This is a genomic window from Hyphomonas sp. (assembly GCF_046313735.1).
Lineage (GTDB): Bacteria > Pseudomonadota > Alphaproteobacteria > Caulobacterales > Hyphomonadaceae > Hyphomonas.
Window position 1 is genome coordinate 1 of the sequence record NZ_JBKBXW010000027.1, and the last position, 53,727, is coordinate 53,727.

The 53,727-nt window shown below is 65.9% G+C and carries 58 protein-coding genes (1 of these 58 only partly in view); 25 read left to right on the top strand and 33 right to left on the bottom strand.

All coding sequences use genetic code 11. The features are described from left to right. Positions 1-218 precede the first annotated feature (218 nt). The 15 genes from ACK4SV_RS13175 to ACK4SV_RS13245 all read right to left on the bottom strand — a co-directional run bounded on the left by ACK4SV_RS13175 (position 219) and on the right by ACK4SV_RS13245 (position 15,731). Positions 219-689 (bottom strand): hypothetical protein, encoded by a 471-nt coding sequence (locus tag ACK4SV_RS13175; protein ID WP_409918299.1) that lies wholly within the window; start codon positions 687-689, stop codon positions 219-221. Positions 690-704: 15 nt separating this feature from the next. Beyond that, positions 705-1,667: a biotin synthase BioB gene (gene bioB / locus ACK4SV_RS13180; RefSeq protein WP_409918300.1), complete on the bottom strand. Its 963-nt coding sequence runs from the start codon at positions 1,665-1,667 to the stop codon at positions 705-707. Between the two features lie 35 nt (positions 1,668-1,702). Next, positions 1,703-3,100: a 3-isopropylmalate dehydratase large subunit gene (gene leuC / locus ACK4SV_RS13185; protein ID WP_409918301.1), complete on the bottom strand. Its 1,398-nt coding sequence runs from the start codon at positions 3,098-3,100 to the stop codon at positions 1,703-1,705. A gap of 122 nt (positions 3,101-3,222) precedes the next feature. Continuing rightward, positions 3,223-3,780, bottom strand: a complete 558-nt coding sequence (gene rplS / locus ACK4SV_RS13190) for a 50S ribosomal protein L19 (RefSeq protein WP_409918302.1) — start codon at positions 3,778-3,780, stop codon at positions 3,223-3,225. After that, a complete protein-coding gene (gene trmD / locus ACK4SV_RS13195; protein WP_409918303.1) occupies positions 3,767-4,492 on the bottom strand; it encodes a tRNA (guanosine(37)-N1)-methyltransferase TrmD in 726 nt (241 codons plus the stop codon). Before trmD ends, rplS begins: the two co-directional genes overlap by 14 nt. 42 nt (positions 4,493-4,534) lie before the next feature. Next, positions 4,535-5,182: an SLATT domain-containing protein gene (locus tag ACK4SV_RS13200; protein WP_409918304.1), complete on the bottom strand. Its 648-nt coding sequence runs from the start codon at positions 5,180-5,182 to the stop codon at positions 4,535-4,537. 106 nt (positions 5,183-5,288) lie between these two features. Next, entirely contained in the window at positions 5,289-7,085 is a 1,797-nt protein-coding gene (locus ACK4SV_RS13205; RefSeq protein ID WP_409918305.1) for a monovalent cation:proton antiporter-2 (CPA2) family protein, read from the bottom strand. Between the two features lie 86 nt (positions 7,086-7,171). Next, positions 7,172-8,881 carry a beta/gamma crystallin-related protein gene (locus ACK4SV_RS13210; protein ID WP_409918306.1) on the bottom strand — a complete coding sequence of 570 codons (1,710 nt, stop codon included), beginning with the start codon at positions 8,879-8,881 and terminating at the stop codon, positions 7,172-7,174. A 94-nt stretch (positions 8,882-8,975) separates the two neighbouring features. Next, entirely contained in the window at positions 8,976-9,476 is a 501-nt protein-coding gene (gene rimM, locus ACK4SV_RS13215) for a ribosome maturation factor RimM (RefSeq protein ID WP_409918307.1), read from the bottom strand. A gap of 46 nt (positions 9,477-9,522) precedes the next feature. Continuing rightward, on the bottom strand, positions 9,523-10,383 hold the full coding sequence (locus ACK4SV_RS13220; RefSeq protein ID WP_409918308.1) for a beta/gamma crystallin-related protein: 861 nt from the start codon (positions 10,381-10,383) through the stop codon (positions 9,523-9,525). A 185-nt stretch (positions 10,384-10,568) separates the two neighbouring features. Then, a complete protein-coding gene (rpsP, locus tag ACK4SV_RS13225) occupies positions 10,569-10,964 on the bottom strand; it encodes a 30S ribosomal protein S16 (RefSeq protein ID WP_409918309.1) in 396 nt (131 codons plus the stop codon). A 38-nt stretch (positions 10,965-11,002) separates the two neighbouring features. Further along, positions 11,003-11,314: a chorismate mutase gene (locus tag ACK4SV_RS13230; RefSeq protein ID WP_409918310.1), complete on the bottom strand. Its 312-nt coding sequence runs from the start codon at positions 11,312-11,314 to the stop codon at positions 11,003-11,005. Then, entirely contained in the window at positions 11,311-12,813 is a 1,503-nt protein-coding gene (gene ffh / locus ACK4SV_RS13235) for a signal recognition particle protein (protein ID WP_409918311.1), read from the bottom strand. Before ffh ends, ACK4SV_RS13230 begins: the two co-directional genes overlap by 4 nt. 173 nt (positions 12,814-12,986) lie before the next feature. Then, positions 12,987-13,601 (bottom strand): GNAT family N-acetyltransferase, encoded by a 615-nt coding sequence (locus ACK4SV_RS13240; RefSeq protein ID WP_409918312.1) that lies wholly within the window; start codon positions 13,599-13,601, stop codon positions 12,987-12,989. Between the two features lie 36 nt (positions 13,602-13,637). Next, the gene (locus tag ACK4SV_RS13245; protein ID WP_409918313.1) at positions 13,638-15,731 is read right to left on the bottom strand and encodes a prolyl oligopeptidase family serine peptidase; all 2,094 of its coding nucleotides are present in this window, start codon (positions 15,729-15,731) and stop codon (positions 13,638-13,640) included. 186 nt (positions 15,732-15,917) lie between these two features. Between ACK4SV_RS13245 and ACK4SV_RS13250 the strand changes: the two genes are divergently transcribed. After that, on the top strand, positions 15,918-17,654 hold the full coding sequence (locus ACK4SV_RS13250; RefSeq protein WP_409918314.1) for an amidase: 1,737 nt from the start codon (positions 15,918-15,920) through the stop codon (positions 17,652-17,654). Here the strand turns inward: ACK4SV_RS13250 and ACK4SV_RS13255 are convergent. Beyond that, entirely contained in the window at positions 17,651-18,229 is a 579-nt protein-coding gene (locus ACK4SV_RS13255; protein ID WP_409918315.1) for a hypothetical protein, read from the bottom strand. The two genes, ACK4SV_RS13250 and ACK4SV_RS13255, sit on opposite strands and share 4 nt — an antisense overlap. Positions 18,230-18,354: 125 nt before the next feature. Here ACK4SV_RS13255 and ACK4SV_RS13260 point away from each other — a divergent pair, with 125 nt between their 5' ends. Genes ACK4SV_RS13260 through ACK4SV_RS13270 form a run of 3 tightly spaced genes read left to right on the top strand, consistent with a single transcriptional unit; the run spans position 18,355 to position 20,721 of the window. Then, positions 18,355-19,497 carry an AGE family epimerase/isomerase gene (locus ACK4SV_RS13260; RefSeq protein WP_409918316.1) on the top strand — a complete coding sequence of 381 codons (1,143 nt, stop codon included), beginning with the start codon at positions 18,355-18,357 and terminating at the stop codon, positions 19,495-19,497. 52 nt (positions 19,498-19,549) lie between these two features. Continuing rightward, the gene (gene gpmA / locus ACK4SV_RS13265; RefSeq protein WP_409918317.1) at positions 19,550-20,263 is read left to right on the top strand and encodes a 2,3-diphosphoglycerate-dependent phosphoglycerate mutase; all 714 of its coding nucleotides are present in this window, start codon (positions 19,550-19,552) and stop codon (positions 20,261-20,263) included. Beyond that, positions 20,260-20,721 carry a bifunctional diaminohydroxyphosphoribosylaminopyrimidine deaminase/5-amino-6-(5-phosphoribosylamino)uracil reductase RibD gene (locus ACK4SV_RS13270; RefSeq protein WP_409918318.1) on the top strand — a complete coding sequence of 154 codons (462 nt, stop codon included), beginning with the start codon at positions 20,260-20,262 and terminating at the stop codon, positions 20,719-20,721. The genes gpmA and ACK4SV_RS13270 overlap by 4 nt, the downstream gene beginning before the upstream one ends. Here the strand turns inward: ACK4SV_RS13270 and ACK4SV_RS13275 are convergent, their stop codons facing one another. Next, positions 20,722-21,762, bottom strand: a complete 1,041-nt coding sequence (locus ACK4SV_RS13275; protein ID WP_409918358.1) for a glycosyltransferase — start codon at positions 21,760-21,762, stop codon at positions 20,722-20,724. 141 nt (positions 21,763-21,903) lie between these two features. On the opposite strand from ACK4SV_RS13275, the gene ACK4SV_RS13280 reads away from it, so the two are divergent. Further along, the gene (locus ACK4SV_RS13280; protein WP_409918319.1) at positions 21,904-22,899 is read left to right on the top strand and encodes a glutathione S-transferase family protein; all 996 of its coding nucleotides are present in this window, start codon (positions 21,904-21,906) and stop codon (positions 22,897-22,899) included. Between the two features lie 73 nt (positions 22,900-22,972). Here the strand turns inward: ACK4SV_RS13280 and ACK4SV_RS13285 are convergent, their stop codons facing one another. Then, a complete protein-coding gene (locus tag ACK4SV_RS13285; RefSeq protein ID WP_409918320.1) occupies positions 22,973-23,455 on the bottom strand; it encodes an Hsp20 family protein in 483 nt (160 codons plus the stop codon). Between the two features lie 168 nt (positions 23,456-23,623). On the opposite strand from ACK4SV_RS13285, the gene ACK4SV_RS13290 reads away from it, so the two are divergent. The 7 genes from ACK4SV_RS13290 to ppa all read left to right on the top strand — a co-directional run bounded on the left by ACK4SV_RS13290 (position 23,624) and on the right by ppa (position 28,355). Continuing rightward, complete coding sequence (locus ACK4SV_RS13290) at positions 23,624-24,523, top strand: class I SAM-dependent methyltransferase (RefSeq protein ID WP_409918321.1); 900 nt, start codon at positions 23,624-23,626, stop codon at positions 24,521-24,523. A 148-nt stretch (positions 24,524-24,671) separates the two neighbouring features. Then, on the top strand, positions 24,672-25,280 hold the full coding sequence (locus tag ACK4SV_RS13295) for a TIGR02466 family protein (RefSeq protein ID WP_409918322.1): 609 nt from the start codon (positions 24,672-24,674) through the stop codon (positions 25,278-25,280). A gap of 48 nt (positions 25,281-25,328) precedes the next feature. Further along, the gene (locus tag ACK4SV_RS13300) at positions 25,329-25,667 is read left to right on the top strand and encodes an ArsR/SmtB family transcription factor (RefSeq protein WP_409918323.1); all 339 of its coding nucleotides are present in this window, start codon (positions 25,329-25,331) and stop codon (positions 25,665-25,667) included. A 24-nt stretch (positions 25,668-25,691) separates the two neighbouring features. After that, complete coding sequence (locus tag ACK4SV_RS13305) at positions 25,692-26,195, top strand: ArsI/CadI family heavy metal resistance metalloenzyme (RefSeq protein WP_409918324.1); 504 nt, start codon at positions 25,692-25,694, stop codon at positions 26,193-26,195. A gap of 7 nt (positions 26,196-26,202) precedes the next feature. Beyond that, a complete protein-coding gene (gene arsB, locus ACK4SV_RS13310) occupies positions 26,203-27,246 on the top strand; it encodes an ACR3 family arsenite efflux transporter (RefSeq protein ID WP_409918325.1) in 1,044 nt (347 codons plus the stop codon). After that, positions 27,243-27,662: an arsenate reductase (glutaredoxin) gene (arsC, locus tag ACK4SV_RS13315; protein ID WP_409918326.1), complete on the top strand. Its 420-nt coding sequence runs from the start codon at positions 27,243-27,245 to the stop codon at positions 27,660-27,662. The genes arsB and arsC overlap by 4 nt, the downstream gene beginning before the upstream one ends. Before the next feature lie 156 nt (positions 27,663-27,818). Then, entirely contained in the window at positions 27,819-28,355 is a 537-nt protein-coding gene (ppa, locus tag ACK4SV_RS13320; RefSeq protein WP_409918327.1) for an inorganic diphosphatase, read from the top strand. Between the two features lie 61 nt (positions 28,356-28,416). Here ppa and ACK4SV_RS13325 read toward each other — a convergent pair whose 3' ends face one another. Beyond that, a complete protein-coding gene (locus ACK4SV_RS13325; RefSeq protein ID WP_409918328.1) occupies positions 28,417-29,040 on the bottom strand; it encodes a carbonic anhydrase in 624 nt (207 codons plus the stop codon). Positions 29,041-29,191: 151 nt separating this feature from the next. Between ACK4SV_RS13325 and ACK4SV_RS13330 the strand changes: the two genes are divergently transcribed. Continuing rightward, a complete protein-coding gene (locus ACK4SV_RS13330; protein ID WP_409918329.1) occupies positions 29,192-29,797 on the top strand; it encodes a TetR/AcrR family transcriptional regulator in 606 nt (201 codons plus the stop codon). 3 nt (positions 29,798-29,800) lie between these two features. Here the strand turns inward: ACK4SV_RS13330 and ACK4SV_RS13335 are convergent, their stop codons facing one another. Further along, on the bottom strand, positions 29,801-30,343 hold the full coding sequence (locus ACK4SV_RS13335; RefSeq protein ID WP_409918330.1) for a DUF1465 family protein: 543 nt from the start codon (positions 30,341-30,343) through the stop codon (positions 29,801-29,803). 65 nt (positions 30,344-30,408) lie between these two features. Next, positions 30,409-30,594: a DUF1192 family protein gene (locus ACK4SV_RS13340; RefSeq protein ID WP_409918331.1), complete on the bottom strand. Its 186-nt coding sequence runs from the start codon at positions 30,592-30,594 to the stop codon at positions 30,409-30,411. Positions 30,595-30,683: 89 nt separating this feature from the next. Between ACK4SV_RS13340 and ACK4SV_RS13345 the strand changes: the two genes are divergently transcribed. Both ACK4SV_RS13345 and ACK4SV_RS13350 read left to right on the top strand, forming a co-directional pair. Continuing rightward, positions 30,684-31,658, top strand: coding sequence for an NAD(P)H-quinone oxidoreductase (locus ACK4SV_RS13345; RefSeq protein WP_409918332.1), 975 nt, complete (start codon positions 30,684-30,686; stop codon positions 31,656-31,658). 137 nt (positions 31,659-31,795) lie between these two features. Beyond that, positions 31,796-32,467, top strand: coding sequence for a DUF1013 domain-containing protein (locus ACK4SV_RS13350; RefSeq protein WP_409918333.1), 672 nt, complete (start codon positions 31,796-31,798; stop codon positions 32,465-32,467). A gap of 16 nt (positions 32,468-32,483) precedes the next feature. On the opposite strand, the gene ACK4SV_RS13355 is transcribed toward ACK4SV_RS13350, so the two are convergent. The 3 genes from ACK4SV_RS13355 to ACK4SV_RS13365 are packed head-to-tail and all read right to left on the bottom strand — an operon-like array spanning position 32,484 to position 34,918. Beyond that, entirely contained in the window at positions 32,484-33,011 is a 528-nt protein-coding gene (locus tag ACK4SV_RS13355) for a Smr/MutS family protein (RefSeq protein WP_409918334.1), read from the bottom strand. An 8-nt stretch (positions 33,012-33,019) separates the two neighbouring features. Beyond that, entirely contained in the window at positions 33,020-34,243 is a 1,224-nt protein-coding gene (locus ACK4SV_RS13360; RefSeq protein WP_409918335.1) for a murein transglycosylase A, read from the bottom strand. A 60-nt stretch (positions 34,244-34,303) separates the two neighbouring features. After that, positions 34,304-34,918 carry a Tim44/TimA family putative adaptor protein gene (locus ACK4SV_RS13365; protein WP_409918336.1) on the bottom strand — a complete coding sequence of 205 codons (615 nt, stop codon included), beginning with the start codon at positions 34,916-34,918 and terminating at the stop codon, positions 34,304-34,306. A gap of 131 nt (positions 34,919-35,049) precedes the next feature. On the opposite strand from ACK4SV_RS13365, the gene secB reads away from it, so the two are divergent. After that, positions 35,050-35,556: a protein-export chaperone SecB gene (secB, locus tag ACK4SV_RS13370; protein ID WP_409918337.1), complete on the top strand. Its 507-nt coding sequence runs from the start codon at positions 35,050-35,052 to the stop codon at positions 35,554-35,556. 98 nt (positions 35,557-35,654) lie between these two features. Here secB and dnaQ read toward each other — a convergent pair whose 3' ends face one another. The 5 genes from dnaQ to ACK4SV_RS13395 are packed head-to-tail and all read right to left on the bottom strand — an operon-like array spanning position 35,655 to position 39,214. Further along, positions 35,655-36,359: a DNA polymerase III subunit epsilon gene (gene dnaQ, locus ACK4SV_RS13375; RefSeq protein ID WP_409918338.1), complete on the bottom strand. Its 705-nt coding sequence runs from the start codon at positions 36,357-36,359 to the stop codon at positions 35,655-35,657. Next, positions 36,356-36,964 (bottom strand): dephospho-CoA kinase, encoded by a 609-nt coding sequence (coaE, locus tag ACK4SV_RS13380; RefSeq protein ID WP_409918339.1) that lies wholly within the window; start codon positions 36,962-36,964, stop codon positions 36,356-36,358. The genes dnaQ and coaE overlap by 4 nt, the downstream gene beginning before the upstream one ends. Then, positions 36,961-37,776 carry a shikimate dehydrogenase gene (aroE, locus tag ACK4SV_RS13385; RefSeq protein ID WP_409918340.1) on the bottom strand — a complete coding sequence of 272 codons (816 nt, stop codon included), beginning with the start codon at positions 37,774-37,776 and terminating at the stop codon, positions 36,961-36,963. Before aroE ends, coaE begins: the two co-directional genes overlap by 4 nt. Continuing rightward, entirely contained in the window at positions 37,773-38,369 is a 597-nt protein-coding gene (locus ACK4SV_RS13390) for a Maf family protein (RefSeq protein WP_409918341.1), read from the bottom strand. The genes aroE and ACK4SV_RS13390 overlap by 4 nt, the downstream gene beginning before the upstream one ends. Continuing rightward, entirely contained in the window at positions 38,366-39,214 is an 849-nt protein-coding gene (locus ACK4SV_RS13395; protein WP_409918342.1) for a pyruvate, water dikinase regulatory protein, read from the bottom strand. Before ACK4SV_RS13395 ends, ACK4SV_RS13390 begins: the two co-directional genes overlap by 4 nt. A 341-nt stretch (positions 39,215-39,555) precedes the next feature. Here ACK4SV_RS13395 and hemE point away from each other — a divergent pair, with 341 nt between their 5' ends. From hemE to ACK4SV_RS13440, 9 genes are all read left to right on the top strand, one after another. Next, positions 39,556-40,590 (top strand): uroporphyrinogen decarboxylase, encoded by a 1,035-nt coding sequence (hemE, locus tag ACK4SV_RS13400; RefSeq protein WP_409918343.1) that lies wholly within the window; start codon positions 39,556-39,558, stop codon positions 40,588-40,590. Between the two features lie 9 nt (positions 40,591-40,599). Further along, positions 40,600-41,673 (top strand): ferrochelatase, encoded by a 1,074-nt coding sequence (gene hemH / locus ACK4SV_RS13405; protein WP_409918344.1) that lies wholly within the window; start codon positions 40,600-40,602, stop codon positions 41,671-41,673. A gap of 40 nt (positions 41,674-41,713) precedes the next feature. After that, entirely contained in the window at positions 41,714-42,142 is a 429-nt protein-coding gene (locus ACK4SV_RS13410) for a CopD family protein (protein ID WP_409918345.1), read from the top strand. Between the two features lie 139 nt (positions 42,143-42,281). Further along, positions 42,282-43,571, top strand: coding sequence for a transcription termination factor Rho (gene rho, locus ACK4SV_RS13415; protein WP_409918346.1), 1,290 nt, complete (start codon positions 42,282-42,284; stop codon positions 43,569-43,571). 10 nt (positions 43,572-43,581) lie between these two features. Continuing rightward, positions 43,582-44,910 (top strand): tRNA uridine-5-carboxymethylaminomethyl(34) synthesis GTPase MnmE, encoded by a 1,329-nt coding sequence (gene mnmE, locus ACK4SV_RS13420; protein ID WP_409918347.1) that lies wholly within the window; start codon positions 43,582-43,584, stop codon positions 44,908-44,910. A 64-nt stretch (positions 44,911-44,974) separates the two neighbouring features. Further along, the gene (gene mnmG / locus ACK4SV_RS13425; protein WP_409918348.1) at positions 44,975-46,840 is read left to right on the top strand and encodes a tRNA uridine-5-carboxymethylaminomethyl(34) synthesis enzyme MnmG; all 1,866 of its coding nucleotides are present in this window, start codon (positions 44,975-44,977) and stop codon (positions 46,838-46,840) included. Positions 46,841-46,843: 3 nt separating this feature from the next. Then, positions 46,844-47,467, top strand: coding sequence for a 16S rRNA (guanine(527)-N(7))-methyltransferase RsmG (rsmG, locus tag ACK4SV_RS13430; RefSeq protein ID WP_409918349.1), 624 nt, complete (start codon positions 46,844-46,846; stop codon positions 47,465-47,467). Beyond that, positions 47,460-48,266 carry a ParA family protein gene (locus tag ACK4SV_RS13435; protein ID WP_409918350.1) on the top strand — a complete coding sequence of 269 codons (807 nt, stop codon included), beginning with the start codon at positions 47,460-47,462 and terminating at the stop codon, positions 48,264-48,266. The genes rsmG and ACK4SV_RS13435 overlap by 8 nt, the downstream gene beginning before the upstream one ends. Then, positions 48,263-49,234: a ParB/RepB/Spo0J family partition protein gene (locus ACK4SV_RS13440; protein WP_409918351.1), complete on the top strand. Its 972-nt coding sequence runs from the start codon at positions 48,263-48,265 to the stop codon at positions 49,232-49,234. The genes ACK4SV_RS13435 and ACK4SV_RS13440 overlap by 4 nt, the downstream gene beginning before the upstream one ends. 69 nt (positions 49,235-49,303) lie before the next feature. Here the strand turns inward: ACK4SV_RS13440 and holA are convergent, their stop codons facing one another. The 4 genes in view from holA to ACK4SV_RS13460 are tightly spaced (at most 50 nt apart) and all read right to left on the bottom strand, a layout consistent with a single transcriptional unit that may run on beyond the window. After that, a complete protein-coding gene (gene holA / locus ACK4SV_RS13445; RefSeq protein ID WP_409918352.1) occupies positions 49,304-50,335 on the bottom strand; it encodes a DNA polymerase III subunit delta in 1,032 nt (343 codons plus the stop codon). Then, on the bottom strand, positions 50,335-50,808 hold the full coding sequence (gene lptE / locus ACK4SV_RS13450) for an LPS assembly lipoprotein LptE (protein ID WP_409918353.1): 474 nt from the start codon (positions 50,806-50,808) through the stop codon (positions 50,335-50,337). The genes holA and lptE overlap by 1 nt, the downstream gene beginning before the upstream one ends. Further along, entirely contained in the window at positions 50,805-53,369 is a 2,565-nt protein-coding gene (gene leuS, locus ACK4SV_RS13455) for a leucine--tRNA ligase (RefSeq protein ID WP_409918354.1), read from the bottom strand. The genes lptE and leuS overlap by 4 nt, the downstream gene beginning before the upstream one ends. 50 nt (positions 53,370-53,419) lie before the next feature. Beyond that, positions 53,420-53,727, bottom strand: partial view of a DUF3576 domain-containing protein gene (locus tag ACK4SV_RS13460; protein ID WP_409918355.1) — the 3' portion only. 118 nt of this gene lie beyond the right edge of the window; 308 of the gene's 426 nt are visible here — the last part of the coding sequence; the start codon falls outside the window, past its right edge; its stop codon occupies positions 53,420-53,422.

Sequence of the window (53,727 nt, forward strand, 5' to 3'; positions counted from 1 at the left end):
GGTCGGATTGGATTTCTGCCATCGCCGTCCGGGCTCCGGCCCGGATTTGATCCGGGGCGGAGGGCGGGAGCGATGCTTTGCCCTGTATTCACTTGCTTTCTAGGTCCCGGATATTTGCTGCGCAAATTCCGGGATGACGGACGTTTGGGGCGGGATTTGGGGGGCGATGATGGGGGATAGGGGGCGGTTTGTTCCACAGAGTTTGGGTTGCTGAGGTGTCAGGTGCGCGTGAAATCGAAGCCGGCTTCGGCGAGGCGGCGCAGGCGACGCTGGCGGTGGGCGAACAGGGTGCGGGCGAAGAGGGAGACGAACGGCGTCAGGAGGCCGGCGTCGATGTCGAGACGGTCTGTGTAGCGCGTGCCGCCGGCTTCTGCCGGGGCAACCTCGATGACATGATGCCAGCGACGGATCAGCGGGCTATAGCCCCGGTCTTCAGCCCGGCGCACGCCGTTTTCTTCCGGCAACAGATGGATGCCGATGACCTGCCATCCCACTGGCAGGAAACCGAACAGCCGGACATCGACGCGGTGTTCGCCGGGCGCCCACTCGTCTGGCCAGGGGGCGCCGCCGCTGAGGCTCATGACGGCGAGGGGCCGGGCGATATGGACCATCAGGGCCGGGCGGAGCACTGCGGCCCAGACATCATCCGGCGGCGAGGGAAGCAGGATCGTGCGGGAGAAGGCTGTCATCTCCCCGGCAGAGTATCAGCACTTCGCGCAGCCGCCACCGACGGATTCGAGAAGGCGGGCGTCCTTGTCCATCGCGGGGTTGGGGGTGGTGAGGAGGCGGTCGCCGACGAAGATGGAGTTGGCGCCAGCAAGAAGGCAGAGGGCCTGGCCTTCCGGGCTCATGCTTTCGCGCCCGGCGGAAAGGCGCACCCAGCTTTTCGGGAAGACGATGCGGCAGACGGCGATGGCGCGGGCAAGCTCCAGCGTGTCGAGTTCCTCGCTGCCGCCGAGCGGCGTGCCCTTGATGGGGACGAGCTTGTTGACGGGCACGCTTTCCGGATGCGGCGAGAGGAGCGAGAGCTCATGGATCAGGCCGATGCGGTCCTCGCGGCTTTCGCCCATGCCGAGGATGCCGCCGCAGCAGAGCTTGATGCCGGCGCGGCGGGCGCGGCCGAGCGTTTCCAGCCGGTCGTCATAGGTCCGGGTGCTGACGACTTCGCCATAGTATTCGCGCGAGGTGTCGAGGTTGTGGTTGTAATAGTCGAGGCCGGCATCTTTCAGGGCTTCGGCCTGGCCTTCCTCGAGCATCCCGAGGGTGACGCAGGTTTCGAGGCCTTCGGCTTTGACCGCCGTGATCATTTCGGCGACCTTTGGCAGGTCGCGGTCCTTGAGGCTGCGCCAGGCCGCGCCCATGCAGAACCGGTCGGCGCCATTGGCCTTGGCGCGGCGGGCGGTTTCGACGACTTCCTCAAGGGGGAGAAGTTTCTCCGCCTTGAGGCCGGTGTCGAATTTGGCGGACTGGCTGCAATAGCCGCAATCTTCGGGGCAGCCGCCGGTCTTGATCGAGAGGAGCTGGGATTTCTGCACCGCCCCGTCCGCCCAATGCGCCGCCTTTACGCCAAGGGCACGGGCGAAGAGCTGGTCGAGCGGAAGGTCATACAGCGCGCGGATTTCTTCGCGCGTCCAGTTCTGGCGGGGGGTAAGGTCGGTTGCGGTCATCCCGGCGATTCCTTGTGGCTCTGTCTGTAGTCTGATTATCCGATGACGCCGGTGATGGCGGCGCGGGCGGCAAGCGTGGGGCTCATCAGGTGGGTGCGTCCGCCCCTGCCCTGCCGGCCTTCGAAATTGCGGTTCGAGGTGGACGCGCAGCGCTCGCTCGGGGAGAGGATATCCGGGTTCATGCCGAGGCACATCGAGCAGCCGGGCTCGCGCCATTCGAAGCCGGCTTCCATGAAGATGAGGTCGAGGCCTTCGCTTTCGGCCTGCGCCCGCACAAGGCCGGAGCCGGGCACGACCATGGCACGGACGCCTTGGGCTACGCGGTTGCCCTTTGCGACGTCTGCGGCGGCGCGAAGGTCCTCGATCCGGCTGTTGGTACAGGAGCCGATGAAGACGCGCTGGACGGGCGTGCCGGCAATCGGCTTGCCGCCTTCAAGGCCCATGTATTCGAGGGCGCGCTGGCAGGCGGCGCGCTTGACGGGATCTGCGAAATCCTCCGGGCGCGGAATGAGGCCGGAGAGCGGGATCGCCTGTTCCGGGCTGGTGCCCCAGGTGATCGTCGGCTCGACCTCCTCGCCGCGAATGTGGAGCACCGTGTCGAACACAGCATTGTCATCGGAGCGGAGGGTACGCCAGAAGGCTTCGGCCATTTCCCAGGCGCCGGCCTTGGGCGCAGCGGGGCGGCCTTTCATATAGTCGAAGGTGACATCATCTGGCGCGACGAGGCCAGCACGGGCGCCGCCTTCGATGGCGAGGTTGCAGAGCGTCATCCGGCCTTCCATCGACAGGGCGCGGATGGCATCGCCGCGGTATTCGATGACATGGCCAGTGCCGCCGGCGGTGCCGGTGATGGCAATGATGTGGAGGGCGAGGTCCTTGGCGGTCACGCCCTCGCGAAGCTGGCCTGTGACGTCCACCGCCATGTTCTGCATCTTGCGGGCGCGCAGGGTCTGGGTCGCGAGCACATGCTCGACTTCCGACGTGCCGATGCCGTGGGCCAGCGCGCCGAAGGCGCCGTGGGTGGAGGTGTGGCTGTCGCCGCAGACGATGGTCATGCCGGGCTGGGTGCGCCCCTGCTCCGGGCCGACGACATGCACGATGCCGTTATTGATGTCGCCCATCGGGAAGAAATGGATGCCGTGTTCGGCAACGTTGCGCGACAGGGTTTCGAGCTGGTTGCGGGCTTCGGCGTCTTTCACGCCCGCAAGGCCGAGGGCCTGGTTCTCGGTGGGCGTGTTGTGATCAGCGACGGCGAGGGTCAGTTCCGGGCGGCGCACCTTGCGACCGGCCGCTTTTAGGCCCGCAAAGGCCTGGGGCGTCGTGACCTCATGGATAAGGTGCAGATCGATATAGAGAAGGCTCTCGCCCGAGGCGGCGTCGGTGTGGACGACATGCGCGTCCCAGATCTTGTCGTACAGTGTTTTCCCGGACATGGCGGCCTCTCTCTTCGGCGCTGCACAATAGCCATGGCGCGCGCGGAGGGAAGCCTTGCGGATGCGAAAACGCCCTCCGCGAAGGGAGGGCGTTTCAGATCATTGGCCTGGAGGCGGAAGGCTTACGCTTCACCGCCCTCAGCAGCAGCGGCTTCTGCAGCGGCAGCTTCAGCCGCGGCGGCCTCGGCGGCAGCTGCGTCAGCGGCGGCCTTCTCGGCGCGGGCCTTGGCGGCGGCTTCCTTGCGGCCGGCCTTTTCGGCGTCCTTCTGGCGGCGGCGCTCGGTTTTCGAGACGGCGACTTCAGCCGTTTCGATGCCGTGGCCGGTCGTGCGCTCGGCGATCCGGGCACCTTTGCCGCGCAGGTCGCGCAGATAGTAGAGTTTCGCGCGGCGCACGCGGCCCTTGCGGATCACCTCGATCGAGTCGATCAGCGGCGAGACGACGGGGAACACCCGCTCGACGCCCTCGCCGAATGAGATCTTGCGGACCGTGAAGCTCTCATTGAGGCCTTCACCGGCGCGGGCGATGCACACGCCCTCATAGCGCTGGACGCGCTCGCGGTCGCCTTCCTTGATCTTCACGTTCACGGCGAGGGTGTCGCCGGGCGAGAAAGCGGGGATTTTCTTGTCGCCGAGGACGCGGGCCATTTCGGCCGTCTCAAGCTCTTTAATCAGGTTCATCGCCAGTCTCCGGCGCAGTAGGGGTCGGGGTTTCGGAGTAAGCGGCGTATAAATCGGGGCGGCGATCAAAAGTCAACGCCTTTGAGCGGCTGAGACGCCACTCTTCTATACGCTTGTGATCGCCGGAGAGGAGGACCTCCGGCGTGGGGCGGTCTTCCCAGACGCGCGGGAGGGTAAACTGGGGGTGTTCGAGGAGGCCGGTCTCGAAGGATTCCCCTGTCAGGGAGGCCGAATTGCCCGCCACACCGGGCAGGAGGCGCACGGCGGCCTCCAGCATCGCCATGGCCGCGACATCGCCGCCGGCGAGGACAAAGTCGCCCAGGGAGACTTCCTGCAGGCCGCGGGCCTCGATCACCCGCTCGTCCAGCCCCTCGAACCGGCCGCAGAAGAGGACGACGCCCGGCCCGGCGGCCCAGTCGCGCGCCATGTTCTGGTCAAAACGCGGCCCGCGCGGGGAGAGGTAGATGCGGGGGCGGCCGTCCCGGGGGACGCTGTCGAGGGCGGCAGCGGCGACATCCGGGCGGATGACGAGCCCGGCCCCGCCGCCGGCGGGGGTGTCGTCGACCTTCCTGTGCTTGCCGAGGCCGAAGCCGCGCAGGTCCACCGTTTCCAGCGCCCACAGCCCTTCGGCGCGCGCACGCCCGATGATCGAAGCGCCGAGCGGGCCGGGCCAGGCTTCCGGGATCAGGGTGATGGCGGTGGCGGTGAACATGGGGAGAGACTTAGCGCTCTTCCAACTTTTTGAACAAGCAGCCTAAGCTGCGCCTGCCAGAAAGCTCCTCGGAGCATCAAACACAAAAAGCGGCACCATCCACAGTCCTACGTAGAGAGCGCGCTGGGCTTGACGCCTGATCCATAAAGTCAGCGATATCGCTACGTAATACCACCAGCTAAAGGACCATCTTTGTGTTCTGTCTTGACGCTGCCTTACGTAGTGTTTGCTCCAATGATCCACGTCTTTGTGGTTTATCGGCGATCTCTCGAGCGCGTCGTTGTACCTCTTGGCGTACTGAATGTAGATTGTGGCAATAGCCTGTTGAGACTTACTATTAGCAAGGGCCTCCGCTTTTAGCTCGTCGGCCAGTTCTCTCAGTTGTCTCGCGTTGAGCTCTAGATTGTGAGCTCGAAGGTATGTTTCGCCCCCCTCGATTAAGCTGAAGACCACCACAAATACAGGCAACACAACGCCAACTGCCTGCATGATGCTAGGATTATACGGAATGGTCGCTTCCAGGTTGGTTGTCAGGCAGTAGGCAAAGAATACCGTCCACAAGGAAAGCACGACCACTGTTAGCTTTGCCATTGCATAATTGAAGTGAACGCGGTGCGAAGCGCTGAACCTTGTAGAGGACGTGTTCTTAATTCGCTCTAGCAGGCGGTCCAAAGGTCCGTGCGCAGACATGGTAGACTCCCATCTTCGAAGCCACCTTTTTATGTCCACCACATTTCCGGCGCTATCGATTTCCCCTTTTGGTGGATTCGTTTCCTCCTTCTGCTACCCGAGGCAACTACGCTGAAGGATCCTCGTTCTTCACGCTGATCGGCACGCTCTCGCCGCTCGTGCGGAACATCAGTTCGCGGCCGGCATACATGCCGCCGGTGAGCTGGAGGGCGAAGCGTTCCTCGTCGCGGCGGCGGACTTCGGCGAGGGCGTCGTCGATGGCGTCTTCGGGCTCTCCGAGGCGTGCGAGGGCGGCGCGAGAGAATTTGAGGGCGGATTCGAAGGTCTCGCGCACGGGATAGTCGGCGCCGGCTCTCACAAGTTCGAGACCGTGATCGCGGTCAAAGGCGCGGGCGAGGATCAGCGCGCCGGGGAAATCGCGGCGGACAAGCTCCACGATCTTCGTGGCGGCCGCCCGGTCATCAATGCAGACGAGAATCAATGCCGCCTGATGCGCGCCCGCCGCCTGGAGAATATCAAGACGCTGGCCATCGCCGAACCAGACCTTGAACCCGAAATCTGCGGCAACGCGGATCGTGTCGGGATCGTTGTCGATGATGGTGACGGTATAGCCGCGCGCCAGCAGGGGCTGGCTGACGACCTGGCCGAAGCGGCCGAAGCCGATGAGCAGGGCTGTGCCGATCTCGTCATGTGGGGTCTCGACGCCGGAGGCATCGACGGCGACTTCAGGCATCAGCCGGTCGTGGATCAGCACATAGAGCGGCGTCATGACCATGGAGACGATGATGATGGCGGTGAGGATGGCGTTGCCCTCCGCATCAATCAGGCCGGCGCTGAGGGCGCCGGCATAGAGGACGAAGGCGAACTCCCCGCCCTGGGTCATCAGGACTGTGCGCTCGACGGCTTCGCGGTGGTTTGAGCGGAACAGGCGCGCGATGACGTAAACGCCGGCGCCCTTGAGGACGGTGAAGGCGGCCACGCTGATGGCAATCAGCTGCCAGTTGGTGGCCACGATGTCGAGATCGAGCGACATGCCCACGGCGAGGAAGAAGAGACCGAGCAGGACGCCGCGAAAGGGTTCGATGTCAGCATTCAGCTCGTGCCGGTAGGAGGATTCCGACAGGAGGACACCGGCGAGGAAGGCGCCCATGGCCATTGATAACCCGCCAAGTTCCATCCACCAGGCCGCTCCCACCACGATGAGGAGCGCGGCGGCCGTCATCACCTCGCGCGCGCGAGCCGCGGCAAGTACCCGGAAGATCGGGTTCATCAGATAGCGCCCGACAATCACGAGGCCAACAATGGCGCCGACGCCGATGGCGATGCCGATGAACCGATCTGTCAGGCTGACATCTTCTGCGCCCGGCGCGAGGAACGCGACCAGCGCGAGAAGCGGGACGATCGAAAGATCCTCCAGCAGCATGATGGAAATCATCTTCTGCCCTCGCGGCTTGGCGAGGTCGCCGCGTTCCTGCAGCATCTGGATGACAACGGCGGTTGAGGTGAGGACGAAGCCTGTGCCGGCGATCAGCGAGACCTGGTAAGGATAGCCTAGCGCGAGGCCGACCACCGACAGGAGAAGAATGCACCCGCCGACCTGGGCAAGGCCAAGGCCGAAAATATCCTTCCGCATCGACCAGAGGCGGGAGGGCTGCATTTCCAGCCCGATCATGAAGAGGAACATCACCACGCCAAGTTCGGCAACGTTCAGGATCGTCTGCGGCTCTGTGAACACCCCGAAGCCGAACGGGCCGATGACGAGACCCGCCGCGAGATAGCCAAGGACCGAGCCGAAACCGAGGCGCTTGAACACCGGGACGGCCAGAATGGCGGCGCCCAGAAGGATGATGACGGGTGCGAGGTCGAGCGAGTGCGACTCTGCGGCCATCCCGGTCTCCCTCATCCCGACCCTTCCTGATTAGGCGGGATCAGGAAGGTTGAACAGGGCTTTGCAGGAGGAGCGCCGGGTAATTGGTCGCCGGGCCGGGATCAGTCGCGGGACCGGCTCCCGCTTTCACGGCCTGATCCCCCATCACCACCCCGCCGGCTGCCACCGGTGTCCATCCGGGGCGGCGGCGCGGGCCGCGAGACGGCGGCGGGGGCTGGCGGCGGAGGGGAAGCAGACTGGCTGCGCCCGCCGCCGCCACTGGCGCCGCTGCGATTGCCGCCATCCCATCCGCCGGACCGGCCAGCGGGCGGGGCCGATTGGCGCGAAGGCGGGGGCGCGGATACGGTTGATGGCATGGCCGGGGGCGGCGCGGCGCGGCCGCCGCTGCGCATTCCGTCACCGCGTGAACCGCCACCGTCGCCGCGCATCCGGGCGCCGTCCGGACGGCCAGAACCGCCGGAAGGACCGCCCATCAGGCCATCGGTTTGCGGACGTGCGGGCCGGCCACTGCGATCCCCCTGGCCGCCACGGCCAGAGTCGAAGGACCGGGTGGGCGGAGGCGCAGAGCCTGCGCCGGGCGTGGGGGCGCTGCCGAGGGAGGACCGGCCGGAAGGCAAGGCTCCCGCTTCGCGCCGCGTGAATTCGCCGCTGCGCGGACCCTCGCCCCAGCGGCCCGTGGGCGCGCCGGCATCCGGACGGGTGCCGCGATCCGGGCGGCCTTCAAAGTTGCCACGGGGACGTTCGCCAGAGACGCCGCCGCGCGAGCCGGTCTGGTCTGCGATCTGGCGCGCGCCGCCGGCGGGCGGGGCCGCTTCAAAGCTGCGGGTGCCAGTGCGCTGGCCGCGATCATCGCCGCCGCGCGGCCGGCCCGGATCTGTGCGGCCTGACTCTGTCCGGCCTGCATCGCTGCGGCCTGAGTCACCCCGGCCGGCGCCAGGACCCCGGCCATCCGGGCGGCCATCACGCCAATCGCCGCGCCCGGCATATCCGCCCCGGCTGCGGTCATCATCGCCCCGGCGGCCACGATCGTCCCCGCCCCGGCCCTGACTGCCGCCATGGCCGCGCCCATAATCGGACCGGCGGCCATCATCACGCCAGTTGTGCGGGCGGCGCCAGTCGTCGCGGTGGCTGCGGCGGTCCCATTTCGGGTGCCGGTTGTGCCAGTTGGTGCGCCAGTAATTGTTGATCACGATGGGGCGCGGATGAACGCGGTAGACATAGGAGACATAGCGCGGGCCGCCATAGCTCCAGGCAAAGCCGTAGGGATCGTAGCCCCAGCGCGGATCGTAATAGCCAAAGCGCAGGTAATCAGACGAGAAGCCGTAATGGCGCACGCTGACATGGACGGTGCTGGAATAGCCGTAATTCCAGGTATTGTAGCCATAGCTCGCATTATGGGCGTAGCGGATGTAGCCATAATCATCGCGGGTGAACATCAGGCCGTGCAGGGCCTCGGTATATTCAAAGATCGGCCGGATGGAGGTAACCGCATTGTTGAGGCCGAACCAGCCGAGATCGGCGACATCCTCGCGGATGAACACGCAGCGGCCGGTGAAATTGATGTGCTCGCAGAGCTCCCACTGGCCCGCGAGGACAGCGACCGAGCGGGCGCGGTCGTTGAAGGCGATATCGTGGAGGGTGGCGAAGGGATCGAAGGCTTCGCGCACTTCGCCGGCAAAGCCGGTGGCGCTGAAGAGGGCGATCGCAGCCGGGGGCTGGTAGTCATCATAATAGGGGTTCGCGAGCGCCGGGCCTGCGGCCAGCAGGGGAAGCGAGAATGACAGCGCGAGGCGCAGCGGCGGGATGCGCATGTGGACTCCTTTCGTCCTTATTTCAGGAGCGTGACACAAGCGACCTGAACGGTCCGCAACAATCGCCGGAAAAATGCAGGCGCCTCTGAGGCGATCAGTCTGTGTCCGGATTCGCCCACTGGGAGAGTTCCGGGATGATCACACGGCGGCGTGCCATGTCGATGACCGGCACATCGGCGCGGGTGAAGGGCACCATGACGGTCGACGGCGCGCCGGGCATGTCGATTTCGAGGAGGTCCCCTGCCCCGAAATCCTGCACCGAGCGGATGCGGCCGGCGGGCGCCTCGCCGCCATCGAAGACATCGAGCCCGACAAGGTCCTCGATATAGAACTCGTCCTCATCTGCCTCCGGCAGGCGGGAGCGGCGGACATGCAGCAGCTGGCCCCGGCGGGCATCCCAGTCTTCCTTCTGGAGCGACTCCTTTGGGCGGACGATGAAATGCTCCTTGCCGGGACGTGCAGAGACCGGCGTGAGGATGACCGCACCGCCGGCGTCCAGCAGCGGGCCGTAAGTGAACAGGTCTTCGGGCTCGGCGGTGAGGCTTTTCACCCGCACTTCGCCGCGAACGCCATGGGCGCCCTTCAGGACGCCCATGGGTATCAGCCTGTCTTCGGAGTTCGGTGACTTCATATGCCGGTGTTTAGCGGCAGACGACGTCGGAGAGAACCGGGCCCGGTGCTTTATAGACGGCTTCGGAGAAGCCCATGTTCCGGCAGAAGCGCGTGGCGGCGCCGGAGCTGTCCTGGATGCGGCGGCCAAACTCCATGGGCGCCGGGAAGAAGACGGTCTGTTCGCCCTCGAACCCGCCCTGGAGGTTGCCTCCCGGGGGCGGAACGGGCCGGCGCCACGGGCCTTCGCGGCGCACATCATAGCGGCGGAAGGAGGTGATCTTGTCGTTCAGGCCGATCGTGCGCAGGTCGCTGATCGAGGCATCGAGCAGCTCGCACTGGCCGCGATAGTCGGCATGTTCGCAGACGAGCCAGGTGCCCCGGTTGATCATGATGGAGCTGGCGATGTCGTTGAAACTGGCGGAGCTGATATTGGCTTCGCCTTCGTCAAAGCCGGCGAACTGGCCGCCATAATTGCCATCCGCGAAGAAGACGATGTCATAGCTGCGCGGGCCGCGGGTGTAGGGCATCAGCCGGGCGGAGGAGACATTGCCGGACAGGTTCAGCTCTCCGAGATTGCGGGTCGTGCGGTCCACATAGTCACAGCGGCCGCGATAGTTGGCATCGGCGCAGAGCAGCCAGACGCCGCTGCGGACTTCCACGCTGCGGGGACGGTCGTTGAAGCGGATGTTGTTGAAGTTCGGCTGGTCGGCGGTGAGCTCGACAGACTGGCCGCGCAGATTGGTGTCGGAATAGAGGATGATCGATGGCGGGCCGGGCGGGTCGCGGTCAGGGCGCTGGCCGGGGCCGCGCTGGGCATCGGCAAGGGGCACGAAGGCCAGGATGGCGAGGCTGGCGGCGAGCAGGGCGCGGGGCAGGAAACGGCCGGGCATATCGGGCTCCATGAGGTTGACCGGGCCTGTCTAGCCCTGACTGGCTGAACGGCGCCAGCGGGCGGCGTTTGCGATTGTTCAGACTCCTGAGGATTTCTTGCCCGGAGGTTCAGGCCCGCGCACACGAAAAAGCCGGCGCCCTCACGAAGGACGCCGGCCTGTCCGAGGCGCGCTCAGGCGAGGTTTCAGCCTTCGGCTTCCGCCGGGGCTTCCGCAGCAGCTGCGCGGGCAGCGGCTTTCTCGGCACGCTCTTTCGCGCGCTCCTGGGCTTTCTTGCCGGGTTCGGCTTTCTTCGGGTTGTTCGAGGCGGTCCAGCTGGCGACGGGCTTGCCGTCAACTTCGACTTTCGAGAGGAAGCGGGCGACGCGGTCGGTCGGCTGGGCGCCCTTGCGGATCCAGTCGGCAGCCTTGGCGGCGTCGACCTTCACGCGGTCAGCCGAATCCTTGGCGAGGCGCGGATCATAAGTGCCGATCTTCTCGATGAAGCGGCCATCGCGCGGGGCGCGCGCGTCGGCAACGACGATCGAATAGAAGGGGCGTTTCTTGGACCCGCCGCGGGCGAGCCTGATTTTGAGGGCCATGGGGTGTCTCCTGTAGCTTGGCGTCTCGGGGTTTCTGGTTACTCGGCCTCCTGGCCGCGGATCTGCTCATGATGGCGGATGACTTCCGCCACGATGAAAGAGAGGAATTTCTCGGCGAAGGCGGGATCGAGCCCGGATTCGCGCGCGAGGGTTTTCAGCCGCTCGATCTGCTGGGCCTCGCGGGTCTTGTCCGCCGGCGGCATCTGATGGAGCGCCTTCAGCTTGCCGACCTGCTGGGTCAGCTTGAAGCGCTCGGCCAGCGTGTGAATGAGGATCGAGTCCATATTGTCGATGGACGCGCGCAGCTGGCTCAGCTGGAACAGGGCGAGGGTCTGGTCGGGGTTCGTCATTTCTTTTTCCCTCCGCCCGGAAGGCCGGGCAGGCCGCTGCCGGGAAGGCCCGGCAGACCGCCGCCGCCGAGGCCGGGAAGCCCGCCGCCGGGCATACCCGGCATTCCGCCCGGGGCGCCGCCCATCTTGGCAAGGTCGTTGGGCGAAAGGCCGGCGGCCTGGGCTGCGCCGAGCAGGTTCTTCATGCCGCCCTTGGTGCGCATCTTCTTCATCATGGTGGCCATCTGGAGATGCATCTTGAGGAGCTTGTTGACCTCGGAGACTTCCACACCTGCGCCGGCCGCGACGCGCTTCTTGCGCGAGGCATTCAGCAGCGCGGGCTTGCGGCGCTCCGCCTTCGTCATCGACAGGATGATCGCTTCCTGGCGCTTCAGGATGTTGTCGTTCAGGTTGGCGCCGGCCATCGCTTCCTTGGCTTTGCGCACGCCGGGCATCATGCCCATGATACCGCCAATGCCGCCCATGCGCTGCATCTGGCGCAGCTGTTCGGCGAGGTCTTCAAGGTCGAACTCGCCCTTCTTGAGCTTGGCGGCCATCCGCTCGGCCTTTTCGGCATCGAGCTGTTCGGCGGCCTTTTCGACGAGGCTGACAATGTCGCCCTGCCCCAGAATGCGGCCGGCCACGCGGCGGGCATCGAAGGCATCGAGACCGTCGAGCTTTTCGCCCGTGCCGAGGAATTTGATCGGCAGGCCGGTGACCGCGCGCATCGAGAGCGCCGCGCCGCCCCGCCCGTCGCCGTCCATCCGTGTCAGGACGAGACCGGTGAGCGGCAGGCGTTCATGGAAGCGGCGGGCAGTTTCCACCGCGTCCTGGCCGGTGAGGGCGTCGGCGACGAGGAGCACTTCGGAGGGCTTGGCGATGGCTGCGATCTCGGCAGCCTCGGCCATCATCTGCTCGTCGATCGAGGTGCGGCCCGCCGTGTCGAGGATCAGGATGTCATAGCCGCCGATCTTCGCCGCCTGCAGCGCGCGGCGGGCGATGTCGGCGGGCAGCTGGCCGGCGATGATCGGCAGGGAGCTGACGGTTTCGCCGGCCTGGCTCGCGAGGATCGCCAGCTGTTCCATCGCTGCGGGGCGGCGCACGTCGAGGGAGGCTAGGAGGATTTTCTTCTTGCCGCGTTCCGCGAGGCGTTTGGCGATCTTGCCGGTCGTGGTCGTCTTGCCCGAGCCCTGCAGGCCCGCCATCATCATGACGGCCGGAGGCGTGTCGACGCGCAGATGGCTTTCGTCCTCATCGGCGCCGAGCATGTCAACGAGCGCGTCATAGACGATCTTGATGACCTGCTGGCCGGGCTTGACCGAGCGGATGACCTCTTCGCCGACGGCGCGGGTCTTCACTTTCTCCACGAAATCCTTGACGACCGGGAGGGCGACATCGGCTTCCAGCAGTGCCACGCGGATTTCGCGCAGCGCTTCGCTCACATCCTTGTCGGACAGAGCGCCGCGGCCGGTGAGGCCGTCAAAGATACTGCCAAGACGTTCGCTCAGGGCGTCGAACATGCCGGTTTACTCCTCAATCAGCGCGCAAAGCAGAAAAGCCCCGCCGAGCGAGACGTCGCCGGGCGGGGGGCCCCGCTGGCCTCCCATCCCTCATAGGGATTTGTGCCGGTCAGGGCGCGCTTGTCAGGTTGCGCGAGATTTGGCGCCGCGTGAACCACGAATGCACAGACAGGTCAAGCCTGCGCGGACTGCAGGGCCCGTACCTGGTCGCTCAGGGCATCAACGGTAAGGTCAATTTCGGTACCGACGAGGGAGTAGATCGCGACATCGCCCCAAAGGCCGCTGGCATTGCGCTGGAAGCGCCGCAGCACCCCTTCCTTCTGCGCGCCGAGGCTCTCGACCGCCGCGATCGTGCCCTTGTTGCCGACATTGACGAGGAATTCCAGGCGCTGGAACCGGCATTCATGGGCGCGCCGGATCATCGCAAGCGAGACTGCTGCCGGCACGAGACCGGTGTTCATCCCCTCCGGGTGCCAGCGATAGCCGATCCGGAGCCGCCGGTGCGTCCGGAAGATGTTCATATAGGAAATGACGCCCGCGAAAGCCCCGTCCGACTCCCGGAATATGGTGAAGGGCACCATCCGCCCGGCGCGGGCCTCGGCGAGGATGAAATCGAAATAGGCGTTGAAACTGGTGCCCTCCGGCATGACGGGCATCCAGTTCCACATCGCTTCGGTGGCGCCCGACTGGGCAATCACGGCCCTATGCCGCTCGTTGATAAAGTCGAGCCGCACCCCTGCTTCCGCCAGTCCCGGTCCATCCAGCGTCATGTGGCTTTCATGCCACATTTCAGCCTCCGGAGCAAAACATTGCGCGTCCTGCGCTTACTCCGCCGGCAGCGGAAACAACTGTCTCGCCAGATAGGTGTACTCGAGCGCCGTCCGCCGGGCCCGCGCTGTCGGGTCGGTCGCTGCTGCGTGGCCGCCATCCATGTTCTCGAAATAATAGAAGGGCAGGCCTGCCTCTTCGAACAAGATCGCCATCTTGCGCGCATGGGCCGGATGGACGCGGTCGTCCTTCGTCGAGGTGACGAAGAAGGGCGCCGGGTAAGGCTTCGAGGCATCGAAATTGTGATAGGGCGAGATCGTCTCGAGGAAGGCGCGTTCCTCAGGCACTTCGGGTGAGCCGTATTCATCGACCCAGGAGGCACCCGCCAGCATGAGGTGGTAGCGAAGCATGTCCAGCAGCGGGACCTGCACGACCACCGCGTTCCAGAGGTCCGGCCGCTGGTTCAGCATCACGCCCATCAGGAGGCCGCCATTCGAGCCGCCCATGATGCCGAGATGCGGGGGCGAAGTGACGCCGCGCCCGACAAGGTCTTCGCCGACAGCGATGAAGTCGTCATAGATGCGCTGGCGGTTGAGCTTCAGCCCGGCCTGGTGCCAAGCGGGGCCGAATTCGCCGCCGCCGCGAATATTGGCAAGGGCATAGGCCCCACCCTGCTCCAGCCAGTTGCGGCCAAGCACGGCGCTGTAGGACGGGCCATAGGAGACCTGGAAACCGCCATAGCCATAGAGCAGCGTCGGGGTCGATCCGTCGAAGGGAATGTCGGCGCGCCGGATGAGGAAATACGGAATCCGCGTGCCATCTGCCGAAACGGCAAAATGCTGCTCGACGGTGAGGCCATCGGTGTCGAATTTCGGCGTCAGGCTTTTGAGCGGTGCCAGCGTGTTCGCGCCGGAATCGTAGGCAAACAGCGTGCTGGGCGTGAGGAAGTCCTCATAGCGCAGGAAGACAGTTTCTTCCTGGTCGTCCGCGAACACGATGTTCATCTGGCCCCGGCCCGGAAGCTCCACCGGGGTGAGGGTCCAGCTGCCATCATCGGCGGGCTCGATCCGGTTCAGGGTGGAGGTCACATTATCGATGACCGACAAGAGGGCAGCGCCGCTGGAGATGCGGACCGATGCGACGGCCTGGGCTTCATTCGGGCGGAAGACGAGACGGACCGGCGGCAGCGCGCGGGTCTCAAGGAAGGCTTCCAGATCGAAGGAGACGAGATCGCCGGACTTGAAGCTGTCCTGTCCTGCCGGGGTCCAGTCTTCATTGAGGCTCAGGAGGTACTGGCCGCGATAAAGGCCGCGCGCCGAGAAGCGCGCCGGCAGCGGCAGGGTCACGCCTTCAGCTTCGCCCGGCGGGAACCAGATCGAGCGGGACGTGAAGAAGGTCTCCGCCACGGACGCGCCCTGCAGGATGCGGCCATCATCGAGGCGCATCGTCCAGGGCCAGACACCGACATCGGTTTCCTTGCCGCGATAGACTTCCACAGCCTGATCCAGCGGCGTGCCGCGCTGCCAGCGCTTGACGATGAAGGGATAGCCCGACTGGGTCAGCGTGCCCTCGCCCCAGTCCGTCGAGATGAGGATCGTATCGGGGCCGGCCCAGGCGAGGTTCTGCTTGGCTTCCGGGGCTTCGAAACCGCCTTCGACAAAGGACATCGTGGCGAGGCTGAATTCGCGCACGACAACTGCATCCTTGCCGCCATCCGACAGCGAAACCAGGCAGCGCCATTCCCCGCCCGGCGGCGGGCGCAGGCAGCTCGCGCCCTTGTAGACCCAGTTGGCATCCTCGGCGGCGGCGAGCGCGTCGATGTCGAGAATGGTTTCCCAGTCGGGGGTTTCGGTTGCGTAGCTTTCCAGCTTCGTGCGCCGCCAGATGCCGCGCACATGGGTGCGGTCCTGCCAGAAATTATAGACATAGCCGTCGCGCACGCTGCCTTCGGGGATGCGCTCGGAGGAGTTCAGCACGTCCAGCGCTGCGGCCTCGAAGCCGGCATAGCGCGGGTCTGCTTCCAGCTCGGCGAGCGAGCGGGCATTCTGGGCCTCCACCCAGGCAAGGGCGCGCTCGCCTTCGACTTCCTCCAGCCAGAGATGCGCCGTCTCGTCAAAGATGGCGGTTGCGGGCGTGGCAGCTTGGCTCAAGGTCGTCTCCTCGGCAGGGGCGGACGCGCAGGCTGCAAACGCAGCCAGGGCGAATGGCAAAAGGACTTTGCGCATCGGGTCTCCAGTTCAATTCGCGTATGGCCATACTTGCGCCGGGCGCCAGCTTGCGCACACTGTTGGAGGGGTCATAGGGCACGCGCCCTGCCCCGCCTAGGGGAGGATGAGATGAGCGAGCCAACCGAATCCGGTGCCACACGGCGGAGTTTCCTGAAGATCGGCGGCGCGGCGGCGGCCGGTGTGGCGGGAGCAGCCGCCTGCACGCGTCCTGTTGCCGCAGGTACGCCCTCCCCGCCCTGCCCGGCCCTGGCCGGTGCTGAACAGATTGCAGGCATCACCTATACCGAGGCGCAGCGCGCGCAGATGGAAGGCGCCCTCGAGCAGCAGCTGATTGCGGCGCAGGCGCTGCGCGCGGCGGAGAAACCCAACAGCCTTGCCCCGGCGACCGTGTTCGATCCGCGCCTGCCCGGGAAAGCCTATCCGCTCGCGGCCGCCGAAACCCGTGTGAGCGTGCCGGCGCCGCCGCTGGGGGCGAAGCCATCAGAGGATGATGTTGCGTTCGCGACCATCCCGCAGCTCGGCGCATGGCTGCGCTCGCGGGTGGTGACATGCGCTTATGTGACGGAGGCGTTCCTCAGCCGGATCGCGCGGCTGGACCCGCTGCTGTTCGCCTATATCACGGTGATGCCGGACCGGGCGCGCGCCGAAGCCGCCGCGCTGGACGCCGAGATTGCCCGCGGCCATTGGCGGGGGCCGCTGCATGGCATTCCCTATGGGCTGAAGGATCTGTTCGATGCAGACGGCGCGCCGGTCACCTGGGGCGCCGAACCCTACCGGGACGAGCAGCCGAAAGGGGACGCCGCCATCGTCCGGCGCCTGAAGGAGGCGGGCGCCGTGCTGCTCGGCAAGACGAGTTGCGGGGCGCTCGCCTATGGCGACATCTGGTTCGGCGGCACGACGCGCAATCCATTCGATCCGCGCGAGAGCTCATCCGGATCGAGCGCGGGATCTGCGAGCGCGGTGGCGGCTGGGCTGTGCGCGTTTGCCATCGGCACGGAAACGCTGGGCTCGCTCGTCTCACCCTCCATGCGCTGCGGGACGACCGCCTTGCGCCCGACCTTCGGGCGGGTGAGCCGCGCGGGCGGGATGGCGCTCTGCTGGTCGCTGGACAAGGTGGGACCGATGACGCGCTCGGTGGCTGATTGCGCGCTGGTGATGGCGGCGATCAATGGCTTTGACGCCGATGATGCGGGCTCGATCGAGACGGGATTTGCGTTTGAGAGCGGCAAGGGCGTGGCCGGGCTGAGGCTCGGTTATGACCCTGCCTGGCTGGAAGCGGCGACGCCGGTGGAGAAGCAGGCGATGGAGGCGGCGCTGGCGCTCGGCGCAGAGCTGCAGGAATTCCGCCTGCCGGACCTGCCCGCCGGGCAGTTCATGCTGCAGCTGATGGCAGAAGCGGCCGCCGCCTTTGAAGACCTGACGCTGAGCGGCCGGGATGCGGAGCTGAGCTGGCAGGATGATGTGGCCTGGCCAAACTCCTTCCGCGCCGCGCGGTTCATTTCCGCGATTGACCTCATCAATGCCGACCGGATCCGCCGGCAATGGATGGAGGCGCTGGATGCGGCGTTTGCACCGGTGGATGTGGTGATCGGGCCAAGCTTTTCAGCCGGGCTTCTGGCGCCGACAAATTTCACCGGGCATCCATGCCTCGCCATGCGGGCGGGCTTCCAGGAGACGCGGCCGCGCTCGATCTTTGATGTGGAGGCTGAGCCGGAAGCCGAGCCCGCGCGCACGCCGGTGGCGATTTCGCTCTGGGCGCCGCTGTTCGGCGAAAGCGCGATGCTGACCTTTGGCGAAAAGCTGGAAGGGGCCCTCGGCGTGGCCAATGAGCGTCCCGCTATTTAGGGGAGCCGTTCGAGGACGACCTGTTCGATGATGATGGCGCGCGACTTGTCCGGCACGACGGGGCGGATGGCGAGATAGTCGAGGCCCTGATCTCCCTGGATCGGGGGGACAAGATAGTCGAAACTGACATCGGAAAAGCCGGGCTGGAGGCCGAGCACCTGCCAGCCGGACTCCCCGATGCGTCCGGCGGAGTAATTGACCATGATCTGCTCTGCGCCCCGGATCTCTGCCGGGCGGGCACGCACGGTCACCCGGATCCGGCGCCCCGAGAATTGCAGCTCGATATCTGCCGCCAGCCGGAAATGCGGCCCGAGCTCGGGTGCGTCCGACAGGGCGCCTTCCTCCACCTCGATGAACAGGAGGTATTTCTGGCCGTCGCGGATGAGGCGTGTCTCTGCATTGCCGCCGGCAACGATCCGGTTGAGGTTGGGACCTTCGATGACGATGCGGTCGTAATTGACGCCGTCCCCGGCCATGGCGCCGTCCGGCAAGCGCCCGAAGCCGGGCAGGATGGCGAGAAATACGAGGAGCCCCACACCGAACACCGCCAGCGGAAAGAAAAAATGGTCTCGCATCTGTTCCTCCGGCCCCGCAGCCGCGCGCCAGCGAGGGCGCTGGCCATTCCTGGTAGCACCTGTTAGCAGGTGCACGGCCCGGTTGGCGAGCCGGGTCTGCCAGCCGAATGCATCAGAGGTCTGTAATGTCGGTGTCTGCCCTCCAGAGACGCGCGCGCGAGGCGCGCAGATGGCTGCTCGACAGCTGCTTCCCGCTCTGGGCCGATCATGGGCTGACCGCGGCTGGCCTGTTCCCGGAAGCCCTGACGCTCGACCTGGATGAGGCGCCGGGCGAGGTGACGCGCGTGCGCGTGCAGGCGCGCCAGACTTATGTTTTCACCGCGGCCTGGCGGCTGGGCTGGAAGCCGGATACCGCCGCGCGGCTGGCCGAGGCAGGTGTGGCGGCGCTTTCAGGCCCCTGCCTCACCCCGTCAGGCCTGGCCGGACGCCTGCTCGCCGCCGATGGCAGCGGGCTGACGGATCCTTCGCCGGACCTCTACGACACAGCTTTCGTGCTGTTTGCGCTGGGCGAGGCCGCGCGCGGGCCGGGACCGGCCGGACCGGCGCTTGGCGCGGCAGATGGCATCCTCGCAGCGCTCGACCGCGACGCGCGCGACCCGGTGCATGGCGGCTATCACGAACAATTGCCGCCCGGGCCGGAGCGGCTTCAGAACCCGCACATGCACCTCCTGGAAGCCTGCCTGTCGCTGCATGCCGCTGCGCCGCAGGCTGGCCACCTGACCCGCGCGGGCGAACTGGTCGAGCTGTTCGAAACGAAGCTGACGGCGGGAGAAAACGGCCTTCTGGGAGAGCGGTTTGCGCCGGACTGGTCGATGCTGCCGGGTGAGGCATCCCGCCTGGTCGAGCCGGGGCATCAGTTCGAATGGGTCTGGCTGCTCCATGCCTATGCGAAAGCGGCGCGCGCGCCGGTATCGCCTGCGGCCAGCCGGCTTTACAGCTTTGGCCTCTCCACGCTCGACATTGACGGGCGCGCGATCCAGATGGCGGCGCGCGGCGGGGCGCCGATTGATGCCTCGCGCCGGACATGGCCGCAGACCGAAGCGCTGAAGGCGCATCTCGCAATCTTCGAAGCCTCCGGCGATGAGCGGGTTGCGGCGGCGGCCTGCCGGAGTTTCGACATCCTGATGGACGAATACCTGACCGAGGATGGCGCCTGGCTGGATCATTACGGCGCCGATGGCGCGGTGCTGTCAGAGCAGATCCCGGCCTCCACCGGATACCATGTCGTGCTCGCCTTTTCCGAGCTGATCCGGGTGATGAGCGCTTGAATTCCTTCGCATTTGGGCGAAAGAGACGCGGGAACGCCGCAAAGGACCTGTCATGACCAAGCTCGCCCTGATCCGCCATGGCCAGTCGGCCTGGAATCTCGAGAACCGTTTCACCGGATGGTGGGACGCCGACCTGACCCAGCAGGGCGAGGCCGAAGCCCGCGCCTCCGGCCAGATGCTCGGTGCGCTGGACGCAGATTTCCGCGCCGGCTTCACCAGCGTGCAGACCCGCGCCATCCGCACTCTCTGGCTGGCGCTGACCGAGATGAAGCGCGTCTGGCTGCCCATCGAGAAGGACTGGCACCTGAACGAGCGCCATTATGGCGGCCTGACCGGCCTCGACAAGGCGGAGACCGCCGCGAAACATGGCGAAGAACAGGTCAATATCTGGCGGCGCAGCTATGATGTGCCCCCGCCGCCACTGGAGCGGGGCAGCACCTATGACCTGGCGTCCGACCCGCGCTATCGCGGCATTGATATTCCGGATACGGAGAGCCTGAAGACGACGCTGGACCGCGTGCTGCCCTATTGGGAGGGCCGGATCGCGCCGGTCGTCTCCGCCGGGACGGACACGCTGATCGCCGCGCATGGAAACTCCCTGCGCGCGCTGGTGAAGCACCTGTTCGAGGTGCCGGATGATGCGATCACCGGTGTCGAGATCCCGACCGGCAATCCGCTGCTGATCGAACTCGACGCGAAGCTGAAGCCTGTCTCGGTGCGATATCTCGATGCGGCGCGGGCGCAGAAACTGCCGGCACTGCCGTGAGCCAGAAGGCTTCCCGGCGCCGGGACCGGCGGATGATGGGCCGGGCGCTGGCGCTGGCGGGACTGAACCAGGGGCTGACCGGGCCGAACCCGTCCGTGGGCTGCGTAATCCTTGATTCTTACGGGCACATCGCCGGCGAAGGCGTGACGGGACATGGCGGGCGTCCGCATGCGGAGGAAATCGCGCTGGATGAAGCCGGCGGGCGGGCGCGCGGCGGCACGGCCTATGTGACGCTGGAGCCCTGCCGCGAACGCTCCAGCGGTTCGGCCTCCTGCTCGATACGGCTGGTGGAGGCGGGCATTGCGCGCGTTGTGGTCGCGGTCGCGGACCCGCATCCGACCGCGCGGGACGGGCTGCGCATCCTTGCAGAGGCCGGCGTGCGCCTCAGCGTCGGCATGGGCGGGCGCCGCGCTGCGCGCCTTTACGAATGGTTCTTCAGGGCCGCGAAGGCGGGATAATCAGCCTGCGAAGGGTCCGGCATGGGCGCGGACGCGGTTATAGAAGGCAAGCGAGTCGCGCTGGAACGCCGCCTTGGTGAACTGCGCCTCATAGCTCGCCCGCCCGCCGGCGACGATCTGCGCGGCGAGCGCCTTGTCGGTGATGACGCGGGAGAGCGCGGCGGCGAGCGCATCGACATCATTCTTGGGAACAAGAAGTCCGTTCACCTCATTCTTCACATAAGCGGCCGGGCCGACGGCATCAGCCGCGACCAGCGGGCGCGAGGCGGCCCAGGCATCGACCGTCACCGTGCCAAAGGGTTCATAGCGCGAGGGGAACGCGACCACATCGCAGGCCTCCAGCAGCGCGCCGCGATCATTGCGCCAGCCGAGGAAGCGCACACGGTCTCCTAGCCCGAGGCGGGCACAATGGGCTTTCAGTTCTGCCTCCAGCGGCCCCTCCCCCGCGATCCAGACATAGAGGCCGGGAATCTTCGCCGTGGCATCGAGCAGCGTATCGAGCCCCTTTTTCTCGTGCAGGCGCGCAAGCGCGAGCGCGACAGGGGCACCGGCGGGGGTGTCGAGTGCGGCGCGGTCTGCCGGGGCGGCGCCGGTAAAATCAGCATAGGTATGGATGATGCCGGAGCGGTCTTCAGGCACGCCCTGTTCGCGGATGTGGCGGAGAAGATCAATGGTCAGGCCGACATGCCATTCGCAATTGGTGAAGCGGGCGAGCTTGTAATAGCCGCCATACCAGGCGACCGAACGGGCGCGGTGTTTCGCCGGCGCGAACTGTCCGGCCCGGCCCATCCAGTATTCGATCACATCGGGCTTGAAGGTCTCAATCGCGCGCGAGATCGCGCCTTGCGTGGGAAACGGCCAGAGGCGATTGAACGCGGCGGTATCGACGCCGATGCCGGCGCTACGGAACTGCTCGATGCGGAAGGTGTTGTCCGGCCGCGTCACGACATGCTGGGCAAGGCCTGCCTCTGACAGGGCAAGCACCGATTCCAGCATGATGTTCTCTGCGCCGCCTTCCGTGGCGCCCGCCATGACATGCATTACCCGCAAGGTCGTCTCCCCGAAGCGTGTTTCCTGCTGTGCCTAGCGCATATCGGCAAACGCCGCAGCCGCAAACACTGCTTGGCAGCGGGGGGTGAACTGCCTAGAGAGGCCCCAGCTTACCGGAGACAGACGAGCACAATGACCGGATACCGGCTTTTCGGCGCAGAAACCTCGCCCTATTCCTTCAAGGTGCGCTCCGCCCTCAGGTTCAAGGGCGCAGAGTTCGAGTGGATCGAGCGCACGGCGGCAAACGAGGCCGAGTTCCGCGCGCTGGCGAAGACACCCACGGTGCCGCTGCTGATTGCACCGGACGGTGCGGCCAGCCAGGATTCGACCGAGATCCTCGCCGCGCTGGAAGCTGCGATCCCCGAACCGCCCGCCCAGCCGCACGATCCGGCGCTGGCAGCCATCTCGCTGATCCTTAAAGAATATGGGGATGAGTGGCTCAACAAGGCTATGTTCCAGCAGCGCTGGGGCCAGCGGCCCGACCGGGACGCGGCTGCCCTGCGCGTGCTGACCCAGCTCAATGGCGGCAAGCGGCCGCGCACCTACAAGGCCGCCGCCAATCAAATCGCTGCACGGATGGTGGCCCGCCTGCCGCTGGTCGGCGCAGAGGCCGAGAATGCGGCGACGCTGGAAACCTCGGCGCGCCGGTTTGCGTTGCGGCTGAATACGCACCTGAAGGACCATCTGTTCGTGTTCGGCGGTCATCCGTCTGCGGCGGATTTTGCGCTGGCGGCGCAATACCAGCAGATGCTGACCGATCCGACACCGGCGGCCTGGCTGAATGATCACGCCCCGTTTGTGGTCGCCTGGTGCGCGCATATGGAAGACCCCAAGGCATCGGGGCCCTATGCCGAGCTGAACGCGCTGCTGCCGACACTGACGGCGCTGTTCGACGGCGAAGTTTCCCGCACCTTCCTGCCCTGGGCACGGGCGAATACGGCGGCCACCCTGCGCGGCACCAAGCGTTTTTCCGTCACCCTTGATGACGGCCTGTTCGAGCAGGCAACGCAGGTCTATGCCGGGCGGTCCTTCCACAGCCTGCGCCGCAGGGTGGAGGAGGCGAAGGATTCGCCGGGCCTGACAGAGTTCCTTGCCAGGGCAGACGCCGCGCAATTCTTCGTGCGCTGAACGAAAAAGCCCCCGCAGCAAGGCTGCAGGGGCAGGTGATTCGGGAAGGTACAGGCAGGAACAGGCCTGCCGGTCAGGCGGCGTTGCTGCCAGCGGTTTTCTTGCCGATCAGCTTGGGGGACTTGGCGTCCTGCTGGCCGATCTCGATGCGCCGGGCTTTCTTCTCTTCCGGGATCTCGCGGATCAGGTCGATGCGCAGGATGCCGTGCTCAAGGCTCGCGCCGGTCACGATCACATGGTCTGCCAGCTGGAAGCGGCGGATGAAGCTGCGCTGCGCGATGCCGCGATGGAGGAAATTGCGGTCGCCCGCATCTTCGGCTTCGCCCCGGCGGCCGGCAACGGTGAGCAGGCCTTCCTTGGTCTCGATCTCGAGGTCGGCCTGGGTGAACCCGGCGACGGCGATCTCGATGGCGAAGGCGTTCTCGTCCACCTTCTCGATATTGTAGGGGGGATAGCCCTGAGTCCCGTCAAGGCGGGACGCCTGGTCGATCATGCCGGCGAGGCGGTCGAAGCCGACCATGGTGCGGTAGAGGGGGGTGAGGTCAATTGTGCTCATCGAACAGTCCTTTCGAAGCAACTGTGGATTGTGCGGAGACGTGCGAACCTCCAGCCCGGCCACCGGCGCTGGCGCATCCTCCGGTCTCGGCCCGCTTTGCGGCACCGTGACATGACCTATGTGGGTAGCGTAAGGGGTGTATCAAGTGCCCCCGGGATGGAGACGAACATGAAGACCTCATTTGTGATTTCTGCGGCCGTTTCGGCCTTGATACTGGCCGCCTGCAACTCCGCGAATGCGCCCGCACCGGCTGCACGCGAGGCTGCGGCTGCGGCAGCATCGGCTGAGCCGGCGGGCCTCAGCCTGCAGGACGTGATCGCGTCCGAGCACCGCACCGAGGCCGAAAAGGCCCGCGACGCATGGCGCAATCCGGCTGCGACGCTGGAGTTCTTCGGCGTGACGCCGGACCAGAAGGTCGTCGAGATTTGGCCGGGCGGCGGCTGGTATACCAACATCCTCGCGCACTGGATCGCGTCCGGCGGCGGCACGCTGGTGGCGGCCGGCTGGGACCCGGCCTCGACCGATGACCCGGAACGCCGCGCCCTGATCGAGCAGCGCCTGGCAGAGTTCAAGGAAACCTATGCCGATCCCCGCTTCGGCACGATGGAGTATTCCGCCTTCTCCGCCCAGTCCGGCCCGCTGACGGAGCCCGGCACGGCGGACGCGGTGCTTACCTTCCGAAATGTCCATAACTGGATGGCGGGCGGTTATACCGAGAAATTCTTCACCGACGCCTTCGAGGCCCTGAAGCCTGGCGGCGTGCTGGGCGTGGTGGAGCACCGCCTGCCCTCCACCCGGACGCAGGACCCGACCGCCTCGAGCGGCTATGTGCATGAGGACTTCGTGAAGAGCCTGGCCGCCGCGGCAGGCTTTGAATTCGTCGAAGCGAGCGAAATCAACGCAAACCCCGCCGACACCGCCGACCATCCCTGCGGCGTGTGGACCCTGCCGCCGAACAATCGCACGAACTGCGCGGCAGCTGCAGCGATCGAAGGCCTCGACCCGGAAAGCTTCAAGGCAATTGGAGAGTCTGACCGGATGACACTGAAATTCCGCAAGCCCGGCTGAGCCCCTTCCCTTTCAGCCAATCTGCCGAACAAGCCCGCCCGGACCCTTCCGCGGCGGGCTTTTTCTGCCCTCAACGCGCACGCACTCGGCTTGAACCCGGCCCGTTCTGCTCATAAGCCCGCCCGCAATACACTTGTGGAGCCCGCCCATGCGCCAGTTGTTTGCGACCCGGATCGAGGAACTGGCCATCGGCGACGCTGCGCTGCGCGAAGGCCTCGCGCGCTGTGCCTGGCTGATGGAAGAAGAGGACGAGGCGGGCAATGCCTGGTGCGATGCGGAAGGGTATCCGGGGTACACCTCCTATGCCTCGCTCGATGACCTGCCCGAACGCTTCCCCGAATTTGCGGAGCTGAAACGCCATCTCGACAAGGCCGCCGCCGCATTCGCCAAGGCCCAGCACTGGGACATGGAGGGCTTTGCGCTCTCGCTTGATGCCATCTGGGTCAACATCCTCGGCGAAGGCGGGCACCATTCCGGCCACATCCATCCCGGCAGCGTGATCTCCGGCACCTATTACGTCGCCGTGCCGGAAGGCGCCGGGCGGATCAAGTTCGAGGATCCGCGCCTCGCCATGATGATGGCCGCGCCGCAACTGGTGGAGAATGCCCCGGAGGCGGCGCGCCGGTTTGTCTATATCACGCCGCAGGAAGGCCACTGCCTCCTCTGGGAAAGCTGGCTGCGCCATGAAGTGATGCCATCGGCCAGTGAAGACGCGCGGATATCGGTGAGCTTCAATTATGGCCTCAAGCGGAAATAACTCCGCCTGCCCGCTTGACCGTTTCCATATTTCCACTATCTTGGAATTATGGAAACGAAGATTGCTCTCGCTAAGCTCTCTGCCCTTGCGCAGGAAAACCGCCTCGCCCTGTTCCGCCTGCTCGTGAAGGCGGGCCGTGAAGGACTGGCGGCCGGCGACATTGCCGCCGCGCTCGGTGTGCCGCCGAACACGCTTTCGGCGCAGCTCAATATCCTGTCGCAGGCCGGGCTGATCGCGGGTGCGCGGCAGGGGCGCTCCATCATCTATTCGGCGCAGTATGAGGCCATCAGCGGGCTGATCGTCTTCCTGATGGAAGACTGCTGCCAGGGGCGCAGCGAGATCTGCGCGCCCGTGCTGGAGGCGGCCCAGTCGAGCTGCTGCACCTGAATTCCGGGAACGAAAGGACCTCCCATGAAACGCCTGCATGTCCATATCGCGGTCGATGATCTTCAGCGGTCTGTCGATTTCTATTCGACGCTGTTTGCCGCCCGCCCCAGCGTGCTGAAGGACGATTATGCCAAATGGATGCTGGAGGACCCGCGTGTGAACCTGGCGATCAGCGCGCGGGGCGCCGCGCCGGGTGTCGAGCATCTCGGCATCCAGGCGGAGACGGGCGAGGAACTCGCCGAAGTGTATGCGCGCCTGAAAGAGGCCGATGCGCCGGTTCTGGAAGAAGGCGCCACCGTCTGCTGCTATGCGCAGTCGGAGAAAAGCTGGGTGAACGATCCGGCGGGCGTGCCGTGGGAAGTGTTCCACACCGTGGGCGAAAGCGCGGTCTATGGCGGCGGGCCGGAGGTTGAAGGCGAGCGCCTCGCCGCAACGCCGACAGGCATGGCGATTCCCGCTGCCGCCTGCTGCCCTGCCCCTGCCTCTGCCCCGAAGGCAGAGACGGCCACATCAGGCTGTTGCGGCTGATCGCACAATGGGGGTCTTCGAGAAGTATCTTTCCGTCTGGGTCGGTCTCTGCATCCTCGCAGGGATCGGCCTCGGCCTGCTTGTGCCCGGCGCGTTCGAGGCGCTGGCCGCGCTGGAATACGCCAATGTGAACCTTGCCGTGGCGGTGCTGATCTGGGCGATGGTCTGGCCGATGATGATCGGGGTGGATTTTTCCGCCATGCGCCGGGTGGGCGAGCGGCCGAAGGGCCTGATCATTACACTGACGGTCAACTGGCTGGTGAAGCCGTTCACGATGGCGCTGCTGGGTGTCGTGTTCTTCCGGCATGTCTTTGCCGGGCTGATCCCGCCGGAGGATGCGGAGGGCTATATCGCCGGGCTGATCCTTCTGGGTGCGGCGCCCTGCACGGCGATGGTGTTCGTCTGGTCGCAGCTGACGCGCGGCGACCCGAATTACACCCTTGTCCAGGTGAGCGTGAATGACGCGATCATGGTGTTCGCCTTTGCGCCCATCGTCGCGCTCCTGCTGGGCGTGACTGATATCTTCGTGCCCTGGGAGACGCTGATCCTCTCGGTGCTTCTTTATGTGGTGATCCCGCTGATTGCCGGCATGGCGATGCGCAGCTGGCTGGTCCGGCGGGGCGGCGAGGCAAAGGTAAGTGCCTTCACCACACGGATCAAACCGCTGTCGGTGATCGGCCTGCTCGCGACCGTCGTGCTGCTGTTCGGCTTCCAGAGCGAAACGATTATCGGATCACCGATGATCATTGCACTGATTGCCGTGCCGATCCTGATCCAGTCCTATGGCATGTTCGCCCTCGCCTACTGGGCGGCCTGGGCGTGGCGGGTGCCGCACAAGGTGGCGGCGCCCTGCGCGCTGATCGGCACTTCGAACTTTTTCGAACTGGCCGTCGCCGTGGCGATCAGCCTGTTTGGCCTCAATTCCGGGGCAGCGCTCGCCACAGTGGTCGGCGTGCTGGTGGAGGTGCCGGTGATGCTCTCCCTCGTCGCCTTTGCCAACCGCACACGGGGCGCCTTCCCGGCAGAAGAAGAACTGGAGGCTGAAGCATGATCGTCATCCATCACAATCCGGACTGCGGCACCTCGCGCAATGTGCTGGCCATCATCGAGGCGAGCGGCGCCGCGCCGGTGGTGATCGAATATCTGAGAGAGGGCTGGACCCGGCCCCAGCTGCTCGGCCTGTTCGCCGCCGCCGGGCTCACGCCCCGCGCCGCCCTGCGCGAGACGAAATCTCCCGCCAAGGAGCTGGGCCTCCTGGAACCCGGCATCAGCGATGAGGTGATCCTTGCCGCAATGCTGCAGCATCCCTTGCTGGTGAACCGCCCCATCGTGTGCAGCCCGAAGGGCGTGCGCCTCTGCCGCCCGAGCGAGCTTGTCCTGGACCTTCTGGACCAGATGCCGCCCGGGCCGCTTTACAAGGAAGACGGCGAGTTGATCCTCGATGCAGAGGGGCGCCGGGTGGGTTAATGGCCCCGCGCGCTGCTTCGGCAGGTTCGGCGGCTGGCCCTTAACTTGCAGGCCCATTCAGAGAATCCGCGCGCCGGCGTGCCCTTGACCTTCTGCGCCGGTCAGTTCATCGGAGCGCGGAATTGCTGCCCTCCCACAGCGAAGGAATTGCGCTTTATGGACCTTTCGAAAATTCCCGCCGGCGTGAACCCGCCTGACGACATCAACGTGCTGATCGAAGTGCCCCTCGGCGGCGATGCGATCAAGTATGAGATCGACAAGGCCTCCGGTGCCATGTTCGTCGACCGGTTCCTCTACACCGAGATGCGCTATCCCTGTAATTACGGGTTCGTGCCGCACACGCTCAGCCTCGATGGCGACCCGGTGGATGTGATGGTGGTGGGCAACCGCCCGCTGGTGCCGGGCTCTGTCCTGCGCGCGCGCCCGGTCGGCGTGCTGCTGATGACGGACGACAAGGGTCCGGACGAAAAAATCCTCGCCGTGCCGCATTCGAAGCTTACCTCATATTACGACAAGATCGCGACCTATCACGACCTGCCGCAGATCCTGTGCGACAAGATCCAGCACTTTTTCGAACACTATAAAGACCTCGAAAAAGGCAAATGGACCCGAATTGATGGCTGGCAGGGCATCGAAAAGGCGCGCGAACTGATCCGCGACGCCGTCGCCCGCGAGGCCAAGGGCGGGAAGTAAGGTTCCGGTTCCAAGAACCCCGCTCCCGAGGGAGAGGGGGGGAAGCCGGGAAGCTGGCCGCTTAAGGCGCCACCACCTCGAACCGCCCTGTGCGGCCGTTGCGCCAGTGCAGCTCGCCATGCTTGATCGCGAACCAGGCGCCGTGGAGCGCCAGCGTGCCGGCCTCGACCTTTTCGCGCACGAAGGGGAAGCTCATCAAGTTGGTGATCGAGGTTTCGATCCCTTCCAGCTCCAGCGCGTATTGCGGATTGACCGGCTGGCTCGCCAGCACACGCTCGCGCGCCTCGTCCAGCAGGCGCACCCAGGGGGTTACGAACTCGCCAATCAGCGGGCTGTCATTCTTGGTCAGCGAAGCGGCCACGCCGCCGCAGCCGCCATGCCCCATGACGACGATGATCCGCACCTTGAGGATGTTCACCGCATATTCGACGGCGGCTGACACACCATGCAGCCCGCCATTCGGCTGGTAGGGCGGCACGAGGTTCGCCACATTGCGCACCACGAACATCTGCCCCGGCGCCGCATCGAAGATGTCCGAGGGATCGGCCCGGCTGTCCGCGCAGCCGATCAGCATGATGTCCGGGTCCTGCCCTTCCCCCAGCTGGCGGTAGAGTTCAGCCTGTTCGGCATACACGCCGCTGCGAAAGCGCCGGTAGCCGGCGATCATGTCGTCAACCGATTTCATGCAATCTGCCCCGTTCAGACTTTGGGCGGATCGGCCAGATTCCGGCTCCGCGCAAGCGAATTTGAAACTTTTCCGCCCTTAAACGGTACGGGCCGTCTCGCATAGGGGTGAATTTCACGCTATCGAGGCCCGGCGCGATGGAGAAATTCGCATGACATCCCCGGCCGAGACACCCGGCACCTCCCCGTCCCGCAAGGGGCCCACCCGCAGCGAAGTGTCGAAAACCGCTATCCTCGAGGCGACCCGAACCGAAATGGCCGAGAATGGCTGGCGCGGCTTCAGCGTCGATTCCGTGGCCAAGCGGGCCAGCGCCTCGAAGCAGACCATTTATCGCTGGTGGCCTTCCATCGGGGCGATGTGTGTCGATGCCGCCCTCGCGCTCATCCCGGATGCCCCGGATGGCGGGCGCGACCCGCAGGAGCGGATCACCGCGCTGATCATTCCGCTGGAAGCGACCGCCCGCACCGGCCACGGCCATGCCGTGCTGCGCGTCGCCCTGCTCGCCGCCGCCGATGACAAGGAAGCCGGAGAGGCCTGGCGCGCCTGGGTCGGCCGGGACATCCGCCAGCCGATGCGCATGTTGCTGGCGGAACTGGCGGCGAAGCGCGTCATCCGGCGCGACTTTGAGCTGGACGATGTGATGGAACAGCTGCTCGGGCCGATTTTCCACCGGCTGACAATTTCCCGCGCGCCCGTGAAAGAAGGCTTCTGCGCCGAGCAGGCGACCGCCTTCCTGCGCACATATGCGGCGTTCTGAACCCTATTTCGCGCGCCGCCAGACCATCAGCGGATCAAAGGCGCCGGTCTCGGCGGCTTTCTGCAGCGCTGCCATCTGTTCGGAGACGGGATTGGCTGCGGACGACTGGCCTGGCTGGTAGAGGGCTTCATCCAGCCGGCAGACTTGTTCGAACAGCGCTTCGGATTTCGTGACGAGATCGAGGAAGCGCGCCGGCAGGCCGGATGCCTCAACCGAGCCTGTATCGAGCGCCGGCGTATCGCGGCGGATCCGGTACTTGCGCGCGGCGGCGTCCTCGCGCCGCATCTCGCCGTCGCGCACAGCCTTCTGCATGACCAGCCAGGAGGCGGCCTGCATCAGGCGCGTCGTCAGTTCCATGCTCCAGGCGGCATAGGTCAGGCCCGGCTCGCGCCCGAGGGCTTTCGACTGGTCACGGCCCGGCCCATCCAGATAGGCAGCGGTTTCCTCGACCAGCGCCATGCCCCGGCTGAACACCGTGTCGAACAGTTTTCCGCCGGTGAACGGTTCGAGCGCCGTTTGCGGGGGCACCAGGTCTCGCTCAGCCATCACACTTCTCCACGACCGTTTCCGGCTTCTCATGCAAGGATAGCGCCGAAGGCCTTGCTCCGCTCTTAACCACCGCCGCCGAACAGCGCATCAGCGGCGCGTTTCTGCGCTTTCTTTTTTTCAATTTCGGCTTCGCACGCGGCTATTTCAGCCCGAAGCGCGGAAATTCGCAGCTCGAGCTCATCCACCGACATCTGGTCCAGCCCTTGTGCCTTGCGGACAAGGACAGGCTCTTCATCATTGAGCGCCATGTGTCTTCTCCCTCTGCTCTGTTTCACCAAAGCAGAAAGCCGGTCTAGAAGCGAGCCTTGGGATTCGATCAGAACTGGAGATTGCTGCCATGACCGGGATGATGACTGCTGCGCACGGCGAACCAGGCCAGAAGCTGGCCCTGATGGACCTGCCCCGCCCCGTTCCGGGACAGGGCGAGATCCTGATCGAAGTGGCGGCGGCAGGGCTCAACCGCGCTGACCTTGCCCAGCGCGCAGGCCGGTATCCGCCGCCAGCCGGCGCCTCGCCAATCCTCGGCCTCGAAGTCTCCGGCACCGTGATCGAGACCGGCCCCGGCGCGAGCCGTTTCAAGCCCGGCGACCGGGTGTGCGCCCTGCTCGCGGGCGGGGGCTATGCCAGCCATGCCGCCGTTGATGAAGGCTCCGCCCTGCCCGTGCCGGAGGGGATGGATCTCGTCACCGCCGCCTGTTTCCCCGAGGCGATGATGACCGTCTGGGCGAATGTATTCGACCGGGCTGGTCTCAAGCCCGGCGAGGCCTTCCTCTGCCATGGCGCAACCAGCGGCATCGGCGTGATGGCGTTGCAGATGGCACGTGTGGCCGGGGCATCGCATGTCTTCGGCACCGCTGGCTCGGCAGACAAATGCGCCCTTGCCCGCGATCTTGGCGCAGACCTTGCCATCAATTACCGCGAGGAGGATTTCGAGGCCGCCGTCAAAGCCGCCGGCGGCGCCGACGTCATCCTCGACATGGTCGGCGGCGACTATGTGCAGAAGAATATCGGCGCGGCCAAGGTGGATGGCCGGATCATCAACATCGCCTACCAGTCCGGCATGAGCGTGACGGTGAATTTCGGCCTTGTGCTGATGAAACGCCTCTCGCTGATGGCGACCACCCTGCGCGCGCGTCCCGCTCCGGAGAAGAGCCGTATCCGGGCGGCGGTGGAGCTGGATTTCTGGCCGCATGTCGCCAGCGGCCGTATTCGCGCCGTGCTCGACAGCACCTATCCCCTCGCCGAGGCCGAAGCTGCTCTCGCCCGGATGGAGGAAGGCGGCCATTCGGGGAAGATTCTCCTTACGGTGTAGGGCGCTTCCCAATCCGGCGCGTTTGGCCTATATGAAGGCCCAAGGTTCACAGGATGCCTGAAACCCCAGCCCGCCCGGCACCCGCGTGCCGGGCGGCTGCATTTCTGGCACCCGCCAACAAAACACCGGAGGCAATCATGGCCGAAATTCTCATGCCGCGCGCAACCGCCGTCTGGCTGCTCGACAACACGACGCTCACCTTCAACCAGATCGCCAAGTTCTGCGGCCTGCACCATCTCGAAGTGAAAGGCATCGCGGACGGCGATGTCGCCGAGAACATGCGCGGCGTCGACCCGATTGCCGGCGGCATCCTCTCGCGCGAGGAAATCGCGAAAGGCGAGGAAAACCCGGACCATGAGCTGCAGGTCGAAGCCTCGCGCATCGCCCATATCCCGCAGCCGAAGCGCAAGGGCAGCCGCTATACCCCGGTCATCCGCCGCCAGGACAAGCCGGACGCCGTCGCCTGGTTCATCCGCAACCACCCGGAAGTGTCCGACGCGCAGATCATCAAGCTGATCGGCACGACCAAGACGACGATCAACAATGTCCGCGACAAGAGCCACTGGAACTCGCAGAACATCCGCCCGGTCGATCCGGTGACGCTCGGCCTCTGCAGCCAGATCGAACTCGACGAAGTGATCGCCAAGGCCGCCGACCGCCGCCGCAAGATGGACGCCGAGAAAGCCGCCCGCTCCGAAGGCCCGGGCCTTGCCCCGGCCAGCGACGAGCCGGTCGCCGAGACGCCGGAGCCGGAAGACGTGATGCGCAAGGACATTTCCGCCGCCGACGTGTTCCGCGATTTCGACTGAGCCTGAGCAGAACGTTTCAGCTGACTGAAAGTTGCCGCAGGAAAAGGTAGAACGCACCTGCGCCGCCATGGCGCGGGTGCGCTTCGGCATAGCCTGACACGATCCGGCGGGCAGCGGGCGTCTCAAGCCACAAAAGGAAGTTGCGTCGCAGCACCCCTTCCCCGCCCCGGCCCTTGCCGGTGATGACCAGCACGCAGCGCGCCCCGACTGCCTGCTGGCGCTCCAGGAACAGAGGCAAAGCCGCCGCGGCGGTCGCTTGTGTGTGCCCATGCAGATCGAACGAGCCGGCGATCTCCAGCTTGCCGCGACGCACTTTCTTCTCGCTGCCCCGGTTCGCGGGAGGGGCCGGCGGCTTCGGAGGCTTTGGCGTCTCGGGCGGCAGAGTGCTGCCCTTCGCTGGTGGTGCCGGCGGATCGGCGGGGCCTTCGCCAAGTGCCTCTGCGAGCGCCGCGAGATCCGCCGCCTTCCGGCCGATCGGCTTCACGGTCGAGGCAACCTTCGCCCAGGCGCGCGCCTCTTCGTCGCTCAGCTTGCGGCTGGCCACCCGCCCGCTCAGCCTTCGCCCGGCGGGCCGGTAACCGCCGCGACGGGCCGGCTGCGATAAAGACGGTTGGCCACCGCGCGCGGCAGAAGCACCCAGAGGCGGCCCGGCGCATTCATCGTGCCCGCGCGGTTGCCCGCATCATCCCCGGTACCGAAGTAGATATCGCCGCGCACCGGGCCCTTGATCGCCCCGCCGGTATCCTGCGCAATCATCAGCCCCGACCAGCGCCCGCCAAGCCCCGGCGCCGTCGTCTCGACAAACATCGGCACGCCGAGCGCATGGAAGGCCGGGTCCACCGCCATCGAGCCCAGCGCAGTCAGCGGCACATTATGCGCTCCGACCGGCCCGAGCGTGGGGTCGCCCTCGGGCAGCGCCTGGAAGAACACAAAGCGCGGATTGATGTTCATCGCCTGGCGCACTTCGGCCAGCGATGAGCGGTCCATCCACGCGCGGATGCCTTGCATCGAGCCTTCGCCCCGCGTGATGCGGCCTGTTTCGATCAGCCAGTTGGCGACTGAACGAAACGGCTGGCCATTATGCGCGGCATAGCCCGCCCGCATCGTCGTCCCGTCCGGGAAGATCAGCCGGCCGGAGCCCTGGATCTGCAGGAAGAACACATCCGAGGGGTGCGCCCAGGCAATCGCGCTGCCGCCCCTCTCGGTGATCTCTGCGCGGGGCGGATAGGGGCGTGTGGTCCCGTTCGGCAGGCGCTGCAGCGGCGCGTTGCCATTGGCCACAAAATCAGGCGGCAGCGCCATCACGGGTTCGGTGAAGCCCGGCTCCGGCGCGCGGCGCGCCTGATAGGTCGGCTCGAAATAGCCGGTGAAGCGCGGGCGGCCTTCATTGTCGATGATCTCCACCGGCACGAACAGCGACTCAATCACCCGCCGGGCTGAGGCATCATCCAGCGGCCCGCTCAGCGAGGCGCAGGCCGGCGCCCAATCTTCGGCCGTCCCGGCCCAGGGCGCGCTTTGCGACAGCGGCGCATCCCAGGCCCGCCGGGTGAAGCGGTCGCACGTCCGCCGGAAAGCCTCCAGCGCGGGCGCGAGCCGCGCGCTGTGCCAGCCCGGCAGGTCGTGATAGGTCGCAGGGGTGGAGGCCGGCGGCGGATGGATCAGCCCCGGCACGGGCGGCGGGGCAGTCCCGTGCGGCGGCGCGACGGGCGGCGGCGTACTCTGGCACGCAGCCGCAATCAGCAAACTGGCAGTGGCAATCAGACGGGTCAGGCGCATGGCCCCTGTTATGCCGCCAGTCCGGTTAAAATGTCATATGAACATTCTTGCGGCGCTGCCTCAGGAGGCGACATCCACATCATCAAGCAGCCAGTTCGGATCGCCCGTGCTGACATCGCGCTTGAAGGTCCAGATCTCGCGGGCAATGCGCGTCGTCTCACCATCGCCGAGTTCGGCCTCATACCGCACGGAAATGCGGGCAATTTCGCCGTCGAGTTCTGCCCGGTCGATTTCGGTCTTCTTGATGCGCAAGAGTTCGAAGGGCTGCACGCCTTCCGTTTCCCGCTGAGTGATGGATGCGTCCCATGCCTCGAATACATCATCGTCGAGCAGCGGGCGCAGCGCGGTGCGATCACCGCGCGCATAGGCCGCGACGATCATCTGGTAGGCAGCCTTGGCGCCGCGCATGAAATCCTCGGTCCGGAAAGACAGGTCGGCATTGTAGATGTCTTCCAGCCCGCCCGCGGCCGGCCCGGTGAAGACAGGGCGCTCATTGTCCACGCGGCGCGGCGCCGGCGCAGCCGGTTCGCTGCCTGCCGTACGCTGCTCAGCCGTGGGCGCAGGCCGGTGCATTGGCCCTTCATCGCCGCCCCGGCCCAGCGCCATATACAGGCGCCAGAGCACGAACAGCGCAACAGCTGCCAGGATCAGGACTTCAATCACCGGATTCGACATGGTTCAGGCGTGATCCTTCGTCATCAATCTTCCTTCGCACACATAGGGCCGCCTTGCAGGGCTTGCCACCCCATGCGTTGCGCGGCGCCGGGCCGCATGCTAGGCGCGGGCTTCGAGAACAGAGGTGAGTAATGACAGATACAAGTGCGCCGGAAAACCCCGGATCGGGCAATCAACCGCCGCAGGTGCCGAGCCTCCGGGTGCTTGGCCAGTACGTCAAGGACCTGTCATTCGAGAATCCGGGCCATCCCCCGGTTCAGGGCCAGCCAAACATTGATCTCGGGATTGATGTGGGCGCCGCCCCGCATGTTGACGGCAACGGGCTGTTCGAGGTCTCACTGAAACTCTCCGCGAAGGCGGTTGCCGGCGAGACCGTGCTGTTCATCAGCGAGCTCGACTATGCTGGCCTCTTCCAGCTGCAGAACGTGCCGGACAACCAGGTCGAGGCGATGCTGCTGATCGAGTGTCCGCGCCTGCTATTCCCGTTCGCGCGCCGGATCATCGCCGAAATCACGCGCGAGGGCGGCTTCCCGCCCCTGCTGATCGATCCGGTCGATTTCGTGGCGCTGTACCAGGCCCAGTATCGCCGCGCCGCTGACCTTGCCGCCGCCGCCAATGGCCCGGCCGGCAACGCCTAAAGCGGCGCTCCGAAAAGTGGGAACCGGTTTTCGGGAAAACGCCGCGACAATTCAATGACCTTGAAGATCGGGCTGATCCTCTGGATCAGCCCGATATGCTAAGGTTTAGCTGCCGCGTTCCAGATCGCGTTCGGGCCCAGCCCGGCGATGAAGGCGGCATGGGCGGCCGCCTCTTCTTCCGTCAGCGCCGGCCCGAGCGGCTGCGGCCTCTGACGGGCGGGAGGCCGGGCCGCGCCCGCCTCACCGATGGCTTCCTCGAAACTGAAGGCGCGCGCGCGCCCGCCCAGAAGTTCCAGGTAAACCGCCGCCAGCAGCTGGCTGTCGAGCAGGGCGCCGTGGAAGGTACGGCTCTCGAGCGAGATATCGAAGCGTTTGCACAAGGCATCGAGACTGGCCGGCGCCCCCGGAAAGCGCTGGCGCGCGATGGTGACCGTATCGACCCAGCGCTCCTCCGGAATGATCGCACGCCCGCAGCGGGTGAGTTCCATGTTCAGGAAACCCCGGTCGAACTTGGCATTATGCGCCACGATCGTCGCATCGCCGATGAATTCGAGGAAGGCATCCACCACGTCCGGATCGTCAAAGAAGGGCTTTCCGATCAGGTCCTCTTCGCGGATGCCGGTGATCTTCGTAACGACTTCGGGCACCGAGCGGGCCGGATTGATCAGGCGGCGAAATGTCCGCCCGGTCGGGATGTGATTGATCATCTCGACCGCGCCGAGCTCGATCACCCGGTCGTCCTGGTCAAAATTGAAGCCTGTCGTTTCGGTGTCGAAAGCGATTTCCCGGATGCGTTCTGTCATTCCGTCTCTCCGCGCGCGATTCGGTTCATGAGCGCGATGATGGCCCGAACCTGGTCGCGCGCAAAGCTGAAACCGTGCGCCGTCGACACGATGAAATCCGCCCGAGCGCGCTTGTCGGCGTCCGGAAGCTGCCGCGCCAGGATCGCCTCGAAGGCTTCCGCCGTCATGCCGGGCCGCGCGAGCACCCGCGCCCGCTGCACGTCCGGCGGCGCAGACACGACGAGCACGTAGTTGCAATGCCGGTTGCCGCCCGTCTCGAACAGCAGCGGAATGTCCAGCACGGCAAAGGCAGCCCCGGCGTCCTTCGCCTTGCGGCGGAAATCGAGCTGCGCCTCGCCCGCCAGCGGATGCACGATAGCTTCCAGCTGCTTCATGGCGGCTGCATCATCCAGCACCCGCGCGCGCAGTTTCTGCCGATCAACAGCTCCGCCTTCGGCAACGCCCGGAAAGGCGTCCTCGATGGGCGCAACCGCCGCCCCGCCCTCGGCATAGAGCGCATGGACTGCCGCATCCGCATCATACACCGGCACGCCGTGATCCCGGAACAGCGCAGCCGTCGCCGACTTGCCCATCCCGATGGAGCCCGTCAGCCCAAGGATGATCATGACGTCGCCTCAACTAATGCCCGGCAGCGCGCATGGGCCTCGGCCATGTCCGGCATCAGACCGAACCAGGCGCGGAAGCTGATCGCCGCCTGCGCCACCAACATGCCGAGCCCGTCCAGCCGCCGCCAGCCCTTGCGGGTCGCTTCCGCCAGCGCGGTCGCCGCGCCCCGGCCATAGCTGATGTCATAGAACACACCGCCGCCCGACTCTGGCAGCTCAAAGCCTCCGCCGGAATGGCCGGTGCTGAGGGTGTTCACCACCAGCGCGGCATTGCCGAGGCGCGCCAGTCCTTCCTCGAGATTGTGAACCTCTGCCTGCGGAGCAATTGCCCGGGCAAGCGCCTGCGCATTGTCCACCGTCCGGTTACAGATGGTCAGACGCGCGCCGCGGTCTGCCAGAACCGCCGCAACTGCCCGCGCCGATCCACCGGCGCCGAGCACGAACACGCTGCGGCCTGCCACTTGTATGCCGCCATAATCGAGCGTCAGCGCAAATCCCGGTGCATCGGTGTTGCCAGCCGACCAGGTGCCATCTTCCTCAAGGATCATCAGGTTGGCAGCGCCGATGCGCCGGGCCTTTTCACTTGCCCGCGCCGCGAGCTTCAGCGCCTCGATCTTGTGCGGCAGGGTTATGTTCAGCCCGCGCACCCCCTGCCCTGCCAGTGTGCGCAGGCCTTCGGGCAGTTCACCGGCCTTGATCTCGAAAGCGGAATAGACCGCATCAATGCGGTTGTCGCGCAGCCAGCCATTATGGATGAAGGGTGACAGGGAATGGGTGACCGGATCGCCGGCAACACCAAGCAGCAGTTTCATATGGGAATGACCTTCCGGATACGGAGATAATCGAGCAGCGGCAGCAGCGGTAGACCGAGGATCGAGAAATAGTCGCCTTCGATGCGCGTGAACAATTGCGCGCCAAGCCCTTCGAGCTGATAGGCGCCGACCGTGGAGAGCAGGCTGTCGCCGCAACGCGCCACATAATCCTCTATGAATTCATCCGTCAGCGGACGCATCGTCAGCTTCGGCCGGGCGAGGTGACGCCAGATGGGCGCGCCCTCCTCGCAGATGACGATGGCGGTCTCCAGCGTATGGGTTTTGCCCGACAGGGCGCGCAAGTGGGCTTTGGCTGCCTCAAGGTCCACCGGCTTGTCGAAGGCGGTTCCGCCGAGCGCCAGCATCTGGTCGCCCCCGATGACGAGGCCCGGCCGACGCGCAGAGACCCGCATCGCCTTCAGTTCCGCCAGCCGCATGGCCTGGTCGCGCACGGAAATGCCCTCCGCCCGCATTGCATCCCGGAACGAGGCTTCATCAACGTTCGGCGCCACTGCCTCGGCTTCTACGCCGGCAGCTGCCAGCAGGGCGCGCCGGCTCTTGCTGCCGCTCGCCAGCGTCAGGGCCGGGCTCATGGGTGCTGGCTCCAGCGCTCGTGCAGCAGGTTCAGGATCGCAGCTGCCGTCTCCTCCACCGAGCGGCGCGAGACATCAATCGTCTTCCACTTGTTGCGCTGGAACAGGCGGTTCGCCTGGGTGATCTCGTCGCGCACGGCTTCCTCGTCGGCATAATCGGCGAGATCATCATGGTTCAGCGAAATCAGTCTCTGCCGGCGGATCTGCACCAGCCGCTCGGCAGATATCTTCAGCCCGACGACCAGCGGCCCGGTTGCGTCCAGCTTCTCCATGAAATCCGGCAGCGGCACGCCCGGCACCAGTGGAATGTTTCCGGCCCGGACCTTCCGGTTCGCCAGGTACACACAGGTCGGCGTCTTGGACGTGCGGCTGACCCCCAGCAGGATCACATCCGCGCCGATCAGCGTATCCATGTTCTGGCCGTCATCATGGGCGAGCGTGAAATTGATCGCCTCCATCCGCTCGAAGTAATCCTCGTCGAGCGCGTGCTGGCCAGCCACCCGGTTGTTCGGCGCAATCCCGAGATGGCGGCTCAGCATCGCAATTGACGGGTCGAGCACCGGCAGGGTCGGAATCCCCCGCTCCCGGCAGAAGGCTTCGAGGCGCGAGCGCAGCGCGGCATCGGAAATCGTGAACCACACGACGCCGGGCGCCGCCTCGATCTCCTTCATCACCCGGTCGAGCTGGCGTTCGGATCGGACCAGGTAATAATTATGCTCCAACGGGTGCACATTCTCGAACTGCGCGCAGGCAGCCCGTTGCAGCGCATTCAGTGTCTCGCCCGTACTGTCGGAGACAAGGTGCACGTTGAAATAAATGCTGGGCCGGGTCGGTTGCTGGGTCACGGGCCTTGTCTTGCAGGCTCGCGCCTTCTTGCACAAGGGGTGTGGGATGAATGTGGAATTCCGCTGTGTCCACACCAATCCACAATCGACTCACAGCTGGCCGATTCCCACCCCTGCAGAGTCACGAGACGTTCCGGCCTGTGAGTCCCGCTGGGGCGTTTACCGCGCGTTAACCATTGACTCGCCGCGATAGTTAACACCCGGTTAATCCGGGGCTGATCTGTGAAATGGCTGTGAGTCCTTCTGGACAAACCGGTCATTGACGCGATCTTCCGGAATCCCGCAGGGTAATAAACATAAGGCCCTGAAGGGCATGAATCTGATGATTAAAGGGGATCCGGGTGGCAGTGGCAGGAAAAAAAATTCTCGAGGTTCTCTCCGGCAAGGTGGTTAAGCCTCCTCCGGTATGGATGATGCGCCAGGCGGGCCGCCACCTGCCTGAATACCTTGAAACCCGCGCCCGGGCCCGGGACTTCCTCGACTTCTGCTACACGCCGTCCCTCGCCGCAGAAGCAACGCTCCAGCCTATCCGCCGCTATGGCATGGACGGGGCAATCCTGTTTGCCGACATCCTCCTCATCCTTGATGCGATGGGCCTCGGCGTGGCTTTCGAGAAAGGTGAAGGCCCGGTGGTCGAGCAGATCGCCTCGCCCTCTGACCTCGACCGCACCCCGCCGCAGGCCGCTGCGGACCGGCTGTCCCCGGTCTATGAAACGGTCTCGCGCGTGCGTGCGGCCCTCCCGCCGGAGACAACCCTGATCGGTTTCGCCGGATCGCCCTGGACGGTGGGTCTCTACGCTGTCGAAGGCCGGGGCAAGACCGACAAATCCCTCGCCTGGCGCTGGGCGCATGGCCGCCCTGACGATCTGGCCGCTGCGATGGATCTCATCAGCGAGGCAACCGCGCATTACCTCGCCCGCCAGGTCGAGGCTGGCGCCGATGCGCTGATGCTGTTCGACAGCTGGGCCGAGGGCCTGCCGGACAACATCTTCCGCGAAGTCATCATCCGCCCGACGGCAAAGCTGGTAGCGCGCCTGCGGGAGATGGGCATTACGGTGCCGATCATCGGTTTCCCGCGCGGCGCCGGGGTGATGCTCCCGGAATATGTCCACGCGACCGGCGTAACAGGCGTCGGCCTCGATACGGCCGCCGGCCCGACCTTTGTCAACGCGACCCTGCCGGCCGACTTCCCCGTACAGGGCCATCTCGATCCCCTGCTCCTGATCGAAGGGGGCGGGCGTCTTGACGCACGGGTGAGGGAGTTGCTGGACGCTTATCGCGGCCGGCCCCATATCTTCAATCTCGGTCACGGCATCCGCCCGGAGACACCGATTGCGCATGTCGAGCGTGTGCTGGAGCTAATCAGAACGGAGTGAAGTCGCGTCATGGGCCGCCGGATTGCTGTTGTGCTGTTCAATCTGGGGGGGCCGGACAAGGCCGAATCCGTCCAGCCATTCCTGAAGAACCTGTTCCGCGACCCGGCCATCATCCGCGCGCCGCTGCCTGTGCGCTGGCTGCTTGCGCGGCTCATCTCGCGCACCCGCGCGCCGAACGTGCAGAAGAACTATGCCATGATGGATGCCGGTGGCGGCTCTCCCCTCCTCCCGGAAACGGAGAAGCAGGCCGCCGCGCTGGAAACCGAACTCGCCCGCCGCCTGCCGGGAGACACGGTCCGTTGCTTCATCGCCATGCGCTACTGGCACCCCTTCACCGAAGAGGCCGCCGCTGAAGTGAAAAACTGGGGCGCCGACGAAGTCGTCCTGCTGCCGCTCTATCCCCAATTCTCCACCACCACGACCGGTTCCTCCCTCTCCGCCTGGAACAGCGCCTGGAAAGGCAAGGCCCGCACGGTCTGCTGCTACCCGTTCGAGGAACAGTTCGTTTCCGCCCATGTCGACCGGATCATGGAGGCCTATGACCGCGCCGGCCGACCGGACAAGGTCTCACTGCTCCTTTCTGCTCACGGTCTGCCCGAAAGTGTCATCCGCGCGGGCGACCCCTATCAATGGCAGTGCGAAACGCTTGCCGAGATGGTGAAGGGCCGCGTGCCCGCCGACTGGGACGTGACAGTCTGCTACCAGTCTCGCGTCGGTCCCCTCAAATGGATCGGGCCGGCCACCGAAGCAGAAGTCGAGCGCGCCGCCTCCGAAGGCCGCCACATCCTGATCGCGCCCATCGCCTTCGTCTCCGAACATATCGAAACCCTCGTCGAACTCGGCGAGGAATACCGCGAGATTGCCGAGGAACATGGCGCGGCAAGCTATACCCGTGTCGAGGCCCTCGGCACTCATCCGGGCTTCATCCGCACCCTTGCCGGCGAGGTCACCGCCGCACTCGGCATGAAGGGTGAGATCCGCTCCTGCGGCGGCGGACGGCTCTGCCCGGCAGGCTGGGCCGGCTGCCCGCAAGCCGCCATTGAACAGGTCGCCGGTCAGCGCATAAAAGAAGCCGTTCACTGACGCACAGTGACAAGCACGAACGGGCGGTAACGGGGCGGGTATGCTGTATCTCTGGATCAAGGCGGCGCACATCATTTTCGTGATTGCGCTCATGGCGGGCCTGCTCATCTATCCCCGCTACAAGATCCACCAGCTTTCGAGCCGCCCGGGCGAAGCCCTGTTCGATACGATGATGGATGCCTCTGCCCGGCTGAAGCGGATCATCCTGACCCCGAGCCTGCTCCTCGTCTGGGCCCTTGGCCTGACCATGCTGGCGCTCAATCCCGGCCTGCTCAGCCAGGGCTGGATGCACGCCAAGCTCCTGCTCGTGACCGTACTCAGTGGGATGTATGGCTACTTCTCGGTTCTCGGCAAACGCGTCGATGCAGTCACCGGCACGGTCGAGGCGCGGCGGCTCAGGATGTTGAACGAAGTGCCCTTCCTCCTGATGATCGGCGTTGTTCTGCTCGCCATCCTCAAGCCCTTCTGAAGCGCCGCCGCCAGAATCGCTTGACGCAGCCGCCCCTTTCAGCCGATAAGCGCGTACTGGCTGCCCAAGTCCTTTGGCGCGCGCGATCCCGTTCGCCCGGTCCCCCCATACTCCCTGCCCCAGCCCGGACACCCCCCGCATGGCCTCCTCGATGCTCGACAACCTGACCAGCGTGACCCTGCGCGAACTGAAGGCGAAATCGCCCGAAGAACTCCTCGCCTATGCCGAGGAGCTCGAGATCGAAAATGCCTCCTCGATGCGGACGCAGGACATGCTGTTCGCGATCCTCAAGGAGCTCGCCGACAGCGAAGTCGAAATCACCGGTCAGGGCGTTCTGGAAGTTCTCACCGACGGGTTCGGCTTCCTCCGCTCGCCGGAGTCGAACTACCTGCCCGGCCCGGACGACATCTATGTCAGCCCCGAAGTGCTGAAGAAGGCCAACATCCGCACCGGCGACACGGTTGAGGGCCCCATCGTCGCCCCGCAGGATTCGGAGCGCTACTTTGCGCTGACCGATGTCAGCCGTATCAATTTCGAGGAACCGGAGAAGGCCAACAAGAAGGTCCACTTCGACAACCTGACACCCCTCTATCCGGAAAAGCGCCTCAAGATGGAGAGCCGCGATCCGACCAAGAAGGACCGTTCCGGCCGGGTCATCGACATCGTCGCCCCCATCGGCAAGGGCCAGCGCGCCCTGATCGTCGCCCCGCCGCGCACCGGCAAGACGGTCCTGATGCAGAACATCGCGGCGGCCATCGAAGAGAACCATCCCGAATGCTATCTCATCGTCCTCCTGATCGATGAGCGCCCAGAAGAAGTCACCGACATGCGCCGCACGGTGAAAGGCGAAGTCGTCGCCTCGACCTTTGACGAGCCCGCCACACGCCACGTCCAGGTCGCCGAAATGGTGATCGAGAAGGCCAAGCGCCTCGTCGAGCACAAGCGCGATGTCGTCATCCTGCTCGACTCGATCACCCGCCTCGGCCGCGCCTACAACACCACCGTTCCCTCTTCCGGCAAGGTCCTGACCGGCGGTGTGGACGCCAACGCCCTCCAGCGCCCGAAGCGTTTTTTCGGTGCCGCCCGGAACGTCGAGAATGGCGGCTCGCTGACGATTGTCGCCACCGCCCTGATCGATACTGGCAGCCGGATGGACGAGGTCATCTTCGAAGAGTTCAAAGGCACGGGTAACTCCGAAGTCGTCCTCGACCGGAAGATTGCCGACAAGCGCACCTTCCCGGCCATCGACATCATGAAGTCCGGCACGCGGAAGGAAGAGCTGATCACCCCCGGCGACCAGCTGGCGAAGATCTACATCCTGCGCCGTATCCTCGGGCCCATGGGCGCGAACGACGCGGTCGACTTCCTGCTCGACAAGCTGCGGCAGACGAAGACGAATGACGAATTCTTCGAAGCCATGAAGAACTGACAGGCGGGCCATGCGCGCGCGCGACACGATCTGCGCCCTCGCCTCCGGCCCGCCGCCGTCTGCCATCGCGGTCATCCGGATCTCCGGTCCCGCAGTGACCGATATCGCCGGTAAACTATTGGCATCTGGACTGCCAGATGCCCGCCGCGCCGCGCTCACCTATATATATGACGAAACCGGCGCCCCGATCGATCAGGGCATCGCCCTCTACGCAAAGGGGCCCGCCTCCTATACGGGCGAGGATACGCTTGAGCTTTACCTGCATGGCGGGCGCGCGGTGGTGGATCATGCCCTGCGCGTCCTGACGGCCCTGCCCGGCGTGCGCCTGGCCGAACCCGGAGAGTTCACCCGCCGCGCCTTCGAGGCCGGCAAGCTGGACCTCGCCCAGGCCGAAGGCATCGCCGACCTGATCGAAGCCGAAACCGACGGCCAGAAAGCCCAGGCCCTCCGCCAGGTGTCCGGCGGCCTCTCCGCCACCTATGCCTCCTGGCGCGATGACCTGACTGGCCTCCTCGCCCTCGTCGAAGTGATGGTCGACTTCCCGGATGAAGGCGATGTCTCGCCGGAAGCCTCCGCGCCCCTGCGCGACAAACTCTCCGCCCTCATCGCCGAAATCGACACCGCCCTTGGCGATGGCGGCATCGGCGAGCGCATCCGCGAAGGCTTCCGCGTTGCCATCCTCGGCGCGCCGAATGCCGGCAAGTCCACCCTGCTCAACCGCCTCGCCGGCCGTGAGGCCGCCATCGTCACTGCCACCCCAGGCACGACCCGCGACGTGATCGAGATCCGCCGCACCCTGGGCGGCCAGGTGGTCTGGTTCGCAGACACTGCCGGCCTGCGCGAAACCTCTGACGAGATCGAAGCCGAAGGCGTGCGCCGCGCGATCCGCACCGCCGCCGAAGCCGACCTCGTCATCCACCTGATCGACGGCTCGGCCCCGCCCGAGCCCCCCCCTCCCCTGCCATTCGGCGCGGAGATTCTGACCGTCCTCAGCAAGTCAGACCTCTCCGCGCCCGCCGCTGCGTGCGCCGATCACATCATCTCCGCCCTCACCGGCGAAGGTCTCGCCGCCCTCGAAGCCGACATCGCCGCCCGGATCACCGCCCGCGCCGCCGCCGTCGAAGCGCCGGTCATCACGCGCCTCCGCCACCGCGAGCGCCTCCTCCAGGGCCGCGCCGCGCTGGCCTCGGCCCTCGCGACCCTTGAGGCCGGAGACGGGTTCGAACTCGTGGCGGAGGACCTCCGCCTCGCCGCCCGCCACCTCTCCGCCCTGCTCGGCCGGGTGGATGTGGAGGATGTCCTCGGCGCGGTCTTCTCCGCCTTCTGCATCGGCAAATGACCCCTAGGGTTTGAGGGCCTCCAGCGTTATATAGCCGCCTCTGGCAGCATTTAAGGCTTGGTTAATGGGCGAGGCCCGCGACTTCGACGTGATCGTGATTGGCGGCGGACATGCCGGCTGCGAAGCTGCGGCCGCTTCCGCCCGCACTGGCGCGCGCACCGCCCTCATCACCCACAAGCTCTCGACCATTGGCGAGATGAGCTGCAATCCCGCCATCGGCGGTCTCGGCAAGGGCCACCTCGTCCGCGAGATTGATGCGCTCGACGGCCTGATGGGGCGGCTCGCCGACAAGTCCGGCATCCAGTTCCGGATGCTGAACCGCTCCAAGGGTCCCGCCGTCTGGGGCCCCCGCTCGCAGATCGACCGCAAGCTCTACCGCCAGGCGATGCAGGCCGAACTCGCAGATTATCCCAATCTCACCCTGATCGAGGATGGCGCGGAAGACCTCGTCATCGAGGACGGATCGGTCCGAGGAGTGACCGGACTGACCGGCGCGTCCTACCAGGCAGACCGGGTCGTGCTGACCACCGGCACCTTCCTGAAGGGCGTCATCCATATCGGCGCGAAGCGCATCCCCGCCGGCCGCATTGGCGAGGCCCCGGCTATTGGCCTGTCGGACCGGCTCTACGCTCTCGGCCTCCCGATGGGCCGTCTCAAGACCGGCACCCCCGCCCGCCTTGATGGCCGCACCATCCATTGGGACCGGCTCGAAATGCAGCCGGCGGATGAGCAGCCTATCCCGTTTTCCTTCCTCACTTCGGAGATCACCGTCCCGCAGGTCGAGTGCGGCATCACCTGGACGACGCCGGAAACCCATTCGATCATCGAGGCGCATATGGGCCAGTCGGCGGTTTATTCCGGCGCCATCGCCGGGCGTGGTCCGCGCTACTGTCCCTCCATCGAAGACAAGGTCCACCGTTTCGGCGACCGCGACCGCCATCAGGTCTTCCTGGAGCCCGAAGGTCTCGACGACCCTACAGTCTATCCGAACGGCATCTCCACCTCGCTCCCGGAAGATATCCAGGAGCTTTTCATCCGCACCATTCCGGGCCTTGAGGATGTCGTGATCCTCCAGCACGCCTATGCCATCGAATACGACTATGTCGATCCGCGCGCGCTGACCCCGACCCTCGAAGTAAAGGCGCTGCCCGGCCTTTATCTTGCCGGCCAGATCAACGGCACGACCGGCTATGAGGAAGCCGGCGCCCAGGGCCTGATGGCCGGCCTCAATGCGGCCCGCGCCGCCGCCGGGAAAGACCCCGTGATTTTCGACCGGGCCGAAGCCTATATCGGCGTCCTGATCGACGACCTCGTCACCCGGGGCGTCACCGAGCCCTATCGCATGTTCACCTCCCGCGCCGAATACCGCCTCGCGCTCCGCGCCGACAATGCCGACCAGCGCCTTACCCCGCGTGGTATCGAAGCCGGTGTTGTCGGTGAAACACGCGCCAAAATGTTTCACGTGAAACATCGGGCCCTCGAATCTGCCCGAGAGCGGCTGAAAACCTTCACCCTCAGCCCCGCTGCCGCCGCCAAGCTCGGTTGGACCGTCAACCAGGATGGCCGCGTCCGCTCTGGCTGGGAGTACCTCTCTTATAAAGAGATCACCTTCCACCACCTCCTCGCCGCTTGGCCAGAGCTCGCTGATGTGCCGGACGCCTTGATCCCGCAACTCGAGACCGAAGCGCTCTACGCCGCCTATCTCGACCGCCAGGCCGAAGACGTTGCCGCCCTCCGCCGTGACGAGGCGCTGAGCCTTCCGGCCGATCTGGACTATGACCGGATCGGCGGCCTCTCGAACGAGGTCCGTCAGAAGCTCAAGGCCGTCCAGCCGCTCACCCTCGGACAGGCGGCACGGATCGAAGGCGTCACGCCCGGCGCGCTCACCGCGCTGCTCGGCCATGTCCGCCGCCTCCAGCGGACGGGCTGATCCATGGACCTTTGCGCCGACCGCGCGGCCTTCCTCGCCGCGGCCAATGTTTCACGTGAAACATTGGAGACCCTCGACCGGGTCATTGCCGAGCTCGATGTGTGGCGTCAGCGCTCGAATCTGATCGGCCCGAAAGAATGGCCCCGCATCTGGACCCGCCATGTCGCGGACTCCTGGCAACTGCTGGACCACATCCCGGACACCGCGCGCGTCGTGGACCTCGGCTCCGGCGCCGGCTTTCCCGGCCTCATCATCGCCGCCGCCCGGCCGGCGGGTCATGTCACCCTGATGGAGAGCGTCGGGAAGAAGTGCGCCTTCCTCCGCGCCGCCATTGAAGCCGCCGGTCTTCCCGCCGCTGTCTGGCAGGGCCGCATCGAATCTGCCCCGGCGATCAAGGCCGATCTTGTCACCGCCCGGGCCTTCGCGCCCATGCCCGAACTTCTGGACTACGCCGCGCCCTGGTTGACCAAAGGCGCGTCAGGGCTTTTCCTCAAGGGCGAACGCTGGAAAGAAGAATTGACGCAGGCCCGGCAAAGGTGGAATTTCGCTTATGAAGCGATTCCAAGTCGCATTGGTGGGTCAGGCGTCATTTTGAAAGTCAGGGAGGTCGCTCGTCGTCATGACTAGGCCCAGGATACTTGCCGTGGTGAATCAGAAGGGCGGTGTCGGCAAGACAACGACCTCGATCAATCTTGGCACAGCACTCGCCGCCGTCGGCCGCCGCGTCCTCATCATCGACTTCGATGCCCAGGGCAACGCCTCCACCGGTCTCGGCATCTCCCGCGCCGAGCGGTTGATGACCTCTTATGACCTTGTGGTCGACCGCGTGCCGATGGAGGAGGCGGTGCTCTCCACCATCGTCCCGCGCCTCGATATCGTCCCGGGCGATGAAAACCTCTCCGGGGTCGAGACCGAGCTCGCGAACGACCCCCGCCGGTCTTACCGGCTGCGCGAAGGCATCCACGCCTATATCGACCGCGCAGAATCCGGCGGCCTCGTGAAGTATGACTATGTCCTGATCGATTGCCCGCCCTCGCTCTCGGCCCTCACGGTCAATGCGATGACTGCGGCGGATGCGCTTCTCGTCCCGCTCCAGTGCGAGTTCCTCGCCCTCGAAGGCCTGAGCCAGCTCCTGCGCACCGTGGAAGTGGTCCGCGCCGGCCTCAACCCGACCCTCGAGATCCAGGGCGTCGTCCTCACCATGTACGACCGGCGCAACAGCCTGTCCGACCAGGTCGCGAACGAAGTGCGCTCCTTCTTCGGCTCGAAGGTCTACAACACGGTCATCCCGCGCAATGTCCGCCTGTCCGAGGCCCCGTCCTTTGGCAAGCCGGCGCTCCTCTATGACTACCGCTGCCCAGGCAGCGAGGCTTATATTCGCCTCGCCTCCGAAGTGCTCCAGCGCGAGCGGGCGAGGGTGGCATGAGCGATCCGGCAGAAGACAGAAGCGGGCGCAGCCGCCTCGGCCGGGGCCTTTCCGCCCTGATCGGCGAGGTCGAGGCGATGAACCAGCGCCCGGCGCCGAGCGCACCTTCCGCGGCCGGCCAGCCGGCAGCAGACGGCATCGCCGCGCTCCCGGTACCCGCCGCCGCGCCGAACGATATCCCGCTCGACCATATCCGCCGCAACCCGGCCCAGCCCCGCCGTACCTTCTCCGAGGAGAGCCTGCGGGAGCTCGCCGAGTCTCTGAAGACCAAGGGCGTCCTCCAGCCAATCCTGGTGCGGCCGGATCCGAAAGAGCCGGGCAAGTACCAGATCATCGCGGGCGAGCGCCGCTGGCGCGCCGCGCGTCTCGCTGGCCTCAGCGCGATCCCCGCCGTCATCCGCAATGCCGACGAACTCGAACTCCTCGAAATCGGCATCATCGAGAACGTCCAGCGCTCGGACCTCAATCCCATCGAGGAGGCTGAAGCCTATGACGCGCTGATGAAGCGGTTCGGGCGCACCCAGGAAAGCCTCGCCTCCGGCGTCGGCAAAAGCCGCGCCCATATCGCCAACACGCTCCGCCTGCTGCAACTGCCCGAACGCGCCCGCGCCCATGTTCGGGAAGGGCGCATCAGCGCCGGCCATGCCCGCGCCGCCCTCGGCGCCGCAGACCCGGAGGCGCTGATCCTGCTCGCCGTGGAGAAGGGCCTCAGCGTTCGCGAGGTCGAGGCCAAGGCCCGCGAGGCGCGCGCCGCCGGTCCCGGTACGGCCACCTCAACCGCGGCCAATCCCGGCTTCAAGCCGATCGACACCGAGGCCCTCGAAGCGGAAATCAGCCGCAATCTCGGTCTCAATGTCGATATCCGCCACGGCCCGAATGGCGGCGAGCTGCGCATCCGCTACCGCGATCTTGAGCAGCTTGACGATGTCTGCCGCCGCCTGACCGCCAAGCGCCGCCAGCCGGAATAGGGCAGGTACGTTCCGCAGGCGGATCATCCGCGAGCGGAAGGGCAGGGACCCCGAACCCTGCAAAGGCGCTCAGGCCGCGCTCGCCGCAACCCTTGCCAGATCGTTAATCAGCATACGGATGGCTGGCTCCCCCGCCGCGCCCGACAGCTTCGCCTGGCGCTCGGCGGCATGGATTCGCTCCATCACGCGCATCAGCCGCCGCACCGGCCAGCGCCCAAGCCGCGCCCGGAAGGCCGGCCATTCATCCTGCCAAACCGGCGGGCGAAGGCTCCGCCCCGGATTGCTGTCGCCGGCGGCCATCTTCTCATGCGCGCTCAGCATACGGACCACTTCAAACTGCAGCGAGCGCAGGATGGTGATCCCGCCCGTGCCATTCGCCGCCAGCCGGTCGAGCGCGCACTGCGCTGCCCCGGCGTCCCCGCCCAGCGCCGCGCGGATCGCGGAGGAAACTTCCGCCTCCGCCTCGGTCGCCGACAGCGTCCGGATGTCCTCAAGGCTGAGCGGCCGTCCAAGTCCCCGGCCATACAGCGCCAGCTTCTCGATTTCCGCATTCGCAAGTGCCCGGTGCCCGGGAAGCTCGCCGACAAAAGCCGCCAGCGCCGGCGGGTCGATCACGATGCCATCGGCCAGCAGCGCGGCCTTGACCCGTTCGGCCACATCGCCGGCCTCCTCGGTGTAGAGTTGCAGGCAGGCCGTGCGCGCCGCGCCCTCGGCCGCTGCCCGCAGTTTCGATTTCGTCGGCAACGTCCCGGCCTCGATCACAAACTTTGCGGCAAACCGGCGGGGGTCAGCATCGCCCGCCGCGATCACCTCGCCGATCAGCCCCGCCAGCTTGTCCCCGGATGTGCGCAGCCGCACCCCCCGCGCATCGCCAAGCAGCGAGACCGCCTCCAGCGCATCAAACAGCAGCGCCGGGTCCTTGCGCACGGCGTCCTCATCCAGCGGTGTCACCTCGAGGCCCGCCTTGCCGCCCCAGGCCGCCATCAGCGCTGCGCCGGTATCGGCCACCAGACCCTCATCTTCGCCGAAGATCAGCGCGGCCCAGACATCCTCCTCCGGGCGCCGGGCGAAACGTTCCGCCGCGCGTCCCTTCAGCAACATCAGGAGGCTGCGAGTTTCATGCGGATATCATCCGCGATCTGTTTCGCCAGAAGGCGCATCGCCCGGTCAGAAGCAGAGGTCTGCGCCGCGATATCGCCATAGGGCGAGTCCGGAACCAGGAAGCCTGTCTCCACCTCGACTCGCCCGCGCAGGTTGGTGCCGGAGCCCTGCAGCCGGTAATTGCCATTCGCCCGCACGCTGGAGCGCGAGGCCGCGCCATCCGGCTGAAGCCTGAGGCGGGAGAGGTTGCTGTTCAGGCTTACGGTCAGCGTCACCGGCTCCTCGATGCCCGGCAGGCCGGCGGCCAGTTCCTGCAGCAGCGCCCGGCGCAGCATGTGGCCCTCGCGGCCAGAGATAGGCGCGACCTCGATCTTTCCGGCGCTGACAAACGCCCCGCCAGACGGCGCATAGACCGGCTGGAATCCGCAGGCCGCCACAAAAGCGAAAAGCAGGAGCGCGAGAAGCTGTCTCATGCGGCCACGATATTCACGATCCGGCCCGGCACAACAATGATTTTCTTCACGCTGAGGCCTGCCAGGAACGGCGCCGCCTCGGGCAGGGCAAGGGCGGCGGCTTCCACCGCGTCCTTCGGCGTGTCCTTCGCCAGCGTCATCTCGCCCCGGCGCTTACCGTTCACCTGCACAGCCAGCGTCACCGTATCTTCGGTCGTCAGAGCCGGATCGCTGACCGGCCAGGCCGCTTCGGAGGCAAGACCCGCCCCGCCCAGCCGCTCCCAGCAGCTTTCCGCAAGGTGCGGCATGAACGGCACGAGGCACACCGCCAGCATCCGCGCCCCTTCGGCCCGCGCGCCAGTGGTCGCCGCGTCGCCTTCGGATTTCTTCAGCGCGTTCACCCATTCATGGATGGTCGCAATCGCAGAGTTGAACCGGAATTCCTGGATCGCCCGGTCCACAGCCGCCGCCGCCTTGTGGCTCACCTTGCGCAGCGCGGCCGAGGCCTCATCCGATCCCGGCTCCGGCAGGTCGCCGCCCGGCAGCGCATCGGCAATCGCCCACACCCGCTGGGCAAAGCGCGCCGCGCCGTCCACCCCGGCCTGCGTCCACTCAACATCCCGCTCGGGCGGGGAATCCGACAGCACGAACCAGCGCGCGACATCCGCCCCATAGGTCGCGACAATGGCATCGGGATCGACCGTGTTCTTCTTCGACTTGGACATCTTCTCGATCTGCCCGGCCTCGACCAGCTGCCCGCTCGCGATCTCTATCCATTGGCCGTCCCGCTTCTCGACCGCGCCGGGCTCCAGCCACCGTCCGTCTGCGGATTTATACGTTTCGTGCGTCACCATGCCTTGCGTGAACAGGCCGGCAAAAGGCTCACCCGAAGGCAGGTCCACTTCGCCCACATCCCGCATCGCCCGTGTGAAGAAGCGCGCATAGAGCAGGTGCAGCACCGCATGTTCCACCCCGCCGATATACTGGTCCACCGGCAGCCAGTAGGCCCGCTCCGCCGGATCGGACACGCTCGCAAACCGCGCATAATACCAGGAGCTGTCCACGAACGTGTCCAGCGTATCGGTTTCCCGCCGCGCAGGCTTGCCGCAGCTGGGGCAGGGGACATGTTTCCAGCTCGGATGATGTTCCAGCGGATTACCCGGTTTTTCGAAGCTCACATCCTCCGGCAGCCGCACGGGAAGATCCGCCTGCGGAACAGGCACAGCGCCGCAATCCTCGCAATGAATGATCGGGATCGGGCAGCCCCAGTAACGCTGGCGCGACACGCCCCAGTCGCGCAGCCGGTAGTTCACTGTGCCCCGGCCTTGTCCTGCCGTCTCGATCCGCTCGATCGCGGCGCGCTTGGCCTCATCAATCGACAGCCCGTCGAGGAAACCTGACTTATATATATGTCCGGGCCCGGTATAGGCCTCGTCGCCGACCTCGAATGTCTCAGCGTCTGCCCCCGGCGGCAGCACCACCGGATAAACGCCAAGGCCGAACTTGCGCGCAAAATCCAGGTCGCGCTGGTCATGCGCCGGGCAGCCGAAGATCGCCCCGGTGCCATATCCCATCAGCACGAAATTCGCGACCCAGACCGGAATCGTCCGTCCGTCCTCGAACGGATGTTGCACGGTCAGGCCGGTATCAAAGCCCAGCTTCTCGGCCTTCTCGATGGCCTCTTCGCTCGTGCCGATCTGCGCGCACTTCGCGCGGAACTCCTTCAGCGCGGCGGACTTCTCAGCCAGCTCAACCGTCAACGGATGATCCGGCGACAGCGCCACGAAGCTCGCTCCGAACAGCGTATCCGGCCGCGTCGTGAACACGGCGATGCCGTCGCCAAAGCCGTCCGGTGCCTCGCCCGCAAACGCAAAGCTCAGCTCAAGCCCCTCCGACCGCCCGATCCAGTTCGCCTGCATCGTGCGCACCTTGTCGGGCCAGCGGTCCAGCTTCTGCACCGCCTCCAGCAGGTCATCCGCATACGCCGTGATCCGGAAGAACCACTGGGTCAGCTCCCGCTGCTCGACCAGCGCGCCGGAGCGCCAGCCCCGGCCATCCACCACCTGCTCATTGGCGAGCACGGTGTTGTCCACCGGGTCCCAGTTCACCTTGGCTGCCTTGCGATAGACAAGGCCCTTGTCCAGCATCTTCAGGAACAGAGCCTGCTGCGCGCCGTAATAGTCCGGGTCGCAGGTCGCAAACTCGCGGGACCAGTCGAGCGACAGGCCCAGCTTCATGAACTGCGCCTTCATCGCCTCGATATTGGCATAGGTCCAGGTGCCCGGATTGATGCCGCGCTCCATCGCGGCGTTCTCCGCCGGCAGGCCGAACGCATCCCACCCCATCGGGTGGAGCACATTATATCCCTTGGCGCGCTTGTGGCGGGCGACGACATCGCCCATCGCATAATTGCGCACATGGCCCATATGCAGCCGGCCCGACGGATAGGGAAACATCTCCAGCACGAAGGCCTTCGGCGCGCCGGGCGCCTCGGCGGGTGTCCGTGTGCGGAAGGTTCCGGCCTGGGCCCAGGCCTCACGCCAGCGGGGCTCCGCGCTCTGCGGATCGTAACGGGTCGCCATGTCGGGTCAGTCTCGGGCTGGGTCGGAGAAGAGGAAGAGAGGGAAGGGGCTCAGCGGGGCTGCGAGGAGCGCAGCAGCCGCGCGCGGTCAAGGATGCGGTTTTCAAGCTGCATCGCCGTCTCCGGGTCCACGCCCGCATCCACCCACTGGCCGTCCTCATTGACCTGCCGGTAAACCGTCACCTTCACCCCGTCCGCGCGCAGGCGCGAGTCGAGGATGAATACCGTCGCCTTGATCCGCTCGCCCGGGGCTTCCGGAAAGCTGCGCCAGTCATAATTGATCAGCCCGCCCACAGGATCTGTGTTCTGGATCGGCAGGGCCTGCATCGTGTCCAGCGTCGCGCGCCAGAGGAAGGGGT

Excerpts from the sequence above, each read along its gene's own strand:
- lptE (WP_409918353.1), bottom strand. The coding sequence starts at position 50,808 with ATGAGACAGCTTCTCGCGCTCCTGCTTTTCGCTTTTGTGGCGGCCTGC.
- ACK4SV_RS13295 (WP_409918322.1), top strand. The coding sequence starts at position 24,672 with ATGCGCCAGTTGTTTGCGACCCGGATCGAGGAACTGGCCATCGGCGAC.
- arsB (WP_409918325.1), top strand. The coding sequence starts at position 26,203 with ATGGGGGTCTTCGAGAAGTATCTTTCCGTCTGGGTCGGTCTCTGCATC.
- ACK4SV_RS13200 (WP_409918304.1), bottom strand. The coding sequence starts at position 5,182 with ATGTCTGCGCACGGACCTTTGGACCGCCTGCTAGAGCGAATTAAGAAC.
- ACK4SV_RS13365 (WP_409918336.1), bottom strand. The coding sequence starts at position 34,918 with ATGTCGAATCCGGTGATTGAAGTCCTGATCCTGGCAGCTGTTGCGCTG.
- ACK4SV_RS13230 (WP_409918310.1), bottom strand. The coding sequence starts at position 11,314 with ATGACGAACCCCGACCAGACCCTCGCCCTGTTCCAGCTGAGCCAGCTG.
- arsC (WP_409918326.1), top strand. The coding sequence starts at position 27,243 with ATGATCGTCATCCATCACAATCCGGACTGCGGCACCTCGCGCAATGTG.
- hemH (WP_409918344.1), top strand. The coding sequence starts at position 40,600 with ATGGGCCGCCGGATTGCTGTTGTGCTGTTCAATCTGGGGGGGCCGGAC.
- ppa (WP_409918327.1), top strand. The coding sequence starts at position 27,819 with ATGGACCTTTCGAAAATTCCCGCCGGCGTGAACCCGCCTGACGACATC.
- ACK4SV_RS13350 (WP_409918333.1), top strand. The coding sequence starts at position 31,796 with ATGGCCGAAATTCTCATGCCGCGCGCAACCGCCGTCTGGCTGCTCGAC.
- ACK4SV_RS13210 (WP_409918306.1), bottom strand. The coding sequence starts at position 8,881 with ATGCGCATCCCGCCGCTGCGCCTCGCGCTGTCATTCTCGCTTCCCCTG.
- ACK4SV_RS13340 (WP_409918331.1), bottom strand. The coding sequence starts at position 30,594 with ATGGCGCTCAATGATGAAGAGCCTGTCCTTGTCCGCAAGGCACAAGGG.
- dnaQ (WP_409918338.1), bottom strand. The coding sequence starts at position 36,359 with ATGACAGAACGCATCCGGGAAATCGCTTTCGACACCGAAACGACAGGC.
- ACK4SV_RS13300 (WP_409918323.1), top strand. The coding sequence starts at position 25,329 with ATGGAAACGAAGATTGCTCTCGCTAAGCTCTCTGCCCTTGCGCAGGAA.
- ACK4SV_RS13250 (WP_409918314.1), top strand. The coding sequence starts at position 15,918 with ATGAGCGAGCCAACCGAATCCGGTGCCACACGGCGGAGTTTCCTGAAG.
- ffh (WP_409918311.1), bottom strand. The coding sequence starts at position 12,813 with ATGTTCGACGCCCTGAGCGAACGTCTTGGCAGTATCTTTGACGGCCTC.
- gpmA (WP_409918317.1), top strand. The coding sequence starts at position 19,550 with ATGACCAAGCTCGCCCTGATCCGCCATGGCCAGTCGGCCTGGAATCTC.
- ACK4SV_RS13305 (WP_409918324.1), top strand. The coding sequence starts at position 25,692 with ATGAAACGCCTGCATGTCCATATCGCGGTCGATGATCTTCAGCGGTCT.
- ACK4SV_RS13390 (WP_409918341.1), bottom strand. The coding sequence starts at position 38,369 with ATGAGCCCGGCCCTGACGCTGGCGAGCGGCAGCAAGAGCCGGCGCGCC.
- ACK4SV_RS13285 (WP_409918320.1), bottom strand. The coding sequence starts at position 23,455 with ATGAGCACAATTGACCTCACCCCCCTCTACCGCACCATGGTCGGCTTC.
- rpsP (WP_409918309.1), bottom strand. The coding sequence starts at position 10,964 with ATGGCCCTCAAAATCAGGCTCGCCCGCGGCGGGTCCAAGAAACGCCCC.
- ACK4SV_RS13335 (WP_409918330.1), bottom strand. The coding sequence starts at position 30,343 with ATGGCTGAGCGAGACCTGGTGCCCCCGCAAACGGCGCTCGAACCGTTC.
- trmD (WP_409918303.1), bottom strand. The coding sequence starts at position 4,492 with ATGTTCACCGCCACCGCCATCACCCTGATCCCGGAAGCCTGGCCCGGC.
- ACK4SV_RS13325 (WP_409918328.1), bottom strand. The coding sequence starts at position 29,040 with ATGAAATCGGTTGACGACATGATCGCCGGCTACCGGCGCTTTCGCAGC.
- leuC (WP_409918301.1), bottom strand. The coding sequence starts at position 3,100 with ATGTCCGGGAAAACACTGTACGACAAGATCTGGGACGCGCATGTCGTC.
- rplS (WP_409918302.1), bottom strand. The coding sequence starts at position 3,780 with ATGAACCTGATTAAAGAGCTTGAGACGGCCGAAATGGCCCGCGTCCTC.
- ACK4SV_RS13260 (WP_409918316.1), top strand. The coding sequence starts at position 18,355 with ATGTCGGTGTCTGCCCTCCAGAGACGCGCGCGCGAGGCGCGCAGATGG.
- ACK4SV_RS13345 (WP_409918332.1), top strand. The coding sequence starts at position 30,684 with ATGACCGGGATGATGACTGCTGCGCACGGCGAACCAGGCCAGAAGCTG.
- ACK4SV_RS13205 (WP_409918305.1), bottom strand. The coding sequence starts at position 7,085 with ATGAGGGAGACCGGGATGGCCGCAGAGTCGCACTCGCTCGACCTCGCA.
- ACK4SV_RS13330 (WP_409918329.1), top strand. The coding sequence starts at position 29,192 with ATGACATCCCCGGCCGAGACACCCGGCACCTCCCCGTCCCGCAAGGGG.
- leuS (WP_409918354.1), bottom strand. The coding sequence starts at position 53,369 with ATGGCGACCCGTTACGATCCGCAGAGCGCGGAGCCCCGCTGGCGTGAG.
- mnmG (WP_409918348.1), top strand. The coding sequence starts at position 44,975 with ATGGGCGAGGCCCGCGACTTCGACGTGATCGTGATTGGCGGCGGACAT.
- ACK4SV_RS13275 (WP_409918358.1), bottom strand. The coding sequence starts at position 21,762 with ATGCATGTCATGGCGGGCGCCACGGAAGGCGGCGCAGAGAACATCATG.
- rsmG (WP_409918349.1), top strand. The coding sequence starts at position 46,844 with ATGGACCTTTGCGCCGACCGCGCGGCCTTCCTCGCCGCGGCCAATGTT.
- ACK4SV_RS13440 (WP_409918351.1), top strand. The coding sequence starts at position 48,263 with ATGAGCGATCCGGCAGAAGACAGAAGCGGGCGCAGCCGCCTCGGCCGG.
- ACK4SV_RS13240 (WP_409918312.1), bottom strand. The coding sequence starts at position 13,601 with ATGTGGCATGAAAGCCACATGACGCTGGATGGACCGGGACTGGCGGAA.
- ACK4SV_RS13410 (WP_409918345.1), top strand. The coding sequence starts at position 41,714 with ATGCTGTATCTCTGGATCAAGGCGGCGCACATCATTTTCGTGATTGCG.
- ACK4SV_RS13175 (WP_409918299.1), bottom strand. The coding sequence starts at position 689 with ATGACAGCCTTCTCCCGCACGATCCTGCTTCCCTCGCCGCCGGATGAT.
- bioB (WP_409918300.1), bottom strand. The coding sequence starts at position 1,667 with ATGACCGCAACCGACCTTACCCCCCGCCAGAACTGGACGCGCGAAGAA.
- mnmE (WP_409918347.1), top strand. The coding sequence starts at position 43,582 with ATGCGCGCGCGCGACACGATCTGCGCCCTCGCCTCCGGCCCGCCGCCG.
- secB (WP_409918337.1), top strand. The coding sequence starts at position 35,050 with ATGACAGATACAAGTGCGCCGGAAAACCCCGGATCGGGCAATCAACCG.
- ACK4SV_RS13435 (WP_409918350.1), top strand. The coding sequence starts at position 47,460 with ATGACTAGGCCCAGGATACTTGCCGTGGTGAATCAGAAGGGCGGTGTC.
- holA (WP_409918352.1), bottom strand. The coding sequence starts at position 50,335 with ATGTTGCTGAAGGGACGCGCGGCGGAACGTTTCGCCCGGCGCCCGGAG.
- aroE (WP_409918340.1), bottom strand. The coding sequence starts at position 37,776 with ATGAAACTGCTGCTTGGTGTTGCCGGCGATCCGGTCACCCATTCCCTG.
- rho (WP_409918346.1), top strand. The coding sequence starts at position 42,282 with ATGGCCTCCTCGATGCTCGACAACCTGACCAGCGTGACCCTGCGCGAA.
- rimM (WP_409918307.1), bottom strand. The coding sequence starts at position 9,476 with ATGGGCGTCCTGAAGGGCGCCCATGGCGTTCGCGGCGAAGTGCGGGTG.
- coaE (WP_409918339.1), bottom strand. The coding sequence starts at position 36,964 with ATGATCATCCTTGGGCTGACGGGCTCCATCGGGATGGGCAAGTCGGCG.
- ACK4SV_RS13255 (WP_409918315.1), bottom strand. The coding sequence starts at position 18,229 with ATGCGAGACCATTTTTTCTTTCCGCTGGCGGTGTTCGGTGTGGGGCTC.
- ACK4SV_RS13220 (WP_409918308.1), bottom strand. The coding sequence starts at position 10,383 with ATGCCCGGCCGTTTCCTGCCCCGCGCCCTGCTCGCCGCCAGCCTCGCC.
- ACK4SV_RS13360 (WP_409918335.1), bottom strand. The coding sequence starts at position 34,243 with ATGCGCCTGACCCGTCTGATTGCCACTGCCAGTTTGCTGATTGCGGCT.
- ACK4SV_RS13290 (WP_409918321.1), top strand. The coding sequence starts at position 23,624 with ATGAAGACCTCATTTGTGATTTCTGCGGCCGTTTCGGCCTTGATACTG.
- ACK4SV_RS13280 (WP_409918319.1), top strand. The coding sequence starts at position 21,904 with ATGACCGGATACCGGCTTTTCGGCGCAGAAACCTCGCCCTATTCCTTC.